The sequence below is a fragment of the Candidatus Edwardsbacteria bacterium RifOxyA12_full_54_48 genome (assembly GCA_001777915.1).
Classification (GTDB): Bacteria; Edwardsbacteria; AC1; order AC1; family EtOH8; genus UBA2226.
Map to the genome: position 1 here is coordinate 57,672 of MFFN01000002.1, position 57,671 is coordinate 115,342.

42 protein-coding genes and 1 tRNA gene (2 of these 43 cut by a window edge) are annotated in these 57,671 nt (G+C 52.0%); 42 read left to right on the plus strand and 1 reads right to left on the minus strand.

Annotation, left to right across the window (positions count from 1 at the left end):
* The 18 genes from A2273_06215 to A2273_06300 all read left to right on the plus strand — a co-directional run.
* Positions 1–2,357 carry the 3' portion of a hypothetical protein gene (locus tag A2273_06215; GenBank protein OGF08531.1) on the plus strand. It extends 430 nt beyond the left edge of the window, so only the last 2,357 of its 2,787 coding nucleotides appear in the window; the start codon falls outside the window, past its left edge; its stop codon occupies positions 2,355–2,357.
* A 53-nt stretch (positions 2,358–2,410) separates the two neighbouring features.
* Positions 2,411–4,147: a hypothetical protein gene (locus tag A2273_06220; protein ID OGF08532.1), complete on the plus strand. Its 1,737-nt coding sequence runs from the start codon at positions 2,411–2,413 to the stop codon at positions 4,145–4,147.
* Between the two features lie 237 nt (positions 4,148–4,384).
* A complete protein-coding gene (locus A2273_06225; GenBank protein ID OGF08533.1) occupies positions 4,385–4,756 on the plus strand; it encodes a hypothetical protein in 372 nt (123 codons plus the stop codon).
* Between the two features lie 416 nt (positions 4,757–5,172).
* Positions 5,173–5,658: a hypothetical protein gene (locus A2273_06230; protein OGF08534.1), complete on the plus strand. Its 486-nt coding sequence runs from the start codon at positions 5,173–5,175 to the stop codon at positions 5,656–5,658.
* 99 nt (positions 5,659–5,757) lie between these two features.
* Positions 5,758–6,063 carry a hypothetical protein gene (locus A2273_06235; GenBank protein OGF08535.1) on the plus strand — a complete coding sequence of 102 codons (306 nt, stop codon included), beginning with the start codon at positions 5,758–5,760 and terminating at the stop codon, positions 6,061–6,063.
* Between the two features lie 4 nt (positions 6,064–6,067).
* Positions 6,068–6,280, plus strand: a complete 213-nt coding sequence (locus tag A2273_06240; GenBank protein OGF08536.1) for a hypothetical protein — start codon at positions 6,068–6,070, stop codon at positions 6,278–6,280.
* A gap of 519 nt (positions 6,281–6,799) precedes the next feature.
* Positions 6,800–7,057 carry a hypothetical protein gene (locus A2273_06245; GenBank protein ID OGF08537.1) on the plus strand — a complete coding sequence of 86 codons (258 nt, stop codon included), beginning with the start codon at positions 6,800–6,802 and terminating at the stop codon, positions 7,055–7,057.
* A 146-nt stretch (positions 7,058–7,203) separates the two neighbouring features.
* Complete coding sequence (locus tag A2273_06250; protein OGF08538.1) at positions 7,204–8,424, plus strand: DNA methyltransferase; 1,221 nt, start codon at positions 7,204–7,206, stop codon at positions 8,422–8,424.
* Position 8,425: 1 nt separating this feature from the next.
* Positions 8,426–9,595, plus strand: coding sequence for an HNH endonuclease (locus A2273_06255; protein ID OGF08539.1), 1,170 nt, complete (start codon positions 8,426–8,428; stop codon positions 9,593–9,595).
* 151 nt (positions 9,596–9,746) lie between these two features.
* Positions 9,747–12,107, plus strand: a complete 2,361-nt coding sequence (locus A2273_06260) for a hypothetical protein (protein OGF08540.1) — start codon at positions 9,747–9,749, stop codon at positions 12,105–12,107.
* A complete protein-coding gene (locus A2273_06265) occupies positions 12,107–12,850 on the plus strand; it encodes a hypothetical protein (protein OGF08541.1) in 744 nt (247 codons plus the stop codon). Before A2273_06260 ends, A2273_06265 begins: the two co-directional genes overlap by 1 nt.
* Before the next feature lie 449 nt (positions 12,851–13,299).
* Entirely contained in the window at positions 13,300–13,674 is a 375-nt protein-coding gene (locus A2273_06270) for a hypothetical protein (protein OGF08542.1), read from the plus strand.
* Positions 13,675–13,716: 42 nt separating this feature from the next.
* Entirely contained in the window at positions 13,717–14,091 is a 375-nt protein-coding gene (locus A2273_06275) for a hypothetical protein (protein ID OGF08543.1), read from the plus strand.
* 20 nt (positions 14,092–14,111) lie between these two features.
* The gene (locus A2273_06280) at positions 14,112–14,330 is read left to right on the plus strand and encodes a hypothetical protein (GenBank protein OGF08544.1); all 219 of its coding nucleotides are present in this window, start codon (positions 14,112–14,114) and stop codon (positions 14,328–14,330) included.
* A 75-nt stretch (positions 14,331–14,405) separates the two neighbouring features.
* Positions 14,406–14,648 carry a hypothetical protein gene (locus A2273_06285; protein ID OGF08545.1) on the plus strand — a complete coding sequence of 81 codons (243 nt, stop codon included), beginning with the start codon at positions 14,406–14,408 and terminating at the stop codon, positions 14,646–14,648.
* 1 nt (position 14,649) lies between these two features.
* A complete protein-coding gene (locus A2273_06290; protein ID OGF08546.1) occupies positions 14,650–15,057 on the plus strand; it encodes a hypothetical protein in 408 nt (135 codons plus the stop codon).
* A gap of 51 nt (positions 15,058–15,108) precedes the next feature.
* Positions 15,109–17,799 (plus strand): hypothetical protein, encoded by a 2,691-nt coding sequence (locus A2273_06295; GenBank protein OGF08547.1) that lies wholly within the window; start codon positions 15,109–15,111, stop codon positions 17,797–17,799.
* 14 nt (positions 17,800–17,813) lie between these two features.
* Positions 17,814–18,296, plus strand: a complete 483-nt coding sequence (locus A2273_06300) for a hypothetical protein (protein ID OGF08548.1) — start codon at positions 17,814–17,816, stop codon at positions 18,294–18,296.
* 72 nt (positions 18,297–18,368) lie between these two features.
* On the opposite strand, the gene A2273_06305 is transcribed toward A2273_06300, so the two are convergent.
* Positions 18,369–18,788 carry a hypothetical protein gene (locus A2273_06305; GenBank protein ID OGF08549.1) on the minus strand — a complete coding sequence of 140 codons (420 nt, stop codon included), beginning with the start codon at positions 18,786–18,788 and terminating at the stop codon, positions 18,369–18,371.
* Between the two features lie 544 nt (positions 18,789–19,332).
* Here A2273_06305 and A2273_06310 point away from each other — a divergent pair.
* The 24 genes from A2273_06310 to A2273_06425 all read left to right on the plus strand — a co-directional run.
* Positions 19,333–19,911 carry a hypothetical protein gene (locus A2273_06310; GenBank protein OGF08550.1) on the plus strand — a complete coding sequence of 193 codons (579 nt, stop codon included), beginning with the start codon at positions 19,333–19,335 and terminating at the stop codon, positions 19,909–19,911.
* Positions 19,912–19,927: 16 nt separating this feature from the next.
* A complete protein-coding gene (locus tag A2273_06315) occupies positions 19,928–21,226 on the plus strand; it encodes a hypothetical protein (protein ID OGF08551.1) in 1,299 nt (432 codons plus the stop codon).
* A 348-nt stretch (positions 21,227–21,574) separates the two neighbouring features.
* A complete protein-coding gene (locus tag A2273_06320) occupies positions 21,575–23,038 on the plus strand; it encodes a hypothetical protein (GenBank protein ID OGF08552.1) in 1,464 nt (487 codons plus the stop codon).
* Positions 23,039–23,067: 29 nt separating this feature from the next.
* The gene (locus A2273_06325) at positions 23,068–24,465 is read left to right on the plus strand and encodes a hypothetical protein (protein ID OGF08553.1); all 1,398 of its coding nucleotides are present in this window, start codon (positions 23,068–23,070) and stop codon (positions 24,463–24,465) included.
* 4 nt (positions 24,466–24,469) lie between these two features.
* The gene (locus tag A2273_06330; protein ID OGF08554.1) at positions 24,470–24,847 is read left to right on the plus strand and encodes a hypothetical protein; all 378 of its coding nucleotides are present in this window, start codon (positions 24,470–24,472) and stop codon (positions 24,845–24,847) included.
* 61 nt (positions 24,848–24,908) lie between these two features.
* Positions 24,909–25,949, plus strand: coding sequence for a two-component system response regulator (locus tag A2273_06335; protein ID OGF08744.1), 1,041 nt, complete (start codon positions 24,909–24,911; stop codon positions 25,947–25,949).
* Positions 25,946–29,575 carry a hypothetical protein gene (locus A2273_06340; protein OGF08555.1) on the plus strand — a complete coding sequence of 1,210 codons (3,630 nt, stop codon included), beginning with the start codon at positions 25,946–25,948 and terminating at the stop codon, positions 29,573–29,575. The genes A2273_06335 and A2273_06340 overlap by 4 nt, the downstream gene beginning before the upstream one ends.
* Positions 29,576–30,670: 1,095 nt before the next feature.
* Positions 30,671–31,552, plus strand: coding sequence for a hypothetical protein (locus A2273_06345; GenBank protein OGF08556.1), 882 nt, complete (start codon positions 30,671–30,673; stop codon positions 31,550–31,552).
* Positions 31,553–31,956: 404 nt separating this feature from the next.
* Entirely contained in the window at positions 31,957–35,103 is a 3,147-nt protein-coding gene (locus tag A2273_06350) for a hypothetical protein (protein ID OGF08557.1), read from the plus strand.
* Positions 35,104–35,605: 502 nt separating this feature from the next.
* A complete protein-coding gene (locus A2273_06355) occupies positions 35,606–38,917 on the plus strand; it encodes a hypothetical protein (protein OGF08558.1) in 3,312 nt (1,103 codons plus the stop codon).
* A gap of 607 nt (positions 38,918–39,524) precedes the next feature.
* Positions 39,525–41,255, plus strand: coding sequence for a hypothetical protein (locus A2273_06360; GenBank protein ID OGF08559.1), 1,731 nt, complete (start codon positions 39,525–39,527; stop codon positions 41,253–41,255).
* A gap of 384 nt (positions 41,256–41,639) precedes the next feature.
* Positions 41,640–42,011 (plus strand): hypothetical protein, encoded by a 372-nt coding sequence (locus A2273_06365; GenBank protein ID OGF08560.1) that lies wholly within the window; start codon positions 41,640–41,642, stop codon positions 42,009–42,011.
* A gap of 176 nt (positions 42,012–42,187) precedes the next feature.
* A complete protein-coding gene (locus A2273_06370; protein OGF08561.1) occupies positions 42,188–42,559 on the plus strand; it encodes a hypothetical protein in 372 nt (123 codons plus the stop codon).
* A gap of 170 nt (positions 42,560–42,729) precedes the next feature.
* Positions 42,730–44,202, plus strand: coding sequence for a hypothetical protein (locus A2273_06375; protein ID OGF08562.1), 1,473 nt, complete (start codon positions 42,730–42,732; stop codon positions 44,200–44,202).
* Positions 44,203–44,427: 225 nt separating this feature from the next.
* A tRNA-Arg gene (locus tag A2273_06380) sits at positions 44,428–44,504 on the plus strand.
* A 471-nt stretch (positions 44,505–44,975) separates the two neighbouring features.
* Positions 44,976–46,460: a hypothetical protein gene (locus tag A2273_06385; GenBank protein ID OGF08563.1), complete on the plus strand. Its 1,485-nt coding sequence runs from the start codon at positions 44,976–44,978 to the stop codon at positions 46,458–46,460.
* Between the two features lie 102 nt (positions 46,461–46,562).
* Positions 46,563–47,519: a hypothetical protein gene (locus A2273_06390; protein OGF08564.1), complete on the plus strand. Its 957-nt coding sequence runs from the start codon at positions 46,563–46,565 to the stop codon at positions 47,517–47,519.
* Positions 47,520–47,933: 414 nt separating this feature from the next.
* Positions 47,934–48,695, plus strand: coding sequence for a hypothetical protein (locus A2273_06395; protein ID OGF08745.1), 762 nt, complete (start codon positions 47,934–47,936; stop codon positions 48,693–48,695).
* 160 nt (positions 48,696–48,855) lie between these two features.
* Positions 48,856–50,217 (plus strand): hypothetical protein, encoded by a 1,362-nt coding sequence (locus A2273_06400; GenBank protein OGF08565.1) that lies wholly within the window; start codon positions 48,856–48,858, stop codon positions 50,215–50,217.
* On the plus strand, positions 50,210–50,710 hold the full coding sequence (locus A2273_06405; protein OGF08566.1) for a hypothetical protein: 501 nt from the start codon (positions 50,210–50,212) through the stop codon (positions 50,708–50,710). The genes A2273_06400 and A2273_06405 overlap by 8 nt, the downstream gene beginning before the upstream one ends.
* Before the next feature lie 63 nt (positions 50,711–50,773).
* The gene (locus tag A2273_06410) at positions 50,774–54,160 is read left to right on the plus strand and encodes a hypothetical protein (protein ID OGF08567.1); all 3,387 of its coding nucleotides are present in this window, start codon (positions 50,774–50,776) and stop codon (positions 54,158–54,160) included.
* Between the two features lie 11 nt (positions 54,161–54,171).
* A complete protein-coding gene (locus A2273_06415; GenBank protein OGF08568.1) occupies positions 54,172–55,002 on the plus strand; it encodes a hypothetical protein in 831 nt (276 codons plus the stop codon).
* 5 nt (positions 55,003–55,007) lie between these two features.
* A complete protein-coding gene (locus A2273_06420) occupies positions 55,008–57,542 on the plus strand; it encodes a hypothetical protein (GenBank protein ID OGF08569.1) in 2,535 nt (844 codons plus the stop codon).
* 38 nt (positions 57,543–57,580) lie between these two features.
* A protein-coding gene (locus A2273_06425) for a hypothetical protein (protein ID OGF08570.1) crosses the window boundary here: on the plus strand, positions 57,581–57,671 show its 5' portion. Its footprint extends 1,127 nt past the window's final position; 91 of the gene's 1,218 nt are visible here — the first part of the coding sequence; it begins with the start codon at positions 57,581–57,583; the stop codon falls past the right edge of the window.

The window sequence follows — 57,671 nt, forward strand, 5'->3', positions numbered from 1 at the left end:
ATTCGCTATTCGGCAGGATCTTTTTGCCCAATATTTTTCAACCCTTGAATCAGATCGAGGGGCTGGCGGTCTATTCCGAGACCCGATACACCGCTTTCGGCCGCAACCGCTCGGCCCTGACCGAGGGGATGCTGCGCAGCGCGGCGGCCGAAGGCGGTTGGGTGCCCCTGGACCGGGCCGGGGTGGCCTCGCCTTGCTGGCCACGGGACGCAGCTTACATCTATGGCGGAAAGTTCTTTGAATATCTGTCCCATAGATACGGGCAAAATAAACTGGCTCTATATCAGCGAAAGCACAGCAATCTGGTATTGCCGTTCATGCAGAATTCAACGGCCCGGAGTGTCTTCGGTAAAAGCTTTCCGGCTTTGTGGCAGGATTGGGAAGATGCATCATACCGGGAATACGGCCGGCAGATAGATTCCATAAAAAAAGACGGTCTGACCGAGGCCAAACTCATATCAACCGACGGCTTTGACAAATCCGAACTAATATCCTCTTCCGACGGTAAATATTTGGCTTATATTGACCAAAACAGCCATCGGAGATCAGCCCTGACGTTGTATGATGTCGAATTGGGAAAATTCCGGACGGTCGACCGGGGAATCTTTCTGGGCTCCATGCAATTCAGCTCCGACGGAAGATACCTGGCCTATGGAAAGATGGAGTATTCCGGCTTTGGCGAAAACTTATATGGTGATATTTATATCCATGATATGGATGGCCGCAAGACCAAAAGGATCACCCACGGTTTGCGGGCCAGGGATCCGGCCTTTTCCCGGGATAATAAGTTGTTATATTTTGTGGCCTCCAAGCTGGACCAGAATGCCCTGGCAGTCATAGATATCCAGACCAGCCGGGTGGGATATCTGACCGAGTTCGCTGAGGACCAATTATTCAGCCATCCGGCGGTGTCCCCCGACGGCGGTAAGATCGCCCTGGCGGTGTGGCAGGATGGGGGCTATCAGGACCTCTATCTTTACGACATCGCTGATAAAGAGTGGCGGTCCTTGATGGCCGACAGGGCCCAGGATATGGCCCCGGCCTGGTCGGCCGACGGCCAAAGTCTGTATTTTGCTTCGGACCGCTCCGGGGTGTGGAATATCTTCGACTATGACCTTCAGACCGGCTCCATATCCCGGAGGACCAATGTCATCGGCGGGGCCTTCAATCCGGCAGTCTCCGATGATATTTTATATTTCTTGAACCTCGGTTCAACCGGGTATGATCTGGCAAAAACAAAAACATCCGACTCGATCTATTATCAAAATGCCGCCTATGCCGACACTGCGGAATTTGCCGAAACGGCCCCAGATACCGCCGATTATCCTTCGGCAAAATACCGGCCTGGCAAAACCCTGCTGCCGTTCTTTTGGTTTCCCGCCGCCTCCATTGATGAAAAGGGGGGGGCCTTGGGAGCTGCCCTGATGGGCGCGGACGACCTGATGGCCAAATCTTATACGGCCATGTTCATCCCCAGCTTCAACTCGCAACGGTTCTATTATAATATTGCCTATTCTGATGTTGGCCGGAGTCTGAACTACAACCTTAGGCTTTCGGACAATGCGACTTCCGAGGATGTCGCATTGGAAGGCAAAGAGGTCGCCTATTATACAAGGCATCAAAGCCAGTCGCTCCAGCTGTATCTGCCGGTGGCCCGTTCCGATCATGCGATGGCCGCCGCGGTGGCTTATTACCACACCAATTACACCGGACTGAATGATGAGATCTTTGCGGTCAACCCTTATTGGACCGGCCATCTGGCGCGTCTGCAAATGAACCTCGGCTTCAGCAACGCCCAAAAGTTTGGCTTTTCCATCAGCCCGGAGAGGGGCCGTGAAATATCATTAGAATCTAGGTTGTACCGAAACTATCTGGGGAGCGACCTGAATCAGGCCTGGCAGGGATTTTCCTGGGCCGAATACCTGCCGCTGCCTTTCCGCCACCATGCACTGATGGCCAAGATAACGGCCGGCGCCTGGGGCCAGGGGGGCTATGTCAACCAGGACCTCCCGGAAATGCAACCCCGGGGAGCAACCGAGGATATTTATGGGAGATATCAGGCCCTGATGACGGCCGAATACCGCTTTCCGTTGTTATATGTGGAGCGGGGATACTCCACCTGGCCCTTCTTCCTCAAGAACGTCAGCGGAGCTTTGCTGGTGGACATCGGAGCGGCATCCGATGATTTCCGATCTTTAAGCTATGCCGATTCCCGCCAGTGCCTGGGCGCGGAGATAACTTCCCGGTGGATTTTCTCCTATGCCGCGCCGTTCAAGATCACCCTGGGAGGGTACCACCTCCCGGATGAAAATGAATCCCGGATGGTGTTAAAGCTGAGCTCGGCTCCCTTATGGTAATCCGTCGAGCAGGCATAATCACAGTCCTTGCTTTTCTGTCGGCTTGGCTATCGTTGGCAGCGGCGGAAAAGGTCAGGGTCACCATGGACGGCAATGCCAGTTTTTCTTCGCGCCAGCTGGGGAAGGTGGCTGACCTTAAATTCCCGGATGACAAGCTGGATAGCGACAGCCTGGAGCAGGGTATTTACCGGCTGAGATCTTTCTATCGGCGGAACGGCTTTGTCGACAACGAAATCGAATATATGATCGACAGCGGCAGCCTGTCGGGCGATGCCGGAATAAAACTGGTGATCACCGAAGGCGTCAGGTATTATGTGGACCGGATAGATTTTAGCGGGAGCCGGGAAATTTCCGCCGGGGTATTGAGCCAGGCCATAGCCAATGAGGTCCGAAGGCCGTTAAATTACCAAGACCTGGGGCAGGATGATTTCGGTTTGATGCTGTTGTATGCCGACCACGGGTACATCTATGCCGAGGTGGACCATGATCTGGAATTCCAAAACGGGCATAAGGCGATCATTACCTATAAGATCAAGGAGGGGCCCCGGGTACACATCTCCCGTATTTCTTTATACGGCAACGTCCATACCCAAGAAAAATACATCCTGAACACCATCCGGCTTTCCCCGGGCGATGTTTTCAGCCGGAGCCAGCTGATAAAAAGCCAGTTTCTGCTCCAATCAACCGATCTGTTCCGGGCGGTTGCCGTTTCCCCCGGGGAGATCGACTCCCTGGCCAATGAGATCGCGGTGGATATCCGGCTGGCGGAGAAGCCCCGGCGGTTGTTCGAGACCAGCATCGGCTACGGCAGTGGTGATGCAGTAAGATTAATGACCCAATGGGCCCATCGCAATCTTTTTGGGTTGGGCCGCAGAATTGAATACAACGGACTGGTCTCGGTTCAGACCAGGCTTCCCCTCAAACTGACCCGGGGCCGTTCCCTGGTCAGTTATTCCGATCCCTGCTTTTATTTATTTAAAAAGCCGGCCAGGGGCGAGGTTTATTACGATGATTTCAGGCCCAGCTACACCGATTACCGTCTGGAGACGGTGGGTTTTAATTTTACGGTAAGCACGCCGATATCAAATGCCTTTAATATCGACTATCGTTGGAAACAGGAGTGGCTGAAACTTTCTCCCAATTGGCAGCTTACCAAGTATTCATCCGATACTTTAAGTTATAAGGGCCGCAGGTCGCTGGTCGTTGCCTCCAGCTACCAGAATCTGGATGATCCGGTGAATCCGCGAAAGGGGTTAAGCAGCGATCTGGAACTGGAGTACACCGGCGGCATCATGGGTGGGGCGGAGACATTTCAGAGGGCCGTCAACAACTGGGCCTACTATTTCAAGGCTCCCTCGCACAGATTGTCTTTTGCCGGGCGTTTCCGGTACGGGATCATCGGAGACTGGTCGCAAAGGTCCACCATCCCCAGCTATGAAATGTTCTTTCTGGGCGGCCCGTCAACGGTAAGGGGGTATGCCCTTAGCTCGATCGGCCCGGTTGACGACCGGGGCCGGGTGACCGGCGGGAGGATCATGCTGTTGATCAACCTTCAGTCGGTTGTCGATCTGGGCAAAAACTGGGGCTGGGCCGCATTTATTGACGGCGGCATGCTCAGCAATAAGTCCTTTGCCAAGCAATCTTTTGGCGACATGGTCTCCAGCCCCGGCCTGGGAATAAGGTATACCCTGCCTTTCGGCACCGGCCGGATGGATTTTGCCGCTCCCGGCACCCGGATGGGACAGATAAAATACTGGAGATGGATGGTGGCCTGGGGAGAACCGTTCTGACGGCCGGAAACAGGCCGGCAAAATGGTGCGTTAGATATACGGGTTGAATTTGACAGCCCATCTCCGGCCCCGGCAGACCCCGCCATCTTGGGGACGCCCAACCGGGCGCATTTCAATCCGAATCGACCGTTCACCTTTGGGAAACGGTCTTTTTTGTTCTTGCTATTTTTAGGCTGAATTGCTATTATTTATGCCATATGAAACGGTTATAGGGTTGAATTTAAGCAAGGAGGTCATATGAATGATTTTATCGGGTTGGTTGGAGACAAAGTAAGGAAGCTTCGCAAAGCCCAGGGATTAACCCAGGGACAGCTGGGAGAGAAGGCCGGCTTTGATTATCGGTATATCGGCTTTATCGAACAGGCCCGGGTAAATCCAACAATCAAGACTCTGGAGAAAGTTGCCAATGCCCTTAAGTTGACGGTGCCGGATTTGTTTCCCGGCAATAAGGAGATTGAGACAGCCAAGAAGGGTGCGCCGGCCAAGGTTGTTGAACGGGAAAAAATAATGTCTAAGATCATGAAAGACTTAAATAAGGTCGATAACAGTAAGCTGAAAAGCATTGCTAAAATTGTAAATATTTCGGCGAGTGGAGAGGGTGTTTCTTGAGAAATAACCTGAAGCAAGCAATTTTATACGGCAGATAACCGGGCTTTCCAGCAAGGCGGGATATAATATCCCGCCTTTTTCCATATAGTGGGATTAACAAAATAGCCTATTGCAAATTGGGAGGTAAATATTGCATTACTATTACTTTGCCGTTATCTACCGAAGCCCTGAGCGGCTGTAATTCCATGTAATTAGAAGGCTTACGAATGTTGCGGAAAGCAACACAAATGGCCTAAAATATGCAAGCGAAGTTATTGGGGGAACGCTAGTTTATAGGCTGTTTCTTGGCAGTATTTATGGTCTTTGAATATCTCCCATTAGGGATCACAGCCTTGTCGCTTTGTTTGGTTTCCGATTGGTTTAAATAATAAAATGGCAATTGGAACTAAAACAATAATTGATAAGAGGGGAAATCAATGGAAAATAAGGAGTTGTTGAAAAACATAAAGCAGGCCGTTAAAATGGAGAACGAGGCGGCGCTTTTTTATAAGCATGTTGCCCTGCTCTCTAAAGACATCCGAGCCGGTGAAATGCTGATGCAGTTTTCCCAAGACGAGGAGAAGCACCGAAGAATATTGGAATACGTGGTGGAAAGCTACAAACACAACCACGAAAAGTTCGATTTCCCGGACATCGGGCCGCCCCCGGAATCCGGAACGCTTGAAACCAGCCCGTTATATGCCAAAAAACTGTCGGAATTGACGGGAGAGTCGAAGCCTGTTCTGCTGACATTAAGAGAGTTTATCAAAAAAGAAAATATAGCCATCGCCTTGTATTCCAAATTATCAGAGAGCAGCCATGATGTAAATATCAGGAAATTCTTCGGCTCCCTGGTCAAATGGGAACAAAGGCACCTGGATCTGCTTGAAAGACAGGCAACGGCCTTTGCGGTGAATCGATAGTGTCCGGCTTCCTAAGGGGCGATCGTATAAGAGCCGGGCTTTCCCGAATACCCGGCGGTCTGTTAACTGAATGTTTTAAATTTTGCCGAGAGGGTTGATATGGCCAAGAAAGTGCGAAACATCAACGGAACACCGTATAATACCTGTAGTTGCGGGAGCTGGCTGGCGCATTGGGAGAAATACAGCGGCCGCATAGCGGTGTATTGTTCCGAAGCCGGCTGTGCCAATCAAGCGGAGGCCGGCGGGCATGTATTGAGGGTGGGAGCCAATGATGACAATTGGTATATCATCCCTCTGTGTGCCGAGCACAATTCCCTGACCGGGCGGGCCATCGAAGTGATCGATGCCACCATCTTCGTTCCGGCCAACGTGGAGGAAACCTGCGGCAGTAAAGGTCAAGGGTAAGAAGATGCGTTATGCGGGATTGACCGACGATCCGGTTCGGCGGAAGCAGGACCATGGCAATTCGTTCGATTGGCATGTGATCCGTGAATTTGCCACCGAGGATGAAGCCCGGAAGTGGGAGAAAGGCATGCTGCTCCTGGGCTATCAGGGAAGAGCCGGAGGCCGGGGTTGGAGATACGGGTACACCTACACCATCACCTTATGGACCAGGCAATAGACGGGCTGCACCGGTCCGATATTGTTATATAAAAGGGCCTGCGGTATCTTACTAATGCATACGCATTTAATAAATTCTTTACTACTCTATGCTTGGGAGGCCGGCCCAAGCTGGCCTTGATGAATGCCCAGCGATACCATTAATGATATCGCTGGTAAACCATCAATGGTCATAAATGGCCATACCGTTATGTCAGTACAATTAATGCGTTTGTATAATGCATACTCCGGGCTTTTTGTTTATCGGCATATCTTGCCAAAATAGGGAGAATGGTTATGGCGGCCTACAAATATCCGGATTTCATCCGGCAGGTATATAACTACGCTTTTGATATTGCCGCCGGACCGGGCGAGTCGGCGCAAAATTCCGGCATAAACCGGGTGAAGGGGACATTCGGTGGCGGTTGATCGTAGCGACAGACTGATCGTCGTCCCAAGGTTAAATACTATTTGACAATTCTCTTTCAAAAGTATATAGTTGTTACTAAATAACTCGCAATAATATTTGTAATTTTATTTTATGTCTCAACTCAAAGCCGCCCTCCAGGAACTGGCAACACAGGCCAAAGCCAATAAGATCCATAAGATGGCCGAAATGCAGGTGCAGTCCAGCTATGTAGTCAAAGTGTTGGAACTTTTAGGCTGGAGAGATAGCGACTGGAAGCTGGGCTCCGGCCAGGGTGTAAACACCGGCAAATTTCCGGACATCAGCCTGCATGACAGGAACAAGCATACCGTGCTGGTGGTGGAATGCCCGCCGCAGGTGCCGAAATGGTGATCACAAGGAGTGCGAAGCCCACCGCAGGCGCGGAAATGCTCTTCCCGGGTGTTGAAATGCTCTTCACAGGTAGTGCGAAGTGCTCCGCAGGCGTGGAAATGTTGACCCCGCAACTGTACAAATTATAAAACAATCGATTAAAAATCATGGCAAACAGTAATCTTACAAACGCAAAAAGGGCAAAGAACGACGAGTTCTATACACAGTACGATGATATTCAAAAAGAGATTGAAGCATATCTGGAATACAACCCCAAGGTGTTCAAAGGCAAGACAGTGTATTGTAACTGCGATGATCCGTTCGAGAGCAATTTTTTTCGTTATTTCGTGCTAAATTTCGATAAGCTTAGACTGAAACAACTTATCACTACCAGCTATAAGCCATCACCAGTGGCCAACACGCAACTGGAGTTAATAGGCGTTGATAAAACTCACACAAAATCAAAAGGCCGACCCAAAATAACCGCCAATAAATTTATTATCAACGAAGTTCAAGACATAGATGGCGACGGCGAATTCAACTTGAAGGATGTTGCCAAGCAGTTAAAGGCAAACAAACACAACGAATGGACACCGATAAACGGCGACGGCGACTTTCGTAGCGATGAATGTATAAAGCTGCTGAAACAATCTGATATCGTAGTAACAAATCCTCCGTTTTCGTTGTTTCGCGAATATGTTAAACAGCTTTTTGATTATAATAAAAAGTTTGTGATTATTGGCAACTTGAATGCGATTACCTACAAAGAAGTTTTTCAAAAGATTAAGGAAAACAAGATGTGGTTGGGGCCAAGTATCTCTAGTGGCGATCGTGAGTTTCAAGTTCCAGATAGTTATCCAATTACTGCTGCTGGGTGGAGAGTAAATGATGAAGGGAAAATATTTTTACGCATAAAAGGTGTCCGTTGGTTCACCAACCTTGACCACGGTAGAAGACACCAACCCCTAAAACCTATGTCAATGAAAGACAATTTAAGATTTAACAAAAAACTGAAAGGTAAAGAATTTTATGACCGCTATGACAACTACGATGCTATAGAAGTTCCATTTACTGATGCCATTCCGAGCGATTACAAAGGCGTAATGGGGGTGCCGATTAGTTTTTTGGATAAATATAATCCTGATCAATTTGAAATAGTAGGCTTGACTTCAGGCAGAGATGAGTTTGAATGTCGGCCCTCCAAAAAATATATAAACCCAACCCAACATAACACAGATGGTAGTGTAATTAATGGGAGTAAATCCAACACTCGTGCAACTATTAAACTTGATAAAGTGCCAGCAGATATTTATTACACCGCAGACAATGCAGATGGACCCCTTTTAATCGTTTATGCTAGAATCTTAATTAAACACAAGAAGAAGTAACATGAAAACAACATTAAAAACAGACATTACTGTCAAAGATATTTGCGAAGGGTTCGTCTATAACGAACTGGAGGGCAAGGGGCTTTTCGGCCTGTCCGGCAAGCTGACAATCCAGCCGGAATACCAGCGTAATTATATCTATGCTTCCGACGGCGGCAAAAAAGAAGTGGCCGTCATCGAATCCCTACTCAAAGAGTACCCGCTAGGTTTGATATATTTTAACAAAGTAAGCGATGAAAAACTGGAAGTCTTGGACGGTCAACAGCGCATTACCAGTTTCGGGCGCTTTATCGCTGGGAAATTTGCCATCAAAGATGACGATGGGAATGAGCAATATTTCAGTGGCATGGCAAAGGACAAGCAAACTAGAATATTGAAAACAAAACTGACCATTTACGAATGCGAGGGCAAGGAAAGCGAAATAAAGGAGTGGTTCAAGACAATCAACATTGCCGGGGTCCCGCTCAATGAGCAGGAGCTTTTGAATGCAATATATTCTGGTCCGTTTGTGACGCTCGGCAAGGCAGAGTTCAGTAACAGTCAAAATGCCAACATTCAGAAATGGAGCGCCTATGTAAAAGGCAGCGCCAATCGTCAGGATTTTATGGAAAGGGCTTTGGATTGGGTGAGCAAGGGCAATATCAGTGACTATATGAGCCAGCATCGCAAGGATGAAAACATCAACGAGCTTAAAACATACTTCAATAGCGTTATTGAATGGGCGTCTAGCGTATTTAAAGATGTCCAAAGGGAGATGTGTGGTATTGAGTGGGGACGGCTGTATGAAGAGTATCATAAAAAATCGTATAACCCTGCTAAAGTATCAGCAGAAGCCCAGGAGCTTTACGCTGACCCATATATCAAAAACCGAAAGGGAATCTTTGAGTATATACTTGGGGGTTCCGTAGATACAAAATTGCTGGAGGTCCGGGTCTTTGATGAGGCAACCAAGAAAACTGTTTACGCAGCACAGACTAAAAAGGCTGAAACCAAAGGAAAATCAAACTGCCCACTTTGTGCAGTGGGGCATGATGCCAACAAGAGCAAGATATGGAAATTAGACGAAATGGATGCCGACCATGTAACAGCATGGAGCAAGGGTGGCGGTACAAATGCCAAGAACTGTCAAATGTTGTGTAAGACCCATAATAGAGCAAAAGGGAATCGATAATTTAACATTGAAATCTCAAAGCGTATTTTCATCATAGGCCAAATGTACTGCGGGTGTTCGGTGGCCGGGGCCATGCCAAAGACCTAAGCGGTGTTCGCCCTGGTGATGACGTTTATTATGAAATAATTGTGTATAGCGTATTTAAAAGAAAATGATAACAAAAATAACAAAACTCAAGAATTTCGGCATATTTCACGACTATTCTTGGACAGCGGGCTTCCCCGAATTCAAGAAGTATAATTTGATATATGGCTGGAATAGAAGTGGGAAAACTACAATTGCGCGTGTTTTTGCGAGTTGTGAGAAAAAATGTATTTATGACAAGGATAAATTTAAACAGTATCCGGAAAATGGGGAATTTGAAATTAAGACAGACGATGGTGTAATTGTTAATAATACAAATGTTACTACTAACATCTTATCAATAAAAGTTTTCAATCAAGATTTTATTGATGAGCACATTTCTTTTAACCCAGCAGAGTCGTGTGCACCTATTTTTTATCAAAGTAAAGAAGATTACGAGTCTGAAAAACGACTTACCCAACTTAAGCTAGATAAAATTACGTTTGGCAAAACATACGAAGAAGCTAAGAAAACTAAGTTAGCAAAGGAAGAAACGAAGAACACCTTTTTGACTGGTTTGGGAAGGGAAATTGCGAATATTCTCTTTGATAAGAACTACAATAAAAAGAAGGTGGAGAGCAATATAAACACTATCGGGATTGATAATTATTCAGGCAAGATTCTTTCTGATGAAGACAAGAAAAAATACGAAGCAATAAGTAAAAGCACAGCCGGCGTAGTTCAAAACCCCCTTGCTGATTATCAATTCTCATTTCCATTTGAGGGGGTAATTGTTAATAGTTTTCAAATGTTGTTCGATGAGGTTAATAAACTGCTTAGCAAAAATGTTATTTCCGAAACGTTGGATAGATTAAAAGACGATCATAGTTTAAACAATTGGGTTAAGCAGGGATATGATTTACACAAGGCCAAAAACGAAAAAGGCAAATGTTTGTTTTGCCAAAAACCACTTGATAATGACTTCTTAAATTCTCTTTCAAGGCATTTCAGTAAAGATTATGAGGATTTACAAAATACGATTAGTTATTTAAGAAACGATATTATAAAAATAAAGAAAAATGAATTTGCTTTGAAAAACGACGATCTTTACCCCGACTTAAAGGTTAACTACGAGACAAAAGCAAAGGAATTAAATGAATGTATTGGGAAAATAAATGCTTGGATTGATGGGGTTTTAAAGAAATTAGAAGAAAAGCACAATAATCCGCTGTCTGTCGTCATAAATTCCAAAACACCAGAAGACTTTTTGACTTCATATAATCAAATTATTGAGGAACTTAATAAAATTATCACGGATCATAATGAGAAAGTAATCAATCATGATAAGGAAGTAACAAAAGCAAGAGATAAATTGGAGCTTAATTCAATTGCCGCTGCTTTGTCTGAACAAGATTATAAAAAGATGGTAAACGACTACATAGAAGCAGCGAGAAATGAAGATGTAGCACTTAAGGCATTAAATAATAATGACTCTGAAATATTAGACTTGGAAAAACAGACTTCAAATATCGGCAATGCAATTAATGAAATAAACAAACATTTAAAGGAATTTTTTGGAAGAGAAGAAATAAAGCTTGCACTAGACGCAGATAAAAAAGGTTATACTATAGAAAGAAATGGACATCCTGCGATAAATTTGAGTGAGTGTGAGAAAACGGCAATCGCTTTTTCGTATTTTGTTGTAAAGATTGGTGAGGGTTCCTTTGATAAATCAAAGGGGGTTGTTTTTATTGATGATCCGATTTCCAGTTTTGATTCAAATTTTATCTATCATTGTTTCTCAATGATAAGCACACATTTCAAAGAAGTGGGCCAACTTTTCATTTCCACTCATAATTTTCAGCTTTTTAATCTTACCAAAGACTGGTTTATAAATAAAAACAATACGACAAAGAGAGATAACGAAAAAGCAAGGGCGGAAAGTAAGGTGGGAAAACCAATCCCTTGCGAATATTTTATGGTAGAGAATTTTACTGAATCAGATATCCGAAAAGCAAAAATTGTCGAACTTGATAGAACGCTTCGCAATTATAAATCTGAATATCATTTTTTATTTGCCAAACTCAAAGAGTTTTCAGATAAACCTAATACCGAGTACGAGGACTTTTATACAATTGGTAATATGGCAAGGAGATTATTTGATATATTCGCAGACTTTAAGATACCAACAACAGGAGATCAGAAATCTAAAATGGATGTGTTGCTCAATAATATCAATGTGCCGGATGAAAAGATAAGCAAAATAGATGCTGGCAAAGCATACAAATTAGTTAACGAGTTTTCACACAACTCAGACCCAACGAGCACAATAGAACACAAAGATAAAAGTGAAAGTAAAGAAGCTATAAAAGTACTTTTGAATATTATAAAAGAGTCAGATCCAAAGCATTATGAAATATTGTTGAAAATACTTCACTCTAAGAGCTAATGTGTCTGATGTCGGAAAAACCTAAATATCTTTATAAATACCATCAAATGAATCTTCATCTGATGGAGATGTTGACTAATGCAAAATTTTATATGTCAAAAAGGTCAGATTTAAATGATCCTTTAGATTCAACATTCGCAATTAGTTTAGAAAGCTATTTAAAACTATATTATGAGAAATATCCATCTTTAAAAAGTAATAAAGAACATGTAGAACTTGTTTCCTCAATCTTTAAATCTGAAATTGAACGTGGAGAAAGTTCTTGGATAAACACAATAGATGAATTATACTCTAAACTAAGAGTTAGTTGTTTTACAGAAGATGGGAATAATCCATTAATGTGGTCACATTATGCACAAAACCATACAGGTGTTTGTCTAAAATTTGAGTTATCTAAGGACCCAAATTTAGAAAAAGCCATAAACCCTGTTTCGTATATAGATGAGTTCATCGACATTAACGGTGCAGAAGATTTTCGTAAGTGTTTATTGTCAAAGGTTAAAACTTGGAGTGTCGAGAAGGAATGGAGAATAATATCCGAAAAAGAAAGATTCCCATTTAAGCAAGAGGCATTAATACAAATTATATTTGGGCTAAAGGTGCCAGATTCAACATTGACTTGGTTTACACAATTTAGAGAAAATGTATATTATATGCATGCTCCAATATATAGATTAAAGGTAAGAAAAAATAAATTAATATTAATTGATGAGTGGGACGAAGTTGTTGTAGATGATTTGTAAATAAATTCTGTCAAATAGTTGCCAATAATAGTCCAAAAAAACGTAGGCAGTTTGGTCTTCAATATTTGGTAACTAAATAACAGCGAAAGTTACAGCTATAACGAACAATTATCAGGTTGGAAAATACTGAACGATTTATTTGAATAGAGGCCCATCTCTGTACCCGCTGCCAAATTCAACCCGCAATACCGGCAAGCCCTGGACCCCGCAAACAGTGGCACAACTAAAAGACTCGGCCAACCATAATACCCCCACCAGGGTAATAGGTCTAAAACTTGGCAGAACGGCGGAGGCCGTAGCTTCAAAAGCAAGCGAAAAGGGCATATCATTAAAACCCAACAACCAAAGACCGTATAACCGCACCAAGAAATAAAGCCCTGGCTGCTACCGTGCTTTTAAAAGCAGACAAAAGGAACCATACAATAAACAGTAAGCTAAGGAACCGAATCATGGCTTCTCAGACGGTAAAATTCGAATACAATGAAAGTAAAAACATCCTTTTCGTCGAGGATGATTATGTGATCAACTCAGAGGGTGAGGTTGACGCATTTTTAAAATTATACGCTGATAAGTTCAAAGTGATCGGCCGGAAGGTGCGCCTGGTTGCCTGCATAGACGGTTTGAAGATCAATCACAAGGTCCAGGATTATTACGGGGAACAGGTCAAAAAGCTTCTGGACGGGACGATCATTTGCTTCGCCCGGTACGGCAGGGACCCGATGTCCAGGATGAACGTGCGTACATCATCCCGCAAGGTCAATTTTGATATAAACATTTATGACACCAAGGAACAGGCAATAGAGGCGGTCGAGAGAATAAAGTGAAACCCGAGCATTTCTTTTTAAAACAAAGTTGGAGGATGAATCATGGATCTTGATTATAAAATCTGGACCGATCTCGTCAAGAACCGGTTGTATTTGGTGATCAAAGGCTCCATCTCGGATGAAACGGCCAAAGCCGCGGCCGATAAGACCATGCAGGAGGCCAAAAAACTGCAATCCGGTTTCACCGTAATAACCGATATCTCCCAGGCCCATCCCACCGGCTCCAAAGGCGGTATCGAGATCAAACGGGCTCAGGCTTTTTTGGGATATATGGGAGTAAAGCGTATCATCCAGGTCATACCACGATCCGATAGCGGGGCGGCCCAACAGCAGGGAAACCCGCCGCAGGGATATTCTGCCGTCAATACGGCATCTTCGATAGAGGAGGGCGACGCCATATTGGACAGATCGGCATAAGCCGGTATCAAACCATAATTATGAAGGAGGGAACCAAAATGTGGACTCCGATCATAGGCCGTAATGCGGGCGCTTTATGGAAGGTCCTTAATGCCAAGGGGGAACATAATCTCAGCGCCCTGAAAAAACAGGCCAAGCTGGACGACAAACAGCTTTACCTGGCCCTGGGCTGGCTGGCCCGGGAGGATAAGATAAAATTCACCCAAAATAAAAACCAGATCACAATTTCCCTGAAATAACCTTATGGAGCCTTTAATATGTACGCTACGGTAATTACCGAACGGGAGAGACAGCTGGGTTTCGTTGTGGCTGAAATGCCCCATCCCAAAAACCAGTATTTGGCCGAGCCGGAAATAGTATCCGCAGTACTGTTCAGACTGGACGAAAATAATGTGGTTACCAAGGTTATTGACCCGGTAGGCGGGTATCGTTATTATCATAAGCATCGGCTGGAGGACGGCTGGGTAACAGTCAGCAATGTTGAAGTAGAACCCCAGGAGGCCATCTTAAAGACCAGGGAATATCTTTCCAGCCACAAGGCAACGGAGATTTGCTGACATGACGTTGATAAAATGGGCCGACCAATACAAGGTAAATATCGAGGAAATAGACGAGCAGCATATAAAATTGATTGATCTGGTCAATAAACTATATACTGCCCTGAAAAACGGAGGGGCCAGGGTCATTTTGGCTGGAATTTTGACCGAGATGATGGATTATGCCGAATATCATTTCGAAACGGAGGAAACATTGTTCGGGCTTCATCTGTACCCCGAGACCATGCATCATATTCAGGAACATAATATGTTCAAGAAAACCATTATTTCCTTGAAGGAAAAGCACGAAAATGAAGATTATTCTGCCAGCATAGAAACCATGTGTTTTCTTAGGGAATGGCTGAAGAAACATATACTGGATGAAGATAAAAAGTATGCGCCCTTTTTCATCGGCAAGGGGGTGTGTTAAAACACCTTTTGAACCAGACCGTTCAGGTTGAGGCGGCGACGGGAGCAGGCAATGTGGAATAAAACCCCAAAAAGAACCCGGCGGGAATTGTTTTATATGACAGGCTTTCTGGCCGTCATTATTTTATTCATTACCGCAGGGGCGACGCTATTTTATGCAAGGCAGAGCCGTGCCCTGGCGGAGGAACAAAAGGAAAATCTTTCGGCGATAGCGGACCTGAAATCATCCCTGATAGAGTCATGGTATCAGGAGCGCATCAATAACGCCTGGGGAATTGCCGACAGCCGTTCGTTTGCGGAAGCCACGGCCGGATGGTTCGAAAATCCGAAGGACGGACGGTTGAAAGAGGCGGTAGCCACACGCCTGAGATCATTGCTCCGCTACAATCAATACGAAGCCATTCTTTTACTAAAGCCCGACGGCACGGTAATGATGGCGATCAACGATACATCCAAGCATGTCGGCCCCAAAGTAACCGGTTTTATAACCCAGGCCCTTGGCTCGGGCCGGGTTTTGACCAGCGATCTTTACTACTGTCCCGAAGCCAAACGTCCGCATATGGATTTTGTTGCGCCGATTGCATATCAAGGCAGGCGGACGGGGGCTTTGATCCTCCGGGTCGATCCCAGCAGGTTTTTTTATCCCCTTATTCGGAGTTGGCCGGCCCCCAGCCGCACTTCGGAGACCCTGCTGGTCAGGCAGGAGGGAGATTCGGTGCTTTTTTTGAATGACGTCCGGCATCGTGAAAATACCGCCCTGAAAATGAAAGAGCCCCTGACCGACACCAAGCTTCCGGCGGTGATGGCGGTAACCGGCAGGACCGGAACGGTCGAGGGATATGATTATCGGGGCCAGCCGGTTCTGGCGGCCTTGAGGAAGATATCCGGTACTTCATGGTTCATGGTTTCCAAGGTCGATGCCGAAGAGGTGTATGCCCCCGTAAAAAAACTTTTCATTACGGTAGCCTTGCTGGCCTTTTTTCTAACCGGGGTGGCGGCCGCAGCGGTGGTCATTGTTTGGTATCAGCGCAGGAACCAATATCTGGAATCGTTAATGTCGGCCGAGGCGCAGCTTAAGGAATCCAATACAAATCTTTTGGATAGCAACCAGGAGTTGGCGGCGACGGTGGAGGAATTGACGGCATCCGAACAGCAACTTAAGGCGGCCGAGGAGGAACTGCATCAGCAGCTGGATGATTTAACCAGAAACCAGGTGGAATTACTCCAAAGCAAACAACAGTTCCAGCTTCTGGCCGACAGTGCGCCGGATGCCATTTTCATACAGATTGACGGGAAATATGCTTATGTCAACAAAGCCTGTCTGTCTCTTTACGGGGCGAAAAGACCGGAGCAGCTGATAGACAGCCCGATTATCGAACGAATTCATCCCGATTTTCAGGAAATGGTTACTGAGAGAATCAGGACGATTAACCGGGAAAAGAGTGATCTTCCCGCGGTTGAATATAAGCACCTTAAACTGGATGGGACTCCGGTTGACGTCGAGGTTTCGGTAGTGCCCTTCGAGTACCAGGGGGATAACGGTGCATTGGTGTTCATGCGGGATGTTACCGAGCGCAGAAAGATCGAGCAGGAATTGCGGCACTCCCAAAAAATTGAGGCTATTGGTCTATTGGCCGGGGGTATTGCCCACGATTTCAATAATATGCTGGCCGGCATCATCGGCAATGTAGAATTGTTGGCTATGAAGCTGTTGGGAAATCGGGAATTATCCGCTTATGTCAATAATATTGCCAATGCCGCCGATCATGCGGCAACCCTCACCCGGCAATTGCTTACTTTCGCCAGAAAAGGGCGAGTGATATGGCAGCCAACCGACATCCACAATTTGATAGACGATACCTGCGGGATCTTGGAAAAAACCATTGATCGCCGCATAACGGTGAACCGTCAATTGGATGCTGTGCTGCCGGCAGTAAACGGTGATCCGTCCCAGCTGGAAAATATGTTATTAAATCTCGGAGTGAATGCCAGGGATGCTATGCCCGAAGGCGGTTTGCTTACCTTTTCCACCCGCGATGAGGTGTTGAATAGCGATTTTATAAAAAACCATGGCTATCAGATAGAGCCAGGGAAGTACTTGCTTATATCGATATCCGATACCGGTGATGGGATGGATAATAATACATTAAAACATATATTTGAACCGTTTTTTACAACAAAGGATCCCGGGAAAGGCACCGGCTTAGGATTGGCCAGCGTATATGGGACGATCATGAATCATAAAGGAGCGATAGAGGTTAAAAGCGAACCGGGGAAAGGGGCTCTATTCAATATCTGGCTTCCTTCAGTAATGAGCGTGGCACCTGAAAAAAAGGCTGCGGGACCCTTGGCGGATGATCTAACCGGCCAGGGCCGGATTTTGCTGGTAGATGATGAGGAAATGGTTCGGGAGGCGGCTCAAAATCTACTTAAGCACCTCGGGTACGAGGTATACACTTGTTCCGATGGCGCAGAGGCGGTAGGATTTTATGGCGAGCACCAGAACGAGATCGACCTGGTGATCATGGATATGATTATGCCTGTGATGAACGGTATGGATGCTTTTATCAAGCTTAAAAAAATCAATCCGAAAGTAAAGGTGCTGATTTCATCGGGCTTTAGCGCGGGGCGGGATTCAGATGAATTGTTTAAATTGGGGCTCAAGGGTTATTTAGGCAAGCCGTATCATTTGGCTGATCTGGCTGCGAAAATAAAGAAGGTTATAAATGAAGAGCCAGGCTGAAAATAGTTTGGAGAATGCCGAATATCATGATTGGCGCCATAGCCGGAGGCATCATCGGCTCGGTCCACGAATATACCAAGAATAAATCCCCGGATTTCCCTTTGTTTGTGGCTGGATCGCATTCCATCGATGATACCGTGCTTACCGTTGCGGTGGCTGATTGTTTGCTGAATAAAAAGGACTACGTCAAGACCTTTAGAGAATATGCCCGCCGATATCCCAATGCCGGATATGGCGGGCCTTTTTATGATTGGGCGTTTCCCCCGGATCCCAAACCATATAATAGTTACGGCAATGGATCGGCCATGGGGGTCAGTCCGGTCGGTTTCTTCCGTAACAGCCACAAGGATGTCCTGAGGGCGGCCCAGGCCAGTGCCGTGGTCACCCACAACCATCCTGTGGGAATAAAAGGTGCCCAGGCCACGGCCGTCGCGGGCATTTTGCCGGGGCAGATCCGATACTGGAGATGGATGGTGGCCTGGGGAGAACCGTTCTGATGATAAGGTGATTGGATCATGAAAAAAAGCCGCAGCTTAGCTGCGGCTTTTTATGTTTGGCGGTAAAGAGCTTCAAGCAGTCAGGGTCTTTCTGATCCAGGGGTGCGGCGGCGGATCCTTGGCGACCGGAGCAGCGGAGATGACTGGTTCATTCTGGTATCTGGTAGTGGTCTTCGGGTCTATGGGGCCGGGCGCTGATGGCGGGAGAACTGTATTGCGCTTGGCGATTATGATCTCGCCCTGATACGAGGAGGTCAGCTCGATGGGGGATGAAAATCCGGCGGAATCGACCGGGATCACAATGGGCCGGGGAAGATATTTCCGGAAATCGATGGCGGCAATTGTGATATCGCTGCTTAAGGAAGAAGAGTCAACCGGAATGACTATCGGTCTGGGCAAAAATCTTTCCCAGTTGGGGCGGGCGTAACAGGTGGTGGTTATCCCGGCGAAGATGATTCCGCACAGGGCTGCGAAGATGGTTACTTTTTTCATTTTAGTTCTCCTTGGATTTATTTAGTTTATTTTGTTTGTTTGTTTGCGTTCAGGTATTATATACAAGCACTTATCATGCCAAGTCCGGCTTTGCCGCGTAATCGCTGTCATTGCAGCATATTGGTCGAGCAGACTGCTCTGGGTGAAATAAGAGGAAGCGCCATAAATATTGGACAGGTGCCGCAATGCGACTGCTATTGGAGGGTTTTAAAACAGGCATTGCTCCTTCCAGGCTATATATGGTTAACTGAAATAAACCGGGAAATTATTATTCCTGGCGGGAATACCGATGGCCCTGAGCAAGGCATGAATTTTAAAAGACATGTATTTCCAACCATTGTCGTTTTAAAAGGACAGATATAGCATGATCGTTTTTTGGCACTGATCGGCAAAGCAAGCAATCCCAAGGCCTTGATCAAAATATTTAACTTGGCATGCAATCTGCTACATTATTCAGGTGAACCGTAAATGGAAATAAAGGAGAAACTAAATGTCCCCCGCATCAGTAAAAAAAGCAGGTTTGATAGCAGCAACAGTATCATTGATGTTCACCGGCATACAGTGCTCCCTGCAGAATCCGGTGGCACCTTCATGGGAGGCCGATATTAATGTCCCGCTTTTAACCAGCAACACTTATATCGGCGATTTTCTCGGTCTCAAGAACTCCGGCAGCAAAGACCCCTTTGTTCCGGTCATCCTGGGAGCCACCAGCATCACCGGCCAGGTCAGGGAAGTTGACGTTTCGGCATTAAGCGGAATGGTAAGCAACGGGGCCGTCAATTACGATCTGGAAAACCGGCTGGCCATCGGGTTGGATACGGCTGTCATATATATCAGCCGTGACCCCGCCACTGTTTATCAGGCGCCGGAAGTGGTCATTGGCCCGCTACGTATAGAGGCCGCCGAGGTTGATGCCAATGGAAATGTAATTCAGTCCAGGACCACCAAGATAAATATGACCCTTACCGAAAAGGAGATGGCGGTGTTAACCGATGAGTCGGGGACAGTATATGTAGGCTATTACCTGGTCACCAGCGGCACCAACGGGCTGTCGGTAAATATCCAGCCCACCGATTATCTTAAAACAGCGGTACTGATCTCGGTCAGGACCAAGGTCAACTGACCGGCAGGACAGGGCGATGAAACTTTCAATAAAAATAAACCTGGTGTTTTTAACGGCATCGATGGCGGCATTAAATGCGTATGCTTTCGACAGTTTCGAGCCCCGGACCATGGCCCAGGCAGGGGCCACCCTGGTAAGATCCCGCGGAGTGGAGGGCTCACTGGCCAATCCGGCCAACTTGGGGATGGAAAATAACGGCGGCCTCAACATCAAACTGTTCCATTTTGGCGCGATGGCAGGCAATAATTCATTCAGCCTGAAAGATTACAACCGGGCCTCCGGGGATTTTCTGGACGAAGGGGAAAAAGAAGCCCTTCTTCGGGCCATTCCCTCTTCGGGTTTCCGGGCCTCAGCCTCGGTGGATGCCATGTTGCTGGGGCTGGCTGCCGGGCGGATGGCCCTGACTGTCAACCTGCGTTCGGCCGAGAGCGTCTGCATACCCCGGGACCTTTTCGATCTGGCCCTTTTCGGGAACCAGCTGGACAGAACCTACAGCCTGGCGGCCAGCGATATGGGGGATGCCTGGACCGTTGCGGCCACCACCCTATCCTATGGCCAGCCAATAAAAATCGGGGTATTCAAAGGATTGGCCCTGGGGATAGGGATCAAACACCTGATGGGCATAAATTACGGGAAAATGGGCGGAGAGTTAAGTTTTACCACCAGCGGATCGGGCTTTAATAACACCGGGCTTATCGAGATCCTGTCCGCCGGGGAAAATGATTTCGATACCAGAAGGCTTAACATGAACGGGTCCGGCTTTGCCGCCGACCTGGGCCTGGCCTGCCAGCTGAACCATCATTGGTCCCTGGGAGCCTCGCTGATGAATCTGAGCAATGGAATAACCTGGAAGAACGACACCAGAAAAAGAGTTTTAAATATGGAAGTAAATGAACTGCCCCTGCTGGGGGACAGCCTTACCGGGATGCTTTCGGGCAATCAGATCATTGACCGGACCGATACCCTGGGAGGGATCTTCCGGTCGCGGTACCCGGCCGCCTTCAATGCCGGCATCGCCTATGACTCAAAATACTTCTCCGCCGAGCTGGATGTGAGGAAAGGCTTCTATAACGGCGCCGGCAGCGCCGCCCGATGGCAGTTGGCCCAGGGGTTTGAGTTAAGGCTTATCTCCTTTCTTCCGCTTAGGGCCGGACTGGCCGTATGGGATAATCGGACCATCGTCTACAGCGCCGGCAGCGGGTTGAAACTGGGCTTCATCAGGTTAGACGCGGCAGCCACCAGCCTGGGGTTTCCCGGCTATAATTCCCAGGGATTTGGGGCGAGCGTTTCGGCAGGCCTGGCATTCGGCAGGTAGCATATAGCCTTAAGTTAAAAATAAATATAACCTTGCACAATATGTCATATTTATATGACCACAGTCATATAAATATGACATATATTTGTTATTCTGTAAACTCTTGATAATAGTTACCCTTTTATCGATAATGGGTTAGGTCTTATAACATAAAAAGGCACATTAAATGCATATTTATTCTTACACTGGCATGATGTTTTGTCTTTACTTGCAACAATAATCGAAAAAATCCGGCTGAATGGGGAACAATAAATATATGTCAGCGTATTGACACGTTGTGGCTGCGGTGTTACCATGAAATAAGGACTGTTTCGGGTCTTCCAAATAAACACTAACCGGAGAGATAAAATGGCCGACGATAAATTAAAGATCCTGGTGGTGGATGACGAGGATCAGCTGCGGGATTTCTTAACCGCTGGACTGCGGTCTTTGGGCTGCCAGGTGAAATCAACCGGCGGAGCCGCCCAGGGTTTGGAGATGATCCGCCAGGGCTTGCGGGAAGACCGTTGGGATGTTCTGGTGACCGATTTGAATTTGGCCGATCAGGACGGAGTCTGGCTGTTAAAGGAGAGCAAAAAGCTGGACCCGGAGCTGGTGGTCCTGATCATCACCGGCTACGGCTCCGTCGAATCGGCGGTGGAGGCCCTTCAGCTGGGGGCGGCCGATTATATCCAGAAACCGTTCAAGTTGGAGACCTTGAAGCTTAAACTTGATAGGTCCTGGCAGGCTCAGCAACTGGGCCGGGAGAACCGCCTTCTGAAGCGGGATCTGGCATTGTACCAGATCTACGACCTGTTCATGGGCAGTCCCGACCGCGAGAAACTGCTGAACATAGCCCTGCAGTCCCTGAATCATATAACCGGGAATACCGCAATTAAGATCAAGCTGAGTGACGGCACCCATAAAAGCAACCCAGCCTGGCAGGACGAATTCGAACTGTATGCCCTCCAGGCCTCGCTGGAATCCAAGGGGACCGCCTACGGGATGATCTATCTCAAGCCCCTGGAGGGGGAACTGGGCCCGGACCAGCGCACCGGGCTGGCCCTGCTGGCAAAGAACGTATCCCTGGTATTGGAGAATCTGGACCTGGTGACCAATTTAAAGGGAAAGATGGAACAGCTGGAGGCCCAGCGGTCCGACCTGCTGGATTCCTTCAAATATGCCATTCTGGGGGAGATCGCCTCCAGCCTGGTGCATGAGATGAGAAATCCGCTTTCGGCCATCACCCTGGGCGTGGAATATTTCGGGATGTGCATCGCCAGCGATGACAAATTACAGAAAGCGCTGGGAAGCATCTCCAAGTCGGTGGAGCGTCTCAATATGGTCCTGGACAACCTGTCCCTTTACAGCCGGGATTCCTCGGACATCAAAAGCACCGCTCTGCTTTCGGACATCGTTAAAAAAGCGGCGGGGCTGGTCAACTATTACCTGGCCGGGAAAAAGGTCAAGATCGAGGTCGACCACGGCGAGTATGAAAACCCGGTGATGGTCAATCAGGGGCAGATCCAGCAGGCGCTGGTGGGGCTGCTGGTCTTTCAAGGCAAAAAGCTGGGAAAGGGGGGCGACCTTAAAGTAACCGTCAAACATCAGGATGATGAAATGGCCGTCACCATGCACAGCCCTTCACTGGTGATCGACCAGGCGGAGCTGGCCGGGATGATGGAGGCGTCGCTGGCGTCCTGGAAGCCGGGGCGGGACCTGTCCGTCAATCTGGCCCGAAGATTGCTGGAGGAGAATAATTGCCGGCTTCAGATCAAAAGCAGCCCCGACCGGGGGACCGAATTTGAGCTGAACTTCACCCAGCGTCATTAAACCACAGATCATAATATAGCGAGGGAACCATGAACAAACCGCCTGATATCCGGGTTTTGGTGATAGACGACGAGGAACCCATTCGGGAGATACTCAGCCAGATAATCTCCCATGTCGGTTACCAGATAACGGTGGTGCCGGACGGCAACTCCGGCCTTAAAGCCATGAGCGAGGGCGATTACGATGTGGTGCTGCTGGACATGCATCTGCCGGATATCTCCGGCCTGGAGCTTATCCCCCGGCTGAAAGAGATCTCGCCGGAGAGCTCCCTGATCATGATCACCGGGCATGCCACCGTGGAGAGCGCGGTCAAGGCCATCCGTTCCGGGGCCTATGATTATCTGGAGAAGCCGATACACACCGACGCAGTGCTGCTGGCCATCAGCCAGGCGGCGGAGCGGAAAAAGCTGCTGGATCAGAACCGGTACCTGCAGCAGACCCTGGACCGGCGTTACGGTTTTGAGAACATCGTGGCCAAGAGCAAGAAGATGCTGGCCATTTTCGACCTGATCCGCAAGATCGCCGACACCAGCACCACGGTGCTGATCCAGGGCGAGTCCGGCACCGGCAAGGAACTGGTGGCCCGGGCCGTTCACTTCAACAGCCGCCGGAAAGGCGGCCGTTTCGTGGCCCTCAACTGCGGCGGCATCCCGGAGGCCCTGCTGGAATCGGAATTGTTCGGCCACACCAAGGGGGCCTTCACCGGGGCGGCCGCCTCCAAGCAGGGCCTTTTTCAGATGGCCGACAAGGGGACCATCTTCCTGGATGAAGTGGCCACCATGCCGCTGAGCACCCAGGTCAAACTCTTAAGGGTCCTGCAGGAGGGCGTCTTCTATCCGGTGGGGGCCACCTGCCCGGTGGAGGTTGACGTCCGGGTGCTGGCCGCCGCCAACCAGGACCTGGAGCAGGAGGTCAAGAAGGGCGTCTTCCGGCAGGATCTTTTCTACCGCCTGAACGTCATTCAGATAAACCTGCCGGCCTTAAGGGAAAGGCCCGAGGACATCCTGCTATTGGCGCATCATTTTTTGGACAAATATTGCGCCGAGCAGTCCCGGGAGGCCAAGCAATTCAGCCCCGAGGCCGCCGAGTATCTGACCCGTTATAATTGGCCCGGCAATGTCCGGGAGCTGGAGAATGCCGTAGAGCATGCCGTGGCGCTATGCCCCGGAAAAATAATTAAGATCGGAGATATGCCGCGGCGCAACCAGGCGGTGGAGCTGGATCAGGTGATACTGCCGCTGGACCGGAGCATGAAGGAGGCCCGGGACATCTTCGAAAAACAGTATGTCGAGGGATTGCTGAGGATCACCGGGGGGAATGTCACCAAGGCCGCAGTGATGGCCGGCATGGCCCGCCAGAATATGCAGCTTAAGCTTAAGGATTACGGCATCAGCTCAAGAACCTTCTCCTTAAAGAACGGAGAATGACCTGATGGACATCCTGATAGTGGACGATGAAGCGGTGCTGGCCGCAATGGTGTTGATGATGCTGAATGGCCGGGGCTACCATGCCTCGGTGGCCGGGGATGGCCGCCGGGCAGCCGAAATGATAAAAATGGACCCGCCCGATCTGGTGATCTCCGATCTGGCGATGCCAACCATGGACGGCCTGCAGCTGCTGGAATGGCTGAGGAATCACCGCAGCCTGGACAAGGTAAAATTCATGATAATGACCGGCAAGCAAAATGTGCTGGGCCCGTTGAAGCGCCATTCCATCGAGGCTGACGATTCCATAGCCAAGCCGTTCACCGAAGAGCAGCTGCTGGCCAAGGTGATAAAACTTATCGGCCATCCGGCCAAAAAGGAATGACAAAGTGGAACCTGGAGCCAAAATATTAGTGGCTGACGACGAACCGGTCAATTTGGAGCTGATGGACGCGATCCTGTCAAGGCTGGGCTATAGCGTGTTGCTGGCCAGAGACGGCGACCAGGCCTTGTCCCTGTCCCTGGACCAGATGCCGGACCTGGTCCTGTTGGATATAGTGATGCCGGGCCTGGACGGGTTTGAGGTGACCAGAAAACTCAAGGAAAACGACCGCACCAAGATCATACCGATAGTGATAGTATCCGGCAAATCGGAAGTACGGGACCGGGTGAAAGCCCTGGAGGCCGGGGCCGACGACTTTTTGAACAAGCCGGTGGATCCCACCGAACTGCAGGCCAGGATCCGCTCCCTGCTCAAGGTCAAGGCCTACAACGACCACATGGTCAATTATCAGAAAGCGCTGGAGGAGGAGGTCTCCAAAAGGACCCTGCAGCTGAAGGCTTCGCTGGATAAGATAAAATCGGCCTCTTTGGAGGCCATCTACCGGCTGTCGCTGGCCGCCGAGTACAAGAACAAGGAGACCGGGGACCACATCAAGCGGGTCAGCCATTACGCCGAGGCCATCGCCGTGAAAATGGGGCTCAATCGGGCCACCATCGAGGCAATTCTATACGCCGCGCCCATGCACGACGTGGGCAAGATCGGGATACCGGACCACATCCTGCTGAAGCCCGGCAAGCACGACGAAAAGGAATGGGAGATCATGAAGCAGCACACCACCATCGGGGCCAGGATCATGGAGGGCTCCGAACACGGCTTTATCCGGCTGGCCTCGGTGATCGCCCTGACCCACCACGAACGGTGGGACGGAGATGGATATCCCCGCGGGCTTAAGGGCCGAAAGATCCCGCTGGCCGGGAGGATAACCGCCCTGGCGGATTTCTTCGACGCCATGACCTCTGAGCGGCCGTACCGCAGCGGGATCCACAGCTTGGAATATACCGTTGATACCATCAGGCAAAACAGAGGCAGCCATTTTGATCCGCAGGTGGTGGATTGTTTTGTGCAGTCGCAGGACCGGATCTGTCAAATAAAAGAGACCTTCCGCGATGAGATGTCGTCGCCGGATAGAGGAGGGGTCGAATGAACAACCAGACGGAAGGCAAGAAATCATTTTTCAAGACCTATTTGAGCATCTTCGTCAGCCTGGGGCTGGTGCTCTTGTTCTGGGCGCTGGAGTATTATATCCATTTCCGTTTAAGCCCCGGTTTTTCGGCCTACCAGCATTTTTTCGGGGCCGAGCCGATGGAGCTGCACATGCGGCTGCTGGTGACATTCATGCTGCTGGCTTTCGGGACCTACGCACATGTCCTGATAACCACCAGGAGATCGGCCGAGGTTATAGCCAACAACCAGACCAGGCAATACCAGGCGCTTTTGGGCAACATGCTGAATGGCCTGGCCCATTATCAGTTGTTGACCGACGAACTGAACAATCCGGTGGATTTCATTCTGCTGGAGGCCAACCATGCCTATTATGACCTTACCGGGCTGGCCGCCGACCGGGTGTTGGGATGCAAAGCTTCGGAGGCCACCCCCTGGATGCTAAAAGGGGACATCGGCTGGCTGGAAATATACGGCCGGGCGGCCCTGGCGGGCGAGACCAGCAAAACCGAGATCTACTCGAAGCATCTGGACAAATGGCTGCTGGTCTCGGTCTACAGCCCGGAGCAAGGTTTTTTTGTGACCCTTGTCGAGGACATCACCGAACGGAAAAAGATTGAGGGCATCAACCGCGAGAACCAGGAACGGATGGAGGTTATATTTGAGGCCGTACAGGCCGGGGTCGTGGTGATAGACCGTGAAACCCACGTTATTGTGTATGCCAATAAACAGGCGACCCAAATGATAGGCGCCCCGGTTAGTGATATTCTCGACAGGAAATGCAACAAATTTATCTGCCCGGCCAGTGACGGTGCCTGTCCCATAACCGATTTGCATCAGACAGTGGATAATTCGGAAAAATGTGTTATCAATGTTAAAGGCGAAATGATCCCCATTCTTAAAACCGTAACACCAACCATAATGGGCGGGCGTGAAGTGCTGGTGGAAAGTTTTGTGGATATAACCGAACGCAAGCGGCAGGAGCAGGCTCTCAATGCCGAGGCAATCCGAAGGCGTATCCTTATCGACCAGTCCCGTGACGGCATTGTCGTCCTTGCCAAGGACGGCAGCGTATACGAGTCCAACCGGCGGTTTGCCGAAATGCTTGGTTACTCCCCCGAGGAAATCAAACAACTCCACGTATGGGATTGGGAGTTTCAGTATACACGTGAGCAGACGATGGATATGATCAGTAATGTTGACGAGGCCGGTGATTTCTTTGAGACGCGACACCGTCGTAAGGATGGCACCACCTATGACGTTGAAATAAGCACCAATGGGGCTGCATTTGAGGGTGAAAAGCTGATTTTCTGCGTGTGCCGGGACATCACTGACCGTAAAAAAACCGAAGATGAGTTGAGAAAACTGAACATCGCCTTGGAGCAAAGCCCCAGTGCGGTGGTCATCACCGATCTTGATGGCCGGATCGAATACGTGAACAACGCCTTCGTAACTATGACCGGATACCCCAAGGCCGATGCAATCGGCGAGAACCCCCGGATACTGAAAACGGGCGAGACCAGTGAAGAGGAGTATCAGGTTTTATGGAAGACCATAGCTGGGGGCGGTGAATGGAAGGGGGAATTTCATAATAGGCGAAAAGACGGCAGCCTGTACTGGGAGCAGGCGGTAATAGCGTGCATCAAGGACCAAAACGGCGCTCCGGTAAAATATGTGGCCGTCAAGCAGGACATCACCGAGCGGAAACGGGCGGAAGAGGATCTGCAATTTAGGAATGTCATTTTATCGACCCAGCAGGAAGCATCGACCGACGGGATCCTGATAGTTGATGAAGATACCAATATCGTATCTTCCAATCATCGATTTGCTGAGATGTGGGGAATACCGCAGGATTTGATCGGCCAGAAAGAAGATAAACAATTATTGGAGTATGTAACAAGTAAAATGGCTGATCCTAAGTCGTTTCTCCAGCGTGTACAATACCTGTATGAGCACAAAGGGGAAACAAGCCAGGATGAAATTATTCTAAAGGATGGATGCATCTTTGAACGCTACTCAGCGCCCATGATTGGAATTAATGAACGGTATTACGGTCGGGTCTGGTATTTTCGCGATGTTACCGAGCGGAAGCGTTCGGAAGAGATGTTGCGGGCAAGCGAGGAGAAATTCCGGAATTTAATTGAAAACCTAACCGAGGGTATAGGGGTAACCAACGAAGAAGAAAAGTTTGTGTTTGCCAACCCGGCAGCGGATAGTATCTTTGGTTTAGGAAAGGGGTTGCTGGTGGGCCGATCACTTAAGGAATATTTAACCCCGGCAAGTATACAACAAGTGGCGGAAGAGAGTCGGCAAAGAAAAGACGGCAAAAAAGGATTTTATGAACTGGAGATAAGCGCCGAAACAGGTGAAAAGAAGGTCATATTCGTTTCGGCCATTCCCCAGACTGATTCAGCGGGAAAGTGCATCGGAACTATGGGACTGTTCCAGGATATCACCGAGCAGAAGAAAGCCAGGCAGGAAATCGAGGACACTTCCCGCCGCATGGACCTGATCCTAAGCAGCGCCGGCGAGGGCATCTACGGGTTGGATGATAAGAGGAGAACCATATTCATGAACCCAGCCGCCGCAAACTTACTGGGTTATTCGGTCGAAGAAATGATAGGCCAGGTCCAGCACGAAGTCTCGCATCATACAAAACCAGACGGCTCGCATTACGACAGCAAAGATTGCCCAATTAATGCCAGCATAACAGACGGCCAGATTCACCATGTAACTGGTGAGGTTTTTTGGCGCAAAGACGGCAGCAGTTTCCCGGTGGAATACACCAGCACCCCAACCGTTGAAAACGGCCGGACCATCGGATCGATGGTGGTGTTTCGCGATATCACCGAGCGCAAACAGAACGAGGCTCTGCAGTCGGCCATCTATAAGATCTCAGAGATATCAACTTCGTCCGAAAGCCTGCTTGAACTGTATGCCGGGATACACATGGTAGTTGACGAGATGATGAACACGGCCAATTTCTATATTGCCCTCTACAACGAAAAAGAGGATCAGCTTGAATTCCCCTATTTTGTTGACGAACGGGATCCGTCCCCAGTCTCCCGTCCCTTGAAAAAAGGTTTGACGGAATATGTGCTGGGAATTAAAAAGCCCCTGCTGGCCCCGCCCATGGTCCAGAAAAAACTGGCCGATGCCGGGGAAGTTGAGATAGTGGGCACTCCCTCGGTGGACTGGGTGGGGATTCCGCTTAAAAACGGCAACCAGGCCTTCGGCGTGCTGGTGGTCCAATCATATCGCGAGAAGGTAAGGTTCGGAGCCAGGGAACTATCTATACTTAATTTCGTATCGGATAATATTGCGGCGGCCATACAACGGAAAAAGGGGGAGGACGAAAGAAAGAAGCTGGTTGCAGAGTTGCAGGAATCGCTGAACAATATAAAGACCCTCAAGGGCCTGGTGCCCATCTGCTCCTCCTGCAAAAAGATCCGCAACGACGGGGGTTACTGGCAGCAGGTGGAGGAGTATGTTTCCGAGCACACCGAGGCCGACTTCTCCCACGGCATCTGCGACGAGTGCGCCCACAAGCTGTATCCCCAGTACTTCAAGGACAAGAAGAACAAGACCAGGGGCGACGAGGTGGGGTGAATAACGACCTTAGTTTAAAGTTCAAAGTATAAAGTTTAAGACCTGTCACACTGAGAAGGCTTGCTTGCCCGACAGGCTGAATGTGTGAATACGAAAGACCGTCACCCGTTCGGCCTGCTATGCGGGGAGAGACCTCAGAGCCTGCACTGAGGTTGGCAAAAAACAAACTTTCGAAGTGGTGACAATGACGTTGAATTAAAAACACTTTGTGTCTCTGTGTCTTGGTGGTTAAACTACTGGATTCCCGGTCAAGCCGGGAATGACACACAGGGTAGTTGAAAGAAAATAAAGCTTGTCACACTGAGAAGGCTTGCTTGCCTGACAGGCTGAATGTGTGAATACGAAAGACCGTCACCCGTTCGGCCTGCTATGCGGGGAGAGACCTCAGGGTGACAACGCTCGAAGAATAAAAGGCGCGTAATCCTGAGAGCGGCATGTATTTTGGCTAGCGAAGGATCTGCGCCGGGGAAGTTTTACCGGGGACTGCCCGCTAAAACCACGAAAAACCGCTAAAAATAACCTGGTAATTATTCGTGTATTTCGCGTGTTTCGTGGGAAAACCCTTTGCGCCTCTGCGGTTAAGTAGATTCTTCGGTTTGGCGGGCAGGAGCGCCAGACTCAGAATGACGAAAGCAATGAAATACGCCCAGAAAAGATCCGTGAAAACCGTGTCCTATTAGTCCCTGGATTCCTGCCGGAAGCCTGCCCTGAGTAAGGCAAGCAAGCCCTGCTGGCTCAGGGTTTATCCCGCACTTGATGCGGGGCAGGAATGACAGTACGTTGGTTATAAGTTTAATGTCTAAAGCTGAAAGCAAAAAAATGAAAAGTCCTTTGTGCTCCCTTCGACAAGGCTCAGGGCATGCTTTGTGTGCTTTGTGGTTAAAGAACCTGGATTCCCGAAGTCTCGGGAATGACCAGCCTTCGCCAAGGCTACGGCTGGCAGGCAAAAGAATAATTAATAATCTTCTTTGCGTCCTTTGCGTCTTTGCGGTGAAAAGAAGCCTGAATTCCTGGTTAAGCCGGTTGAGTACAATAGCCTGGATTCCCGCCTTCTCGGGAATGACATAAAGAATAAGTATAAAACAGGAGAGAGCCATGCTGCAGGAGAAAGAAACGGCCCGGATACTGGTGGTGGACGACGATGCCAACATCATCAACTTCTTCCGGGCGGTGCTGGAGGAGCAGGGCCATACCGTGGCCACCGCCGAGAACGGCGTCGAGGCCGTCAAAAAGGCCAGGGAATTCAAACCCGAGGTGATCCTGCTGGACGTGATCATGCCGGAGATGGACGGCTACGAGGTCACTGAGGAGCTTAAAGGCGATCCGGAGACCAGCAACATCTCCATCATCCTGGTGACCGGCATGGACACCCTGGAGGACAAGGTCCGGGGCCTGGAGTGCGGGGCCGACGACTTCATCACCAAGCCCTTCAACTTCGACGAGCTGGTGGCCCGGGTGCGCTCCCTGGTCAAACTGAAAAGACTCCAGGATCAGTTGAGCAAACTGCAAAAGGAATGCACAGCCGACTTTTTGCTCAAACAAAAGAAAAGCCTGAGCCCGAACATGGTGCTGATCGTGGAGGATGATGAGCGGATATCCAGGATCATGTCCAACGTTCTGGGCACCGGGGGATACCTGACCCATACCATAATGAACGGACTGGAGGCAGTGGAATTCATGAAGGACAACACTCCGGACCTGATAATACTGGACCTGATGCTGCCCGGCCTGGACGGCATGGAGGTGTTGAAAAGGGTCCGGGAGAGCCCCCTGACCATGGAAGTCCCGGTGATAGTGGTCACGGCGCTGGATGATTTCAAGACCAAGATCAAGGGGCTGTACATCGGGGCCGACGATTACCTGGTCAAGCCGGTCAAATCCCTGGAACTGCTGGCCCGGGTCAAGGCCAACCTGAGGAAATACCAGGCCAACAAACTGATCCGGGACGTTTTGAAAGGCGGCAAAACGCAAGCTTAAAGAATGTGCCAGTTAAGGCAGGCAAGTTTACACGATGCGTTCTGTCATCCTGAGTAGACTTTTATGTTTGCTGGGCGTAGGATGACAATTGTCACCCGTTCGGCCTGCTATGCGGGGAGATATCGCAGGGTGACAAGAGTGTTAAACTAAAACCCTTTGTGTCTTGGTGTGAGGCAAAGAAGCCTGGATTCCTGCCGGAAGCCTGCCCTGAGTAAGGCAAGCAAGCCCTGCTGGCTCAGGGTTTATCCCGCACTTGATGCGGGGCAGGAATGACACGAGAGGCTTACTCCACCAAACACACGAAATGACGCTAAAATATTAAAAGAAATAATCTTTGTGTCTTGGTGGTTCAAAGAGCCCGGATCCCCGGTAAGGGAATGACAAATACCTAAAAGGAGAACGGTATGCCCAAATATCGCATTTTGGTGGTGGAGGACGAGGCCATTGTGGCCAGGGATATCTGCAAACGGCTGGAGGAGCTGGGATACCAGGTGGCGGCCACAGCCGATAACGGCGAATCCGCCCTGGCCCAAGCCCGGGAGCAGAAGCCCGACCTGGTGCTGATGGACATCGTCATCAAGGGGAAGCATGACGGGATCTATGTGGCCAATATCATAAAAAACGAAATGGGCATACCACTGATCTACCTGACCGCCTATGCCGACGATGCCACCGTGGAGCGGGCCAAGGTGGCCGAGCCCTTCGGCTACATCATCAAGCCTTTCAACGACCGGGATCTCAATGTGACCATCCAGATGGCCCTGTACCGGAACCGGATGGAGAAAAAGCTGGCTGACCGCGAGGAGCGGTATAGGGATCTGTTCGAGAATACCAGCGACATTATAATGCTGCTGGACGAAAAGGGCTGCTTCAAATACGTGAATCAGAGATGGCACCATGCTCTGGGCTACGGGCCGGAGGAGATCGGTTCCCTGAATATATTTGATGTTCTGGATCAGGGCTGTTTGGATAAATGCCGGCTCAGTTTTGCCAGGGTATTATCCGGCCAGGAGGTGTTGGTAGAGGCCGTGTTCCGGACTAAAAACGGCAAGGCAATCATGGTCAAAGGAAACTGCAACAGCTCGCAGGCACCGGGCAAGCCCACCTGGGTGCGGGGCATCTTCCGGGATGTTACCGAAAAGAAAAGATCCCAGCAGCTGCAGGAGGCCATGTACCAGATCGCCAACGAGACCGCCCTATCCAGCAATCTGAACGACCTGTACCGGAGCCTGCATAATATACTCGGCCGGCTGTTGGACACCACGAATTTCTACATCGCCATATACGATAATAATACCGAACGCCTGTCCTTCCCTTATTTTGTGGACGAATATGACCCCGCGCCTCAATCCCGGCCGATGGGATCCGGCATCACCGAATACCTGATCCGTTCAAAAAAGCCGCTGCTGGCCACCCCGGAAGTGTACCAAAAGCTGATGGATTCCGGCCAGGTCCGCATGGTGGGCAAAGCCCCGCTGGACTGGCTGGGGGTGCCGCTGCTGGTCTCGGACAGATACTCCGGGGCGCTGGTGGTGCAGACCTACGACCAGGGCATCAGGTTCGGGGAGAGGGAGAAGGAGATCCTGACATTCATCTCCGAGCAGGTGGCCTTCGCCATTCATCGCAAACAATCCGAGGAAGAACTGCGGGGACGCGAGGAGCAATACCGCACCCTGGTGGACCAGCTGCCGGCGGTGACCTTCAGGCTGGCCTTGGACCGGGAGAACTCAACCACATTTATCAGCCGGCAGACGGAGCAGATATTGGGATTCACCTCCCGGGAGTGGATGGACGATCCAAAACTTTGGATCAAGCAGGTTCATTCCGATGATCGAACAAAATGTTCGGAGGGGCTTAAAAAAGTTGCGACCGGAAACGGGCCGGTCCAGCAGGAATACCGGATGCACACCAAGGACGGAAAGTTGATCTGGGCCTATGAGCATCTCGAACAGATAAAGGATGGCGAGGGGAATTCGTTGTTTATTCAGGGGGTGATGCTGGACATCACCGACCGCAAGCAGGCCGAGGAGGCCCTTAGGATGAGCGAGGAGAGATACCGGACCCTGGTGGAGCAGATCAGCGATGTGATCTTCCTGCTGGACCCCTCGGGCATCGTTCAGTATATCAGCCCGGCCGTAGAAAGGATGACCCAGTTCACCGTGAAAGAAATTACCGGCCAGCCATTCTCCAGATTCATCCACCCCGACGATCTGCCGGACCTGACGAAGGTTTTTCAAAACAGGCTCCAGGGGCCCGGTGATCCTTATGAATGCCGGCTCATTGATAAGAACGGGGGGGTCGTATTCGTCCGCAGCGCCAGCCGTCCATTATCGGAGGGAGGTGGAGATCCCCTGGGATTGATCGGCTCCCTGACCGACATCACCCAGGCCAAGCAGATGGCCGGGCAGCTGCAGCAGGCCCAGAAGATGGAGGCCATCGGCCAGCTGGCCGGGGGCATCGCCCACGACTTCAACAACCTGCTGGCCGGGATCATCGGTCAGGCCGAGATGCTGCAGATCAAGCTGATCAACCAGCCGTCCCTGGCGGCCCTGGCCGAAAAGATACTGACCACCGGGGAGCACGCCGCCTCGCTGACCAAACAGCTGCTGACCTTCGCCCGCAAGGGGAACTACCAGCAGGTGCCGGTGAACCTTCACCGCATCGTGGCCGAGGTGGCCGGCATTCTGGGCAACACCGTGAACAAGAACATCAATGTCCGTCAGGCGCTGTCCGCCAATCCCTGCACCGTGCTGGGCGACCCGGCCGTGCTGGAGAACGCCATATTGAACCTTTGCCTCAACGCCCGGGATGCCATGGCTGAAGGCGGCAACCTGACCATAACCACCCAGGTGGCCGAGCTGGACGAATCGTATGTCAAGAATCACTCCTACAAGATCCCGGTGGGCAGATACATCAAGATATCGGTCAGCGATACCGGGCAGGGCATGTCCCGGGAGATCCAATCGCACATCTTCGAGCCATTCTTCACCACCAAGGAACAGGGCAAGGGCACCGGCCTGGGGCTGGCCAGCGTCTACGGCTGCGTCAAGGCTCACAACGGGTCCATCGAGGTCTACAGCGAGGAAGGGCACGGCAGCACCTTTAACATCTACCTGCCGCTGGCCGAACTGGGTCCGGAAAAAAACGGGGAGGCCGCAAAACAGCCGGCTCAAAAGGGAACCGGGAACATCCTGCTGGTGGACGACGAGCAGACCATCCGGGACATCACCAGCCAGATGCTGGGCGACCAGGGATATACGGTGATCATGCTAGCCAACGGGCAGGAAGCGGTGAATTACTACCGGGAACATTTCAGGGAAATTGACCTGGTGATACTGGACATGATCATGCCCCTGATGAACGGGCATGACGCCTTTCTTAAGATGAAGGAGATAAATCCCGGCATCAAAGCCCTGCTGTCCTCCGGCTACAGCATGGAGGAGGAGGCCCAGGACCTTATGAAAAGCGGGGTCAGGGATTTTTTACAGAAGCCCTACCGGCTGGCCGAGCTGACCCAGAAGATAAACCAGGCGTTGGCGACGGAAGTTTAAAGCTGAAAGTTAAAAGTTTAAAGTGTGTCACCCTGAGACAGGCAGGCAATGTGGCAGACCGAATGGGTGAAGGATATGTGGATTTAAAATTAAAAGTTTAAAGTTAACAATTGCCAGTATACAGTATACAGTAGACAGTGGGAAAACGGGTTGGATCGTTTGAAGGGCCGAGAATGTATTGAATGTAGGGGCGGAGCATGAACCGCCCAGGGCCTTCAAGGTTACACGATGCGTTCTGTCATCCTGAGAAGACTTTTATGTTTGCTGGGCGTAGGATGACAATTGGCACCCGTTTAGCTTGCCGGGAAGAATCCACAGGGTGACAAAAACAATGAAATTGATCCTTAAAGTAAAATCCTTTGTGCCTTTGTGTCTTTGTGCCTCTGTGTGAGGAAAAGCCGGGATTGCTTCGTTTGAAATTAAAAAAGTCTCCACGCAATGACGAAAGCCTCTCTCCTGACGGGGAGCGGCAGGGAGAGGGGCCAAACCTAAGGAGGGGAATATGGTGTCCGAAAAAAACAAGGCATATCCCAGGGGGCTGATATTCGCAGCCCTGATACTATTCATTGCCCTGGGCGCTGGCCTTTATTTTCTGCTTCATTCTCATGCCGAGGAGCACAAACGGGAGAAAATTGCCGAACTGCAGGCGGCCCTGGATTATAAAATGGCCCAGATCGACCACTGGATCAAGGCTCAATCTGCCAATGCCAGCCTTATATCCGACAGCCCGTTCCTGGGCCAGGCGGTGCAGCGATGGCGGGAGAACCCGGGCGATGTAAAACTGCGGGCGTCCATTCGATCGCGTCTCAATGGCTGGCAGGAACATTTCGGCTATTCCGACGTGCTGCTGGCAGATCAAAACGGAAACATCCTGCTGGAGGCCGATGGCACGGTGGACGTGCTGTCCCCGGAGACCAAGGCCTATCTGCAAAAGGCCCTGGCCGAGGGCAAGCACCTGTTGGCCGATTTCTATATGTGCACAGTCCATAATACGCCCCACATAGACGTCATCGCTCCGATCAACACCGGGGCCAGGGGAAAAGCGGGAAAATCGGCGGTAATTCTCCGGGTCTCTCCCGGGGATTATCTGTACCCCTTGATGAAGAACAATGCTTTTCAGGGCCTGACCTTCGAAACCCTTTTGATACGCCGGGACGGCGATTCGGTGCTGTTTTTGAACGATGTCCGGTTCGCCCAGGACGCCGCCCTAAAACTAAAGATCTCCCTGTCTGAAAAAGATGTCCCGGCGGTCAGGGCGGTGCTGGAGGGGAGGACGGTGGGTGAGGGAAGGGATTACCGGGGGCAAAAAGTGCTGGCTGTTACCGGAGCCCTGGCCCGATCCAGCTGGTTTATGGTGGCCAAAATTGACCTGCAGGAGGTCAATGACGCCAATCGGGCCAATGCCTTGATCTGGAGCCTGGCCGCCCTGCTGATCTTTGCCGGCTCCGTCTCGGTTCTGAGCATCTTATTCCTTAACCAGCGCAAGGATTATTTCAAAAAACTCTACGCCCTGGAGAATGAGCGGCAAGCCCTGGTAAAGCATTTCGATTATTTAACAAAATACGCCAACGACATCATTTTTTTGATCGACGATAGTCTCAAGGTGGCGGAGATAAACGACCGGGCGTTGGATATCTACGGCTACACCCGGGAAGAATTCATTGGAATGGAAGCCGATCGGTTGAGAGCCGACGACCAAAAAGCGCTGTTCAAAACACAAATGAGCCAACTGGTGCTTCAAAAAGGCCTGATCTACGAGACCATGCACCGGCGCCAGGACGGCACCACCTTCCCGGTGGAGATCAGCGCCCGGTCCATTGAAATAGAGGGCAAAAAATACCTGCAGGCCATCGTCCGGGACATTACCGAGCGCCGGCTATTCGAGCAGAAGATTCAGGAACGCAACGAGGAACTGGAGTCCGCCAACCAGGAACTGCTGGCCGCCGAGGAAGAACTGAGGCAGAGCAACGAAAAGCTGGAGAGCAATTATGCCGAGCTGGAGTCGGCCAATGTGGAACTCAAGTCCGCCGAGGAGGGACTTCAGCACAATCTGGAAGAAATCCAAATAACCAAAAAGCGCTATACCGAGCTGTTCCAGGGCATCAACAGCGGGGTGGCGGTTTACCGGGCGGTGGACGACGGAAACGATTTCGTGTTCGTGGATTTCAACCGGGCCGGGCAGAGGATAGAGAAAACATCGGCCGACCAGGTGATCGGCCGGAAAGTGACCGAGGTCTTTCCGGGAATAAAACCCATGGGGCTGCTGGAGGTGTTCCAGCGGGTGTGGCGGACCGGGAAAGCGGAGCAGCACCCGGTGTCGGTTTACCAGGATGAACACCTGACCGGCTGGAGGGAGAATTATGTTTACAAACTGCCGGACGGGGAGGTGGTATCCATCTACGATGACATGACCGAGATCAAGCAGGTCGAAGAATCATTAAAAGCCTCGGAAACCCGCTACCGCCGGCTGTTTGAATCGGCTAAGGACGGGATATTGATCCTGAACGCCGATAGCGGCATCATCGATGACGCCAACCCCTTCATCAAGGACCTGCTGGGGTATCCCCGCGAGGAACTGATCGGCAAGGAACTTTGGGAGATCGGCCTGTTCCGGGACATCGTGGCCAGCCGCGACAGCTTCATGGAACTGCAGAAAAAGGGGTACGTCCGGTACGAGGACCTGCCGCTGGTGACCAAGAACGGCCTGAAGAAAGAGGTGGAATTTGTCAGCAATGTTTATCCGGTGGGCGACCACAATGTGGTTCAGTGCAACATCCGGGACATCACCCAGCGCAAACTGGCCGAGGTTAAGCTGCGGGAAAGCGAAATAAGTTATCGGACCTTGGCCGATTCCGGCCAAGCTCTGGTCTGGACCGCCGGAACCGACAAGTTATGCAACTATTTCAATAAAGTCTGGCTGAAGTTCACCGGCCGCCCATTGGAACAGGAGCTGGGCAACGGCTGGGCCGAAGGAGTGCATCCGGATGATCTGCAGTATTGCCTGGAAATATATACCAACGCCTTTGACCGGCGGGAACCCTTCAGCATGGAATACCGCCTGCGCCGCCACGATGGGGAATACCGCTGGTTGCGGGATGATGGGAGCCCGCGTTATAACGGCGCCGGCGAGTTTGTCGGGTATATCGGCCATTGTTTGGACATCACCGGGCACAAGCAGGCGGAGGAACAGATCAAGGACTCCCTGAAAGAGAAAGAAATCCTGCTCAAGGAGATCCACCACCGGGTGAAAAACAACCTGCAGATAATAGTCAGTCTGCTGAACCTGCAGACCGGATACGTGGAGGATCCGCGTTATAAGAAGATGTTCCTGGAGAGCCAGAACCGGGTGCGCTCCATGGCCCTGGTCCATGAAAAACTTTACCAGTCCAAGGGCCTGGCCGGCATAGATTTTTCCGAATACGTCAAGGGCCTTATGCACGAACTGTATCTTTCCTACGGGATTACCCAGGGCGATGTGGAACTGACGACTGATATCATGGAAGACAAAATACCGGTGGACATAGCCATCCCCTGCGGGCTGATCGTAAACGAGCTGGCCACCAACAGTATCAAGTACGCCTTTAAGGACCCCCAGAGAAAAGGCAAAATAAAAATATCCTTCAAAAAGGATGCTGCCGGCATATGCACCCTGGAGATGAGCGACAACGGCCCGGGGATCAGCGAAGAGGTGGTCCTTAAAAACTCACCCACCCTTGGTCTGCAACTGGTGGATTCACTGGCGGGCCAGCTGGATGCCGAGATCAAGATGACCAACGATGGCGGGACCAGGGTGACCATAAAATTTAAGGCATAAAAGCGGTATGCGTATTTAGCATACAGTATACAGGAGACAGGGGACAGTGGTCAGTAGGGGCGGAGATTGAATAGTTTGAAGGGTCAAGAATATATTTAATGTAGGGGCGGAGCATGATCCGCCCAGGGCATGCATACCTTGTCACACTGAGAAGACCGGCTTGCCCGGCAGATTGAATGTGTTCCTGGGTTTCGGTCATAGAATAATATTTAAGATTGTCACCCGTTCAACATGGCGGGCGGGAAGAGACCTCAGGGTGACACGACAGGCACGTCATCCTGCAATGACCCCGGTTTTCACAATGGAAGGATCTGCGCCGAATGCTTTCTGTCATCCTGAGAAGACTTTTATGTTTGCTGGGCGTAGGATGACAATTGTCACCCGTTCGGCCTGCTATGCGGGGAGAGACCTCAGAGCCTGCACTGAGGTTGGCAAAAATAAAACTTTCGAAGTGGTGATGATAACGTTAAAATAAAACCCTCTGTGCCTTAGTGCCTTTGGGGCAAGTAAAGCCTGGATTCCTGCTCCCCGCCTTCGCGAGGACAAGCTTCGCAGGAATGACCTATGGTGTATTTAATTTCATAATAATCAACACCATAATCTGAAGATGAAAAATATAATCAAAAATGTTTTGCGCCGGATAAAACCGGCCAAGATCAAGAACCGGGTCCAATACATGGACCACAAGACCACCATCCTGATAATGCGCTGGCTGATAGTGCTGCTGGTGATCCTGCTGGCCGGGTTCAGCGAGGGGGGGCTGAACTTCGGCAGCAAGAATTACCTGCTGGCCATATTCTTCTTCGTTTCAAACCTGATCCTGACCTTCGTCCCGGCCCGGCTGTTCGAGAAGCAGTGGCTCAACTATGTGATATTCCTCTCCGACATCTGCTTCGTCTCGGCCTCGGTCTACTTTGCCGAGGGTATCAACACCGATTTCTATCTGATCTACTTCCTCAGCATCTTCATGTCCAGCGTGGGACAGAACGTCAAGGGCACCATCCCGGTGGCTTTTGTGGCCTCGATCTTTTACGGCTGGCTGGTGTATCACAACTCCGGATCGGAAGTGTTCTCCACCCCGTCGTTCTGGATCCGTCTGCCGTTCTTCTTTCTGGTGGCCCTGTTCAGCAGTTACTGGGCCAGCCAGGCGGCGGGGGAGCGCAAGCAGAAGGAGGAGGAGGAGAGGATCAATCAACGCCTGAAAAGGGAGATAGAGCTGGCCACCGATGAGATCGTCAAGACCAACCAGAGCCTGAAATATTACAAGGAATACAGCGAAAACATCATGGCCAGCATCAACAGCGGGGTGATAGTGGTGAATGTGGACGGCACCGTCACCACCTTCAACCGGGGGGCCAGCGACATCTTTCATCTGATATCGGCCGCGGTGATGGGAAAACCCCTGAACGAATTCCCCCGCTTTAAAACCATCAACGATCTGCTGCAAAGAACCATGGAGACCGGGAAAAGCGTCCACCGCAACGAAATGACCATCACCACCTTCAGCGACCAGCAGATCACCATCGGGATCTCCACCTCGCTGCTGCACACCCAGACCGCCAGGACCAACGGCGCCATCGCCATCTTCAGCGACCTGACCAGGACCAAGTCGCTGGAGGAGAGGGTCAAGCACTCCGAGAAGCTGGCCATCCTGGGCGAGATGGCGGCGGTGATGGCCCACGAGATAAGAAATCCATTGAACTCCATTGCCGGTTTCTCCCAGCTGCTGCAGTCCCGGGTGGGGGAGGACGACAAGAACCGCAAGTATGTGGACATCATAGTAAACGAGGCCTTCCGGGTGGACACCCTGATATCGGACATCCTGGACTTCGCCCACCAGAAGAAGACCATCTGGTCCGAGGTGAATCTGGCTTCGCTGATAGATAAAGTGATGGACGCCAAAAAGGCCAAGGCGGCGGAAAAGAACATCCAGCTGGTCAAAAATATTGCCGGGGCCCTGCCGGCCATACAGGGCGATGCGGTCAGGCTGGAAAGGGTGATCCTCAATCTGACCAATAACGCCATCGAGGCCATCAATGACGGCGGCCGGATCGAGATAGCGGCGGCCGAAAAGAACAACTCTGACGGCCTGGGGGTCGAACTGACCGTATCCGACGACGGCTGCGGCATACCGCCGGAGAATCTGGGCGCCATATTCAAGCCGTTCTTCACCACCAAGCAGGCCGGCACCGGTTTGGGGATGGCCATCATCCAAAAAATCATAGAAGAGCATCAGGGGACCATAAACGTGGAAAGCGAGATAGGCCGGGGAACAAAGTTCACCATCTTTCTGCCGCTGAACAAGCAGTTGGATACAGCCGAGGCAACGCCAAAATAATTTTAATTTCGGCGTTCAATTGGCCAATAATCCATATTGTCATGCCCGTGAAGACGGGTATCCAGAAAAAACCTGGATTCCAGCCGGAAGCCTGCCCTGAGTAAGGCATGCAAGCCCTGCTGGCTCAGGGTTTATGCTGAATGCAATGAAGTGCTGAAATGACAGGTGGGGCAAATGAAAAGCCAAAAAGCGCGTCATCCTGAGGACGGCATTCCTCAGTACAGGCTCCTGTCGGGCAGGCTGTCTGGCTCAGAATGACGAAAGCAAAACCCTTTGTGCCTTTGTGTATTTGAGTGAGGGAAAAAGTCTGGATTCCCGGTCAGGCCGGGAATGACATATGACAATATTTGATCATTGAAGTAATAAACATATAAAGGAGCGGACATGAAAAAGATCTTAGTGGCGGACGACGAGGCCAATATCCGGCTGCTGTTGGAGGAGGTGCTGGGCGAGGAGGGCTACCAGGTCACCACCGTGGCCACCGGCCGGGAGGCCCTTCGGAGGATATTAAAAGAACAGTTCGACCTGCTGATATTCGACATCAAAATGCCGGAGATGAACGGCCTGGAGGTGGTGGAGAAGATCCGGGAGCTTAAAAAGACCACTCCGGTCATAATCTGTTCGGCCTACAAGCATCTGCAGGACGATTATGTGGTGGGAACCTCCGATATCGCCGCCTATATCACCAAACCGGTCAACCTGGCCGAGCTGAGGGAGAAGGTTAAAACGGTACTGGACGGCGGAAACCCGGCTTGATAAAATTTAGAGAACTCTATTCATTTTATTCTATAAGGAAGCCAGGAATTGCAGGAATCAATAGGGGTTTCCCTGGTTTATGGTATTCGTGGTTTTATGGATTCCTGATAAAAAACGCAACTTAGATACTGCCCCCAGTAACAACTGAACAACCTATAACTCAATAAAAGTGATCTATGGATGAGATGAAAAAAATACTGGTGGCCGATGACGATAACAACGTTCTGTTCCTGATCACGGAACTGCTGACCCGTCAGAACTACCAGGTTTATCAGGCCGTCAACGGCGACCAGGCCCTCCGGGAGGCCGGGTCGCTCCACCCCGACCTGATGGTGCTGGATATAATGATGCCGGGGATAGACGGCATAGAGGTCTGCCGCCGGGTCAAGGCCTCCCCGGACACCAGGGATATCAAGGTCATAATGCTGACCGCCAAGACCAGCGGAAGGGACATCGAAGCGGGACTGGCGGCCGGGGCCGACCATTATCTGACCAAACCCTTCCGGATAAACGAACTGACCAATAAGATAAAAGAGCTTATCGGTTGAACCGGATGTTTGGAGTTTCACTCCGGATATGGGATGTCACCATTGGCGAAAGGGGGGAGATGGGGCCGGGCGGCAACGCCCGGCTGTTGTTATTTATCTTGATATTTATCGGTGGAATTGATATCCTTGTCATTTGAAAGGTGATTGACAATGCAATCAAACATACCTGAATGATCGATCCCAAACATCCTTTGGATCATGCCCGAGTGGTCCACATCATGCTGAATCGCGGCCAGGTTTTGTCCCTGGTGGGCCAGAATGAGCGGGCGCTGGCCGACTTTCAGAGGGGCTTGCTGATATCCGGGGTGATCCAGGACAAGAAATGCCAGGCGGACTGCCATCTGCAGTCAAGCGATATCTATGGTTCCGTGAACAGATATGCAGATATGCTGGACTCGGCGGAGAAATCCCTTTTATTATACCAATCGGTTGATGATGAAAAGGGCCAGTCGGAAAGCCTTACCAATATCGGCCATGTGCACAATAGCCTGGGGGATTATTCCTCGGGGCTGGAATTTTATGAAAGATCCCTGAATATCCAGAAAACAAATGATGATCAAACCGGACAGGCCAACAGCCTGAACAATATCGGCACCATCTACAACAAGCTGGGCGATTATGCCCGGGCCCTGGAATGCCACGCCAGCTCATTGAAGATACGGGAAGAGGCCGGCGATCTTAAGGGACAGGCCAACAGCCTGAACAATATCGGTTCGGTGCATTATAGCCGCGGGGATTATGCCCGGGCCCTGGAGCATCATCCCAGATCATTGAGGATCCGGGAGGTGATCGGCGACCGGAAGGGTCAGGCCTTGAGCTTGAACAATGTCGGCACCATCTATGACAAACTTGGCAATTACCCCCAGGCCCTGGAGCATTACGGCAAAGCAATGAAGATCCAGGAGGAGGTGGGCGACCGGGAGGGCCAGGCCCGCAGCCTGAACAACATCGGCGCGGTGCATTCCATCCTGGGCAATTACCCCCGGGCCCTGGATTGCCATGGCCAGGCCCTGAAAATACGCCAGGAGATAGGGGACCGCCAGGGATATGCCGTCAGCCTTAACAACCTCGGCACGGTGCAGTACAAACTCGGCGCTCATGTTCCGGCCCTGGAATATTACGGCCGATCACTCCGGATCCGGGAGGAGATAAAGGACCGGCGGGGCCAGGCGATAATTCTCAATAACATCGGCCGGGTCTGCCTGGAACAAGGCCGATTTAGGGAGGCCCGGGAACATCTGACCCGGAGCGAAAAGCTGGCCCGGGAGATAAAGGTGAATGATATCTCGCGAAGGGTCTGTCTTTCATTGGCCGAGCTGGAGATCTGGGAGGGATCGGCTCCCGCTAAGGCCGCGGATCTTGCCGAAACCGCACTGCAACTGGCCGGGGAATTGAATTCCCAGGACGGCAAAGCCGAGGCGCTTCTATTGCAGGCCAGAATAGAAAAGAATGATGATAAATTCATCGAGGCCGCAGCAATATTCGACGGACTGAACCAGCCGATGGAAACCGCCCGGGCCTGTTTTTATCATGGACAGGCCATGGGAAAGCCCGACAGGGTGATGGAAGCCCGGAATATATTCCAGCGGCTGGGCCTAAAGAACTGGGTGGAGAGGATCGATCGTTTGAAGATCGTCCGCTGATGGTTTGCCCGGTTGCGAGGACATGGCCCAGCCGCCCTTTCATCAAGCTTGAAATACGGCCAGGGTTTTGTTATAATATGACCAAATTTGAAATCCCGGATGGATATTATGTGCCCTGTAGCTCAGTTGGAAAGCAGCATCGGGGAGGAGAGTGGACACTATATGGACACCAAGTCCAAAATGCATAAAAAGATAATTCACATAACCCCATGAACCACAAAGTGTGCCCCTGTAGCTCAGATGGATAGAGCAACGGTTTCCTAAACCGTGTGTCGGCCGTTCGAATCGGCCCAGGGGTACCATTTTATTTGCCGGTTGCTCTGTTCGATTGATATGGATAGAGCACCCCGATAAATCGGGGGTGTCGGCGTTCTCCTCCTGCTGTCGTGAAATGTGCCCAGCGGCGGCGGACCAGCCGTCGCACGACTGTAAAGAGTTGCTGCCGGCGGGGAATCGGCCCAGGGGTACCATTTTATTTGCCATTTAGATCTACTTTCCCACGAAACACACGAAACGGCTCGAAATAGGTTTCAGGGTTTGTGCCCACGCTTGTCCGTCTCTGGCGGGAAACACACGGGAGACAGGCAAACCTGCTGATTGCAGCAAAATACCGCATACGGTATCCATTTGCCTTGCTTACCACAATATTTGGTGTCACCTGTTGAGATTATGAAATTAAATTTCACCCATTCTTAACTTGACAAACCGCATAAAAAGTGGCATAATAAACTTCGAAAAAACAAATCTATAATAATGAACAAGGAGTTTCGGAAATGAAAAGAACATTGTTGGCTTTGATCTTAGTGCTGGCGGCGGTCTCGGTCAATGCCCAGGTGGTGATCAACGAGGTGCAGTATGATCCGATCGGTGGCGGCACCGACACCAAGACCGAATGGATAGAGCTTTACAACCCAACCGGTGATGACGTAGATCTTACTGGCTGGATCATGTGTGATAACACGGATAGCATCGGGGAGGCATTTCCCAGCACAGTGCTGGCGGCCGGGGAGTATCTGGTGCTGGCGGCCGTGGTTGACAGCTTCCACCTGAACTTCCCGGCGGTCCCTGCCATACAGTGGCCGGATAGCAGCTTCGGCGCGGGGCTGGCCAACGGCGCCGACATGCTGATCATATTGAATGCCGCCGACAGTGTGATCGACCAGATGAACTGGGGAACACCCACCCTTACCTGGGCCAGTTGGATCAGGTTCGGCGGCTGGAATCCCGGGTGCATAGATGCGGCAGCCGGCCACTCGATCGGACGGAGTCCCAACGGGGTTGATACCGACCTGGCGGTCGATTGGGCCGACATGGTGGTGCCCACCCCGGGGGCCACCAACGGCGGGGCGGTGGTCTATACCCCGCATACCATCTATGACATTCAGAACGGCGGCGCCCTGACCGATTCGGCAGTGAGCGTAGTGGGCATCGTCACTTCCAAGAACTATGTTGATTTCGACGGGTTCATGCTGGCCGAAGCCTCAGGCCCCTGGCACGGCATAGTGGTCTATTCCAACGCCAACGTGGTGGTCGGAGATTCGGTCATCATCACCGGCACGGTCACCGAATACAACGGGCTGACGGAACTTTCCGCTTCCCAGGTGACGGTGCGCGGCACCGGAACCGTCCCGGCAATTACCAACCTATCGCTGGCCGACGTCAAGACTGGCTCGCCCACGGCGGAATCCTATGAAGGGACGCTGGTGCGCGTTCCCAAGGCTCTGGCCTGCGACACCACCTGGATGAGCCCCACCTACGGCGAGTGGGCCGTCTGCATCGGCCCCGACACCCTGCGGATCGACAACTCCAGCAATTCCAACGGCATCTACTATGCCAAGCCCAATTTCGGGGTGGACAGCGTCACCGTCACCGGGGTGATGACATACAGTTTCAGCCATTTCAAGCTGCTGCCCAGGGATTCGGCTGATGTCATCAACCACGGTCCGACCGGGGTTGCCGGCCAGCCGCCGATTGCCAAGCCGGTCTTCAGCCTGATGCCCTGCTCGCCCAACCCGGCCGGCCGCGAGGCCCGGTTCTCCTTCAGCCTGGCCAATCAGGGCAGGGTCGACCTGTCGGTGTTCAACGTGCTGGGGCAGAAGGTGGCCACCGTCTTCAGCGGCCAGATGTCGGCCGGACAGCACAGCCTGGCCTGGAACCTGAAGGGGCAAAATGGCCAGCAGCTTTCCAACGGGGTCTATTTCTATAATTTGAGCGACGGCAGCCGCAGTTCCACCCGCAGAATGCTGATTCTAAAATAAGCCGTATTGCGATAGAAAAGAGGAGAGAAACCATTAGGCTCTCCTCTTTTTTATGTATATTGACAGGGGTGCTTTTATAGGTTATCATCTATAAATTATATTATGACCAAAGCGCTTAAAAAAATATCCCGTCTCTCCCCCTGGCTGTTCCTGCTGCCGGCCCTGGTGATCGTCGCGACATTCCGGATGGCGCCCATGCTGTACGCCCTGTGGATGAGCCTGTTCGACTGGGGTTTGGCCGGGGCCAGGAAATTTCTGGGGCTGGGGAATTATATCTATCTGTTCAGCGACAGCCGGTTCGGCCAGAGCCTTTTGAACACCCTGTTCTACGTGCTGGGGGTGGTTCCGGCCAGCCTGTTCATAGCCCTTTTCATTGCCGTCCTGATAAACCAGAAAATAAAAGCCACCGCCCTGTACCGGACGGCCCTGTTCCTGCCGGTGATAACCTCCACCGTGGCCATCTCCCTGGTCTGGAAATGGATATTCAATCCCAGATTGGGCCTGGCCAACCAGGTGTTATCCTTCATAGGGATCAAACCTTCCCTATGGCTGGAGGAGCCGGCCGGAATAATGAACATCCTGCTGGGCCCTTTGGGGGTCAACCTGCCGGGGATCCTGGCCGGCCCCAGTCTGGCCCTGGTCGCCATCATAATAATGAGCATCTGGCATTCCCTGGGATACAACATTATCATCTTTCTGGCCGGGTTGCAGTCCATTCCCGAACATTACTACGAGGCGGCCTCGCTGGACGGGGCGGGGAAGTGGGCCTCGTTCCGCCATGTAACCTGGCCCATGCTCTCTCCCACCACTTTCTATGTGCTGCTGATGAGCACCATCACCTCTTTCCAGGTCTTCATCCAGATCTACGCCATGCAGGGGCCGGTGGGGGGGAACCCGCTGGGCACCACCCGCACCCTGGTCTATTACCTCTATGAAAAGGGCTTCTCCGACTGGCAGATGGGCTACGCCAACGCGGTGGCTTTCGTGCTTTTCCTGATCATCCTGGCCCTGACCATCATCCAGCGGAAAGTGCTGGAATCGAAAGTGCATTATCAATAAAGCCTGCCAGCCGGTATGCGCATATGGCATGCCGGAGACGGTATGTTTTCTCCTACTTCAGTGATTTATTGAAAAAACTAAAGCCGATCAATCTGCCGGGCCAAAATGATCGGCCGGGATCTGGGGGCGATCGGCGGCATCGGACAGTGGATAAAAGGACAGGCCACTAATAAAGGATCCTGATATTTCGCATTCAGATCAATAGACATCAGCTGGAGCGCCCCAGGACTTCTCTTTGTTACTTTCTTTTGGTCACAAGAGAAAGTAAGGAGAAATGGGTTTTCCTCACTTGCTGGACATCGTTGCTTTCTCGCGACGTGTCGGCGTAAAAATAAATTTATTAGCATATAAAAAGTGAATAGGACCAAAGTCAAAATAATCATCTATATCCTGCTGACCGTCATTTCGCTGGTGATGATCTTTCCCTTCGTCTGGATGATCCTGACCTCGCTCAAGACCCAGCCGGAATCCCTGCTGATACCGCCGCGGATATTCCCGGCCCGGCCCCAGCTGGTGAATTACCTGGAGGTGTGGCGCCAGATACCGTTATTGCGGTATTTCCTGAACACCATCATCATGACGGTGCTGACCCTGGCCGGGGTGCTGGCCACCTCCACCCTGGCGGCCTTCTCCTTCTCATTCAAAAATTTCAAGGGGAGGGATCTGACCTTTCTGGCCCTGCTGGGGATGATGATGATCCCCCAGCCGGTGTATCTGGTGCCGGCCTATGTGATCCTGGCCAAGCTGAGGTGGCTGGACACTTTTTACGCCCTGATCGTCCCCTGGACGGTGAACATCTTCTCCATCTTTCTGGTGCGGCAGCATTTCAAGAGCGTGCCCTGGAGCCTCTATGAAGCTTCCAAGATGGACGGGGCCAATGATCTTAAATTCATCTGGCACATCCTGCTGCCGATCTCCAAGCCGGTGCTGGTGACCATCAGCCTGTTCTCCATCATCGGCAGTTGGAACAGCTTCTTGTGGCCGCTGATCGTGACCAACAGCGAAAGCATGCGGCCCCTGCAGGTGGGGCTGGCCTATTTCTCGCAGGAACAGGGATCGATGTGGCCCCTGCTGATGGCCGCCTCCACCATGATCATCCTGCCGCTGGTGATCTTCTATATCTTCGCTCAGAAACAGATCAACCAGAGTTTCGTCTCCAGCGGGCTGAAAGAGTAAGCCGTTGCCCGCGAAATACACGAAAATATATTATACGAGTTTCCTGAATTCACCGCTGGTCTGCATAAATTATGCGACAAAGATACCCGATCATTCCCTTCTCTTGCCAAGAGAAGGGTGGGGTTGAGGTACCAGTCATTAATCAATCACTGCCGATAATATGAACAAATATATATTCCCGATACTACTGCTGATGCTGGCGTTGGCAGGATGTCAGCCGCGATCATCCGACCAGGTGGTGATGTGGCATGTGATGGGCGGGCCGCTGGGCAAGACTTTGGACTCGATGGTGGCCGATTTCTCCAAAGAAAATCCCGGCCGGAAGATAGACCCCATCAGCATGGGAAGTTATACCGCCCTGTCCCAGAAGCTGATGGCCTCGGTGGCGGCCGGCAACGAACCGTTGCTGGCCCAGTCGTACGAGGCCTGGACCAGCCAGCTGCTGGAAAAGGATGCGGTAAAGCCTTTCGGTGATTACATTGCCGAAATGGGAGATACCAGTTATCTGTCCGACTTTTTCCCGGTGATGCTGGCCGAATGCTCCCGGAACGGAAAACTTACCAGTATGCCATTCAACAAAAGCGTCCCGGTGTATTATTATAATAAGGATCTGTTTGCAAAAGCCGGGCTGGATCCGGAAAAATTCCCGGCCACCTGGGACCAATTCATAGAAGCCGCCAAAAAACTCACCCTGGACAGCAACCAGGACGGCACCCCGGAACAGTGGGGCACCGCTTTCACCACCGGTGCGGCCTGGATGTTCCAGTGTCTGGTGCTGCAGAACGGGGGGGAGATATTCTCGCCCGATGGGAAAAAAGTGGTGTTCGACAGTCCGGAGGGGATCGAAGCCCTGCAATACCTGGTGGATCTGGTATATAAACATAAGGTGGCCTTCCTGACCACCGGATACGAACATCAGAACGACTTTTTGTCCGGCCGGGTGGCTATGATCCAAAGTTCCTCGGCCTCTTTGGCTTATATGGCATTGCAGAAGATACCCTTTAATATGGGGATAGCCCCTTTGCCGATGAAAAAGAGGCCGGCGGTGGTGCTATCCGGCACCAATATAATCATGTTTCGCAAGCCCAGGGAAGATTTGATGGCCCGCGGTTGGGAGTTGGTCCAATGGATGATGGAGCCAAAAAATACCGCCCGCTGGTCGGCCGAGACCAGCTATCTGCCGGTCAGAAGATCCGCCCTGAATGAGAAAAGTTTGAAAGAGAAATTTGCCCGATACCCCGGGCTGGAGAACGCCTACCGGCAATTGGAATATGCCCATCCCGAGCCCAACGAGGTGGTCTGGAACATCGGCCGCTCCATAATGGATGAGGATGGCCTGCAGCCGGCTCTGAAGGGATTCAAAACTCCGGCCCAGGCCCTGCACAAGGCGGCCAAAAAAATAAACCTGCAACAGGGGGGGGAAGCCGGCAGTCCCTGGATGGCACTGATCCTGCTGATAGTCATTGTGGCTTTGTCGGCGCTGGGCTTGATCGCTAAATTTCGCAAGCCCAAACATGAATAAAAGCATACCATTATATGCTTGCGCGCTATTTTTGTGCCTGGTATTATTTTTGGCGGGGAAAGCCATGCATCCGCATCATTACCGGCACATCATCAAGATAGCCATTAACGCAATCTCAATTATTCTGGTCTTTGCCTGTACAATTTCATTCAGCAGAAATGTTAATAAAATTTCTTACGGCAATTATATCGCATTGTATTTAATCGTTTTCATGGCTTCCTGGTTATGTTTTTTTTCCAGCAGGCTGACCCCAACCGGCATCAATTATATTTATGATTATAACGCATCGGTACCAGCGTTGCTCTTGCTTTTGGGTTCATGGGCTACAATATATATAGGTTTTCGGGGTTTTGAAATAATAAGGGTCCAGCAGCGGACAGAATACAAGGTACTGGGTTATTTGTTATCGGCCTTTTTTTTAGCGGTTTCGGCCGCGATCGCTTGGCTATTCGGGCCAATAATATTCACCGTTGATTGGTTCCGCTGGTTATGATACGGAAATTTCACAGGCCAGAAAATTAAAAAAATATTATTATAAATCAGGAAGGGAAACAACATGGCCTTAACTAAGACCTGGCAAAGAGCGCTGCTGACCCTGCCGCTGCTGTTTTTGATGGCCGCCGGATCGGGAGCCACTTTGCTGATGGAGGAGAACTTCAATTATTCAACCGGCCAGCTGCTGACAGCCAGCGGTGGCAGTTGGATAAACTTTTCCGGCCTGGGGTCCAATCCGATACTGGTCTCCAGCGGCAGTTTGACCTACGCCGGCTATACCTCGTCGGGCATAGGCAATAAGATCGACATCATCAACACCACGGCAACCGCCGAGGACGACGGCCGCGCCTTCAGCCAGAACCAGCCGGTCGGCACGACCGTGTATTTTTCGTTCCTGCTCAACCTGACCGATACCGCCGGCCTGGCGGCCAGCAGCAGCACCACCGGGGATTACTTCGCGTCACTGGTGCCGGTAAGCAGCATCTCATATATCGGCCGGGTGTCCATCCGAAAGGGCGCGGCGGCCAACAGCTACAATCTGGGCCTGCGGTCGTCGACCACCAATGCGGCGGCCGTCTGGGCCTCGGCCGATCTGGCACCCGGAACAACCTATCTGGTTTTGGTGCGCTACCAGATGATAACCGGCAGCGCCAACGATGACGCCGCCCTGTTCATCAATCCCTCCCTGGCCGGAGCGGAGCCGGCGCCGGACATCACCCAGATCTCGGCTTCGACCAGCGAGCCGGACAGCATCGGACGGATCGCCATCCGGCAGGGCAATGCCGGCACGCCCAACGCTTCGATCGACGGAATACGCGCCGCCAACACCTGGGATGACATCAGGGGCGTCTTGCCGGTAAACCCGGAGGTGCTTTCCGTCAGTCCCGTGAACAATGCCTCCAACGTCAATACCCAAGCGGTGATCTCGGTGACCTTCGACCGGCTGATGGACGCAGCCACCCTGGATACCGCCAGCTTCGCGGTGGCGGGCCTGAAACAGGCGCGCTATTACCCGGATTCCATCCGCCCGGCGGCCAATAGCGCCGCCTATACCTTTTATGTCCAAGACAGCCTGCGCAAAAGTGACACCGTCACGGTGACCCTGACCACGGCCATCGCCGACACCGGCGGGAACCATCTTCTATCCCCCTATGTTTGGACCTTCCATACGGTTTTGCCGGATACCGCCGCCCCTCGGATAATCAGCACTGCCCCGGCCGAGGGGCAGATCAATGTCCAGGTCAATTCTTCGGTGGAGATCAATTTCAGCGAGGCCCTGCTGCCGTCCACCGTCGACACCGCTGCCTTCAGGCTGACCGGACGCCGCATAGCCAGCTATGGAATAATGGCCCCGGTGCTTTCCAACGGAAACACCCGGGTCACCGTTCAGCCGTCCGACAGCTTTGCCTACGGCGACACGGTGACGGTGGAGGTCAGGAGCACACTGGCCGACTCCGCCGGCAACCCGGCCGTCGGCGACACCTTCTCCTTTCAGACCAGGAGAAATGCCAACCTGACCATATTCGACATCCAGTACACCAGCGATCCCTCGGGCAATTCGCCCTACAGCGGGCAGAACATCACCGTCAGCGGGGTGGTCACCGGTGTGGTGCGGGTGGGCAACAGCAAGGGGATGTATTTCATCCAGGACGGCACCGGCCCCTGGAACGGGGTCTACTGCTACGACCGGGACCGTTTCCCCGAGGAGGGTGATTCGGTGCTGGTCAGCGGCACGGTCATCGAATATTTCGGACTGACAGAGATCTCGCCGGTCAGCGGCTTCCAGCTGCTCAAGAAAGGCACCCTGGTGCCGGAGCCGGTGGTCCTGCCCACCGACAGTTTCTCCAGCAACAATCCCAATGCCGAGGCCTACGAGGGGGTGCTGGTGGCCACCAACCGGGTGAGTGTCACCAGCCTGCCCAACAGCTATTTTGAATGGAATGTCACCGACGGCAGCGGCCCCTGCATCATGGACGATTTCCTTGATTCTCTTTCTCACATGGGCTATACCCCGGCCATCGGCGACAGCCTGATCCGGGTACAGGGCATCCTGCATGCCTCTTTCGGCTGGAAGATCGAGCATCGCTTCCCCCGGGATATCGTACAATTCAAGCCGGTTAAGATGCTTTCCTCGCTGCCGGCCCAGGGCAACATCAATGTTCCCACCCAGGTGGGCATCCGGTTGAATTTCGACAAGCCGCTGGATCCGGCCACGGTAGTTGCCGCAAACTTTTCGGTTAACGGAAGCAGTTCGGCGGCCCATGATCTCTCCTTAAGTTACAACAGCGCCGATTATTCCATCAGGCTAATCCCCACGGCCGCCTTCTCGGCGGGTGAGACGGTATCGGTCTGGATAGCGCATTCCCTGCGCGACACTCTGGGCTATTATCTGGACGGCGATCAGAACGGTATTGCCTCCAATGACAGCCTGGACGATATCCGCTTCAGTTTTGTCACCCTTCTCAACCCCACCAGGATCTCCCAGGTGCAAAAACCGGGCGCTGACGGTTTCACCCCGCTATTGGAAGGGCAGACGGTGACGGTGGAGGGGATAGTCAGCGGCCCGGACATGTATTTCACCAGCTCCACCGCCAGCACCGCCAGCTGGTATCTGGACGACGGCACCGGCGGAGTGAATGTTTACGGCGGCACCAAGGGCCAGTTCGTGCTGGGCCGCCGGGCGGTGGTCACCGGCCGGGTGACGGAATACAACGGGGTCACCGAGGTGGCCAGCACCGCAGCCCAGATCGCAATGTGGGACTGGGCCGACCAGCCGGCCACCCCCCGGGCCATGGTCTACAACCAGCTGCTGGGCGAGAGCATCGAGGGCCACTTGGCCTCGGTGGAGGGCACCATCAGCGGCATCCCGGCCTATGCCGGAGGCGGATATAATATGGTGGTCCGCAACGGCAACGCCCCCCTGGCGGTCCGGATCGCCGAGATCAGCGGATTTGACATGAGCCCGATGACCTACGGCGCCAAGGTCAGGGTTACCGGGATAGTCTCGCAATACGACAAGGAGTCCCCTTACAACAGCGGCTACCAGCTGGTTCCCAGGTTCGCCCAGGATTATTATTACAACGGGGTGCTGTATCCGCCCGACATCGAGATCCTGGTTGATTCCACCGCGGCTTCGGCTTCCTCCCAGATCGTTTCGGTCAAGCCCAACCCGTTCTCGCCGGAATGGGGGGAGGTGGGGGTCATCGAAATCAACGCCCCGGATACCGATCACCTGACTCTGCGGATATACGATCTGAAGGGACGGCTGGTGAAGACCTGCCTGAACAATGTCCCCGGCGGGCATCAATACTATTACTGGAACGGGACCGATAATTCCAACCGCCGGGCCGACATCGGTATGTATATCGCCCACCTGAGAAGCGTCACCGCCCAAGGGGCCATCTCCGACAAAACCAAGATAGTCGTGCTGGGCACGCCATTGAAATGAAGGATGCAGATATGAAAAAGATTCTTTCGCTGACATTTATCCTGGCCCTGGCCCTGGGAACCGCCCGGGCGGCTTTCGAGGACTGGCAGGTGGGCATTCGGCCAGTCGGCATGGCAGGGGCCTATACCGCAGTGGCCGATGACATAGACGCCGTGAGGTGGAACCCGGCCGGGCTGTCCAGCCTGGACTCATGGCAGGCCTCGGTCTATGCCAAGCGGCTGTGGGGGGTGGCCGGCCTTACCAACCAGACGGCCAGCATCGGCCGCAGCTTCGGCCAATGGGGCGGGGCGGCCATTTCGGCCCAGCAGGTGGGATGCGACCTGGAGACCGACCAGACGGTGACCCTGTCCCACGGCTTCGACCTCAACAGCCAGCTGGCCTTCGGGTATAATTTCAATTTCTACCGGCTGTGGCAGGACCGCTTCGGCTCGGCCATGACCGTGGGGATCGACATCGGCCTGCTGGCCAAAGTTTACCGCAGCTGGAGGATCGGCTGCTTCGGGCATAACCTTAACCATCCCAGCCTGGGGAAATCATACCAATACGACCTTCCCAGCGGAGTGAGCATCGGGCTTTCCTATGCCCCGTTAAGCGGGGTGCTGGCCTCGGTCGAGGCCGGGAAGGATGCCGGCAAGATTACCAGGTACAAGGTGGGATCCGAATATGAACTGTGGCAGGACAAACTGGCCCTGCGGGCCGGCATTCTCAATGAAGGCCAGCTGACCCTTTATTCCATGGGACTGGGGGTGAAGGCCAGGGGGATACTGGTGGGTTATGCCTTCGAGGGCGGCCACCAGGCCCTGTCCGGGACCCATCAGTTCGCCCTGGGCTATAAGTGGTGATATCTATGAAATTAAATTATAAAATGATAATTTTCATTTTGCTGGCGGTGCCGGTTCTGATATGCTCCGCCCCTGCCCAGCAGGTGGATTTTTATCAGGAAACGCAGGTCAATATTTTGCCGGATGACACCCTGGCGGCGGCCTCCGGGGCACAGCTGGACCTGAACCGGGCCACCCGGGAAGAGATATTGGGCCTGCAGGGCATTCCGCCAAAGCTGGCCGAGGACATCCACACCTACCGCTTTGAGCGCGGGGCCTTCACCAGTTTCTACCAGTTGATGGAGGTTCCCGGGATGACCCCGGCCGAGCTTAAAAAACTACGCCAGCAGGTGGCCGTATTTCCCTCCTCTGATACCTCCAAGGTCACCAGATATATCGCCGAATTACAAGATAGGCTGGCCTCCGAGGAATCGCCGGGCTACGGGGCCGTCAACGAGTGGGAGGAGCTGCTGCTCCATCCCATGGACATCAACCGGGCCTCCATCGACCAGCTGCTGACCCTGCAGAATGTGTCGCCCATCGACGCGGCCGCCGTGGCCAGGCATATCAAATACTCCGGCCGGATCAAGGACTGGCGGACCCTGCAGCGCAACATAGACGGTCTGTCCCATTACGGCTTCACCAATATGAGGAACTATGTGACCGTCTCGCCCCCAGAGGAAAATTTTTATTTTGACGGCAATTACCGGGTCCGGCTGACCTCGGACGACCGGCTCGATCCGGGCGACGAGGATGACTTCCGCTACCAGGCGGCCTCGCTGAATTCCGCCCTGCTGGCCTTCGTCCCCGGCTCCGCCATTTATGATACCGTGACCACCGACAAGATCTTAAGCCAGCACGGCTGGACCGAGCCGGAGATAGCCCAGCTGAAAAGCCGGCTGCAATCCGAGTACGACCAGCTGAGATATGCCCGGAACGATCTGGCGGTACAGCACCGCTTGAGGATGGACCTGGGCGGGGATTTCAAGCTGGGGTATTATCATCAAAAAGAACCCTACGAGACCGAGGGCTTCACCAAGGCCTATGTTGCCCTGTATGACATGGCGCCAATAGACAAGCTTTTCCTGGGCAACTACCGTCTGACCTTCGGGCAGGGGCTGGCCATGGATAACCGCTGGTCGGCCGACGAATCCATGGTGCGGCGTTTCTCCCGCGGAGCCGGGGTTTTCGGAGACATCACTTCCAACGAGGAATTCGCCCTGCGGGGCGCCGCGCTTCAGTCCAGCCTCTGGAACATCACGCCCTCCGTTTTCTTTTCCTCCGACCAGAAGGACGGGATACTGAACCGGGACGGCACGGTCAACACCTATTTCTCCCCGTCCCCCCGCTACCCCTGGTACCGGGACGTGTTCAACGAAAAGACCTACGGGATGAACCTGAACTGGGACCTCTCCGGCGCCATGTCCCTGCCGGTGGGCACCAGCCTGGGCTTTACCGCCTTTGAATGCAAGTACGACAAGCCCTTCCGGCCCGACCCCTATGAGCTGGACCTGCCGGGGGACGTGAACGACCTGTCGGATCCCAATTTCACCCAGCTGTGGTCGGGAAACGTTCGGGGCGTAAAATCCGGCAATTTCCGGACGGTGGTGGACAATCTTTCGGTGGAGGGGGAGCTGGCCCATCTTAACGGTGGCGGTTGGGCCTATCTGTGGAAGACCCATCTGCAATACGAGACCCTGTACCTGCTGCTGCTGCGCCGCCATTACGACGTGGACTACGATAATCCCTATTCCCGCGGTTTTTCCGAGCAGACCAAGTTCGACGACACCATCCTGGAGAAGGAATACCGCCTGATCGACCCGGTCTACAAACAACTGGTCAACTATCCGGCGCCCAAGGCCGAGGACGGCACCTATATCGAGACCCGGTGGCAGATCAGCCGCCAGTTCACCATAACCCGGGCCTATATAGACTTCTGGAGAAACCTGGCCTACGGGCTGGATAATGTCCGTTTCCAGGGCGAGCTGGAATACCGTCCGGTTTTTCCCCTGCGCTTCAGGCTGAAACAGAAATACCAGACCAAATACCTGCCCAAGAGCGCCGAGGCCACCAGATCCAACACCCGGGAGACCACCCTGCGAACCTTCTGCACCCTGACCGACCGCGATTATTTCAACGTGGAGCTGCGCTACGGCGAGGTCCGGCTGACCCCCTCGACATTGTACGGCAGCAACACCCTGATGAGCGGGGTCTATGTGGCGTCGAACTGGCAGCATAATTTCTCCCCCAACTGGGACCTCAAGGCCGGGATCGCCAGCTGGAGGACCGATGCCATGTCCCAGTGGATATTCGAGGACGCCGGAATAGACTTCCTGGACGGCGACGGTACGAAATATTTCATATCGGTGTCCGACCGGCTCTCCGACAATCTCCAGGCCCGGCTCAGACTGCGGGGCAAGGATAGCCGGTATAACTTCAACAACATCTACGGCCCGGATTATGCCTATTATTACACCGAATCGCCGGCCGAGGCGGTGCAGGATTTCACCGACCGGCGCGACCTGTGGAAGGTGGACCTGCAGCTGGATTTCAGATGGTAACCGGAAAATATAAAAGAAATCATCCAAAGGAGATATAGATGAAAACAAGAGGAAGAATAAAGCTGCTGCTGGCGTTAAGTTTTTTCACCGCATTGGGCAGCGCCCGGGCCGGGCTGTTGGAATACACCC

Bases quoted from the DNA above. Each gene is read 5' to 3' on its own strand.
- A2273_06330 (OGF08554.1), top strand. From the start codon at position 24,470: ATGGACATCCTGATAGTGGACGATGAAGCGGTGCTGGCCGCAATGGTG.
- A2273_06280 (OGF08544.1), top strand. From the start codon at position 14,112: ATGAAGGAGGGAACCAAAATGTGGACTCCGATCATAGGCCGTAATGCG.
- A2273_06345 (OGF08556.1), top strand. From the start codon at position 30,671: ATGCTGCAGGAGAAAGAAACGGCCCGGATACTGGTGGTGGACGACGAT.
- A2273_06240 (OGF08536.1), top strand. From the start codon at position 6,068: ATGCGTTATGCGGGATTGACCGACGATCCGGTTCGGCGGAAGCAGGAC.
- A2273_06410 (OGF08567.1), top strand. From the start codon at position 50,774: ATGGCCTTAACTAAGACCTGGCAAAGAGCGCTGCTGACCCTGCCGCTG.
- A2273_06390 (OGF08564.1), top strand. From the start codon at position 46,563: ATGACCAAAGCGCTTAAAAAAATATCCCGTCTCTCCCCCTGGCTGTTC.
- A2273_06350 (OGF08557.1), top strand. From the start codon at position 31,957: ATGCCCAAATATCGCATTTTGGTGGTGGAGGACGAGGCCATTGTGGCC.
- A2273_06315 (OGF08551.1), top strand. From the start codon at position 19,928: ATGAAACTTTCAATAAAAATAAACCTGGTGTTTTTAACGGCATCGATG.
- A2273_06375 (OGF08562.1), top strand. From the start codon at position 42,730: ATGATCGATCCCAAACATCCTTTGGATCATGCCCGAGTGGTCCACATC.
- A2273_06270 (OGF08542.1), top strand. From the start codon at position 13,300: ATGGCTTCTCAGACGGTAAAATTCGAATACAATGAAAGTAAAAACATC.
- A2273_06255 (OGF08539.1), top strand. From the start codon at position 8,426: ATGAAAACAACATTAAAAACAGACATTACTGTCAAAGATATTTGCGAA.
- A2273_06355 (OGF08558.1), top strand. From the start codon at position 35,606: ATGGTGTCCGAAAAAAACAAGGCATATCCCAGGGGGCTGATATTCGCA.
- A2273_06305 (OGF08549.1), bottom strand. From the start codon at position 18,788: ATGAAAAAAGTAACCATCTTCGCAGCCCTGTGCGGAATCATCTTCGCC.
- A2273_06395 (OGF08745.1), top strand. From the start codon at position 47,934: ATGATCTTTCCCTTCGTCTGGATGATCCTGACCTCGCTCAAGACCCAG.
- A2273_06285 (OGF08545.1), top strand. From the start codon at position 14,406: ATGCCCCATCCCAAAAACCAGTATTTGGCCGAGCCGGAAATAGTATCC.
- A2273_06400 (OGF08565.1), top strand. From the start codon at position 48,856: ATGAACAAATATATATTCCCGATACTACTGCTGATGCTGGCGTTGGCA.
- A2273_06225 (OGF08533.1), top strand. From the start codon at position 4,385: ATGAATGATTTTATCGGGTTGGTTGGAGACAAAGTAAGGAAGCTTCGC.
- A2273_06275 (OGF08543.1), top strand. From the start codon at position 13,717: ATGGATCTTGATTATAAAATCTGGACCGATCTCGTCAAGAACCGGTTG.
- A2273_06340 (OGF08555.1), top strand. From the start codon at position 25,946: ATGAACAACCAGACGGAAGGCAAGAAATCATTTTTCAAGACCTATTTG.
- A2273_06290 (OGF08546.1), top strand. From the start codon at position 14,650: ATGACGTTGATAAAATGGGCCGACCAATACAAGGTAAATATCGAGGAA.
- A2273_06260 (OGF08540.1), top strand. From the start codon at position 9,747: ATGATAACAAAAATAACAAAACTCAAGAATTTCGGCATATTTCACGAC.
- A2273_06360 (OGF08559.1), top strand. From the start codon at position 39,525: ATGAAAAATATAATCAAAAATGTTTTGCGCCGGATAAAACCGGCCAAG.
- A2273_06265 (OGF08541.1), top strand. From the start codon at position 12,107: ATGTGTCTGATGTCGGAAAAACCTAAATATCTTTATAAATACCATCAA.
- A2273_06365 (OGF08560.1), top strand. From the start codon at position 41,640: ATGAAAAAGATCTTAGTGGCGGACGACGAGGCCAATATCCGGCTGCTG.
- A2273_06405 (OGF08566.1), top strand. From the start codon at position 50,210: ATGAATAAAAGCATACCATTATATGCTTGCGCGCTATTTTTGTGCCTG.
- A2273_06300 (OGF08548.1), top strand. From the start codon at position 17,814: ATGCCGAATATCATGATTGGCGCCATAGCCGGAGGCATCATCGGCTCG.
- A2273_06235 (OGF08535.1), top strand. From the start codon at position 5,758: ATGGCCAAGAAAGTGCGAAACATCAACGGAACACCGTATAATACCTGT.
- A2273_06250 (OGF08538.1), top strand. From the start codon at position 7,204: ATGGCAAACAGTAATCTTACAAACGCAAAAAGGGCAAAGAACGACGAG.
- A2273_06245 (OGF08537.1), top strand. From the start codon at position 6,800: ATGTCTCAACTCAAAGCCGCCCTCCAGGAACTGGCAACACAGGCCAAA.
- A2273_06415 (OGF08568.1), top strand. From the start codon at position 54,172: ATGAAAAAGATTCTTTCGCTGACATTTATCCTGGCCCTGGCCCTGGGA.
- A2273_06370 (OGF08561.1), top strand. From the start codon at position 42,188: ATGGATGAGATGAAAAAAATACTGGTGGCCGATGACGATAACAACGTT.
- A2273_06335 (OGF08744.1), top strand. From the start codon at position 24,909: ATGGACGCGATCCTGTCAAGGCTGGGCTATAGCGTGTTGCTGGCCAGA.
- A2273_06310 (OGF08550.1), top strand. From the start codon at position 19,333: ATGTTCACCGGCATACAGTGCTCCCTGCAGAATCCGGTGGCACCTTCA.
- A2273_06320 (OGF08552.1), top strand. From the start codon at position 21,575: ATGGCCGACGATAAATTAAAGATCCTGGTGGTGGATGACGAGGATCAG.
- A2273_06230 (OGF08534.1), top strand. From the start codon at position 5,173: ATGGAAAATAAGGAGTTGTTGAAAAACATAAAGCAGGCCGTTAAAATG.
- A2273_06420 (OGF08569.1), top strand. From the start codon at position 55,008: ATGAAATTAAATTATAAAATGATAATTTTCATTTTGCTGGCGGTGCCG.
- A2273_06325 (OGF08553.1), top strand. From the start codon at position 23,068: ATGAACAAACCGCCTGATATCCGGGTTTTGGTGATAGACGACGAGGAA.
- A2273_06295 (OGF08547.1), top strand. From the start codon at position 15,109: ATGTGGAATAAAACCCCAAAAAGAACCCGGCGGGAATTGTTTTATATG.
- A2273_06385 (OGF08563.1), top strand. From the start codon at position 44,976: ATGAAAAGAACATTGTTGGCTTTGATCTTAGTGCTGGCGGCGGTCTCG.